The following is a 57,671-nucleotide window of genomic DNA, read 5'->3' as shown; positions in this document are numbered from 1 at the left end:
CTGAACAGCGCCGGACAGCCGCAAGAGAGGATCGGAAGGAGATACTTCTCCTTGCATGGGGCGCAGGGGCTTGCCCCGCATTGGCTTCAACTAACTACAAAAGCCAGCCCGCGTAGCGGCTACTCAGTCCACGCAGCGGCTACAACTCAGAACACAATCATTTTCAGAACCAGCAAAACAGCGGGCACTACCTCGCAGAGCGTGGGAGCGAGTCGTTTCCAGAACCAGCAAAGCAGCGGATACTACCACGCAGAGCGTGGGAGCGAGTCGCAAAAGCCAGCCCGCGCAGCGGCTACTCATCCACTGCGCCTATCACCATTTCATGCTTTAATCAGCGCCTGTATTAATGAGGACTCTCCGTGAGTAAAACCGCCCCCGACAAAGGCTTTGAGCTGTGCTGGCACGAGCATCAGGCGATCAGCCTGCGTGCCTCGGTGCTGCTGGCCTATCACCACTGGTCAGAGGATCAGGTGGCGGCAGCTCAGGCGCTGGGGGCTGTGTGTGTTAATGGCGTGGTTGAGTACGGCGATATTGAGTTACAGCCAGGCGATAGCATCAGCCTGTTGTTGACCGATCATCAGGAAGAGGCGGTTGATACGGGCTGGAAAATACTCTGGAAAAATCAGGAATTAACGGCCGTGCATAAACCGGCACCCCTGCCGGTATCGCGGACTACGCGTAATTTATTTAATACCCTGATCAGTCTGTTCCGCCGGGCTACAACGCATAAAGACACGCATTTATTGCACCGCCTGGATGCCGAAACCTCGGGCATTATTCTGCTGGCTAACTATGCCCATGCCGATAAAAAGTGGAAGAAAAAACTGGAGCGTTTAATTGAGCGTAAGGTTTACCACGCGCTGGTTTATGACGTTCCCGACTGGCAGCATTATGAGTGCCAGACCTTTCTGGCAGAAAAAACCGACAGTTCTATCCGCTCGCAGATGCATGTGGTGGCAGAGGATGAAGCCGATACGGTTAAAAGCCCGAAGCTGGCAACCACCCGGTTCCGTGTATTAAAAACCTTTAATGGCTACAGCCTGATTGAATGTGAGTTGCTGAGCGGGCGTAAGCATCAGATCCGTGCTCAGCTTGCACATCTGGGGTATCCGATTATTGGCGATAAAATCTACAGCCATAATGGCCGCTTTTATTTAAAACGTCTGCAGCAGGATTTAAGCGCAGACGATTATGCCCAGCTTGGAGCTGAGCATCATTTACTGCATGCTTTTGAATTACAGTTGAATACGGCGACGGGCGATCACCGCGATGAGGTGGTGATTTATGATAAAGACTATCCCAAAGCCTGGCTGCCTTATCTGCAAGGCGCTTCTTTTTGACAGTCTTCTGCTTTTAAAGCCGCTCTTCTATTTAAAACCGCACTTCTCGTTAAAACCGCTCTGGTGTTAAGCGGATCAGAGCTGATCAATATCTTTAATAATAAAATCGCGCGCTAAAAACGCCCCGGCATCAATATAAAGACGGTTGCCGATACGCAGCTCGTGCTCGGTTACGTTGTGGCCGTAAATAATCCAGTCGATTCCGGCAATATTGCCCGGCGTTTGTTGTTTAAAGGGTTCGCGTGCCCAGATGGCGCGCTCGGCCAGATGATTATCCAGCTGGTCAAAATCCTGCCAGTCGGCGAGGGGGAAATCGGCGTGAATAACCGCCACGCTTTCGTCGTGGCGGTTGATTAATTCAATCGCCAGCGGCAGTTGTTCTATACGGCGGAACCAGTCATCCCACAGGCTTTTATCGTGCTGCAGAATCCAGTCACCACCGTGCAGTAAAATCAGCTCGCGTGAAGTGGCATTATCTTCGCGGAAAGCTTCGTACAGCAGTTGCTCATGGTTACCGATGACCGCAAAAAACCAGGGCTCATCGAGCAGTGCCAGCGCTTCGGGAGATTGCGGCCCACGGTCGACCAGATCGCCGGTGCAAATCAGGCGGTCGTGATTTTTATCAAAACCCATACGTTGCAGCTGGGCGTGCAGCGCAGGCACACAACCGTGCAGGTCGCCGACAACAAAGTCGCGGCCTTTGGGGTTTTTACCTAAACGCAGCAGGCGTGGCTGAATCAGCATGACAGAAAGCGGAACCGATAATAAAAGGAATAGCAGGAGGTTCCTGCTGTCCGGGTCGTAAAGACCGGGTGCGCAGCATACAATGCCAGCTTCAGAATGCAAAAGACGATGGCCTCAATCCCGCTATGATCATTCCTGTCATTCTTGCCGGTGGCACAGGTACACGGCTGTGGCCGCTGTCTACCCGTGATTGCCCCAAGCAGTTTCTGCCGCTGCTTGATCCTGAACGGTCGCTGCTGCAGCAAACCCTGCTGCGCGCACAGGATCTGTTGCAGCGGCTCGGCCAGCCAGCGGTGGAGCCTGTTATTGTCTGCCATGAGGCGCAGCGTTTTCTCGCCGCCGAACAATGCCGGGCGCTGAATATCCGTGCGCAGATTGTGCTGGAAGATGAAGGGCGTAATACCGCACAGGCTATGGCGCTGGCGGCGCAGCATCTGGCGCACAATTCACAGCCGCCCGCAGAACATCGTGAGCAAATGCTGATGCTGGCGATGCCCGCCGATCAGACGCTGAGCGATAACGCGGTATTGGCTCATGCAATTGTGTCGTTGCAGGCACAGGTCAGTCAGGGCGCAGCCGGTATTTTTGGTATTGAGCCTGACTATGCCGCGACGGGGTTTGGCTATTTACGTAAAGAAGCGAGCGGGCAGGTTGTGGAATTCCGCGAAAAACCCGATGCGCACATCGCGGCACAGTGGCTGGCGGCTAATACCCGGCAACAGGCTGGCTGGTTATGGAACAGCGGTATTTTTTTCTGGCAGGTTCAGGCTTTTTTACAGCGCCTGAGCGAATATCAGCCAATGCTGTTTGCTGCAACGCAGGAAGCGATGGCACAGGCGCAGCAGGATCTCGATTTTATCCGTCCTGCCACCGGGCCTTTGCAACAATGCCCGCATTTACCCGTGGATATTGCCCTGCTTGAACCGCTTAGCGCGATTGCGCAGGCGGTGGTTGCGGCACCACTGGTTAACAGCGGCTGGAATGATATTGGTAACTGGCAGGTTCTTAGCGAACTGGGCGAACTGGGCGAGGCCGATGCGCAGGGAAATATTGAACACAACAGCGCAGCCGCTCACGGACGTTTTCAAGACAGCCGCAATAATTATCTGCACAGCAGCAGCGGACGCGATATTGCATTGTTAGGCGTGCAGGATTTATTAGTCGTGGATACCGCCGATGCACTGCTGATTGCGCATAAAGATCAGGCACAACAGGTGGGCTCACTGGCACCTGTTGCCAGCGCGGGTAAAGCAGAACCACGGCTGGTGTATCGTCCCTGGGGCAGTTATGAAGTGCTGCATCCGGGCGACGGTTATAAAATCAAGCGCCTGCGGGTAAAAACCGGTGGGCGTTTATCGTTGCAGCGTCACCGCTTCCGCGCCGAGCACTGGGTTGTGGTGCGCGGTAAAGCAACGGTTATTCGTCAGCGTGATGGAGTGCAGAGCCGCGAAGTTCTGCACGCTAATGAATCGACCTTTATTGCGCTGGGCGATATTCACTCGCTGGAAAATAACGGCGATATTCTTCTGGAAATGATTGAAGTGCAGTCCGGAGATTATCTTGCAGAAGATGATATCGAACGGCTGCAGGACGTTTATGGCAGAAAATAAGCGTGGCCGTGGATAAAAAACAGTAGCAGACAGGTATCAGCAACAGATGGCGCTCATATGACACAGGTTTTACTGGTAGAAGATGATCCGCAATTAAGCCGCGATGTGGCTTTTTATTTAACCCAGGCCGGTTATCAGGTTGAAGCCATTGACCGTGGTGACTGGGCGATGAGCCATCCGGATGTGCATAACGGCCGCTTTGATCTGGCTGTGCTGGATCTCGGCCTGCCGGGTGCGCCGGGGTTGCAGGTTTTGCAGCACTGGCGTGCACAGGGCATTCTTATGCCGGTATTAATTCTGACCGCACGCAACAGCTGGCAGGAGCGGGTCGATGGCCTGAATGCCGGTGCCGATGATTATCTGGGTAAACCTTTCCGTAAAGAAGAACTGCTGGCGCGGCTGGAAGCGATGCGCCGTCGTTTACAGCAGGACGGCCAGTTACGCTTAACCGTTGATGGGCTGACGCTGGATGAAGAGCGGCACACCGTATTGCTGCAAGGTAGCGAAAACGAACAGGAGCTGACGGCGACAGAGCTGAGCATGTTGCGTTTATTAATGCAGAAAGCCGGTAAGCCGGTTTCTAAGCAGCAATTACTCGACAGCCATTACGGCTGGCAGGAAGAAAAGGCTGATAACCTGGTGGAAGTCTATATCCGCCGCTTGCGGCGCAAAATCGGCGAGCAGCGTATCCGTACTCTGCGTGGTCAGGGTTATGTCTTACAGCAGGGGGATAACTGATGTGGTCTCTGTCAGCGCGGTTGTTACGCTATATGATCAGCGGTCAGATGCTGGTATTGCTGTTTATGTTACTGGCCTCCGGGATTGCACTGAACATTGCCGCACAGGATTATTTTAAAAGCCGCCTCGAACACGACCGAGATTTATTGCTGAATGAACTGAGCTGGAGCGCCAGCGGCCCCACGCTGGAACACGAACATCTAACCCCGGTATTTAATCAGCCTTTTTCTGGCCATTACTTTCAGATCAGCAGTGATAATAATGTATTGCTGTCGGTTTCTCTGCAGGGCATCAGGCTGCGTGACGAGCACATTCACGATGTTAAAGAAGGTGAATCAGAGTGGCACTGGCAGCCGTTTGAGCAGGGCCAGTATTTATATGTGCTCAGCCAAACCTTAAAACAAGGCGAGCGGCATTTGCATTTACAGGTTGGCGAAGACTTCCGGCCGATTATTAATGCTTTTCTGCATGCATTTTTCTGGCTGGCCAGTGTGTTCTCGTTATTGTTGATTGGCTTTTTCTTTCTGCAGCGACGTTTGCTGACCCGCACCTTAAAGCCATTTTCGCAGATCAGCGATCAGCTGAAACAACTGGCACAGCAGGATATTGATGAACTGCCAGCACCGGTAATGCAGGAGCTGACCGGATTGGTGAATGAGATTAATGCACTTGGCGAGCGCACCCGTGACCGTCTTAATCGTGCCCGCCTGGCGTCGGGAAATTTATCCCATTCATTAAAAACGCCGCTGGCCATTCTCGCTAACCGCTTAAGTAATATGCAGGAACAGGGTGGTGCTCACCACAATCCGGATGAACTGGCTGAAGCACAGGAGCTGGTTGAACGGATGAGCCAGCAGATTGATAACGAAATGAAGCGTGCGCGTATTGCCGGGCTGATGAGCCGGGCACCGAAAATTGAGCTGAATGAAATGTTTGATCAGTTATTAATAACGCTGAATAAGCTCTACCCGCATATCCGCTTGCAGCACTCGATGCCGGACGGCATGAGCTACCCCGGTGACCGGGAAGATATTATCGAACTGTTTGGTAACTTGCTGGATAACGCCTGTAAATGGGCGGCGACAGAAGTGTTGGTTGAAATAAAACGCTTACCGCAGCGGCTGGAAGTATCGATCTGTGACGATGGCCCCGGCATTCATGAAGACGAAATTTCTGTGCTGTTAAATCCGGGTGAGCGTCTGGATGAATCGGTAAAAGGCTATGGCCTTGGTCTGGCCATTGTCAGTGATATTGTTGCGCAATATCACGGCACGCTTCATCTGGAAAACCGTTCCCTGAAGGGCCAGCCCCTGACGAACGGTGACGATCATCAGGGGCAGGGATTGCAGGTTATCGTCAGTCTGCCGTACTGACGCCCGGGTTCAATGCGCCGCTGGCCAGCAGCGGTTGCAGCCAGTAATGAATATCATACAGCGGAAAGGTTTCGCGCAGTTGCAGCAGCAGCTGGTCGGCTCTTTCCGCATCCAGATGCAGGCTCATTACCGTACGTTTTTGTTTGCCCTGAATCTGCTCACTCAGACTTAAATGATCGCTGCGGTTGCTGTGGCCAAAGGCCTGCCACGAGGTAAATCCGGGCAGACTTTGTTCCAGTAACCAATCTGAAATGGCTTCAGCCTGTTGTGGCCGGGTTGAGATGGTCAGCAATACTTCAGTCATATTATTTATGCTCCAGAATAAAGCGACGATACAGCACCGGCAGTACATAGAGTGTCAGCAGGGTGGAGGTAAACAGACCACCGATCACCACAATGGCCAGCGGTTTCTGAATTTCGCTGCCGGGGCCGGTGGCGAATAATAGCGGCACTAAGCCGACAGCGCCGGTGGTGGCGGTCATTAATACCGGACGTAACCGTCGTACGGCACCATCGCGCACGACCTGTAATCCACGCTGGCCGAGGGTAACTAAATGACGGAACTGATCAACCAGTACCACGCCGTTCATAACCGCAACGCCAAGCAAAGCAATAAAGCCAACCGATGCCGGAACCGATAAATATTCACCACTTAACCACAGGGCAATAATGCCGCCGATTAATGCGAAAGGAATATTGGCGAGAATCAGCAGTGCTTCGTTCAGGCGGCCAAAGGTGGTGAATAACACCAGTAATACCAGCGCAATGGCGACCGGCACCATTAACCCAAGGCGGGCATTGGCGCGTTGCTGGTTTTCAAACTCGCCACCCCAGGACAGGACATAGCCTGCTGGCAGGGTAATTTTTTCTGCAACCCGCTGTTGTGCGCTGGCTACAAAATCACTCAGGGCGACGCCGCTGACGTTGACGTTTACCAAGGCAAAGCGCTGCCCCTGTTCGCGTTTAATTAATACCGGCCCCTGAACTTCACGCGCGGTAACCAGCGCCGACAACGGCACGGCCTGGCCATCGGCGGTGGCCAGAGTCAGCTCATTCAGTAATTGCTCAACCTGCAGCCGGGTTGGCTGACGCAGTACCAGTGGTACCTGACGGTCGCTGAACACCACTTCGCCGCTGTTAATACCTTCCAGATAGCTGCGCAGGGTTTTCTGTACGTCTTCAACGTTTAAACCAAAATGCGCAATACGCGGATAATTATTTTCCAGCTGCAGGTAATGCATACCATCGGCCTGTGAAACCATCACCTCGCTGACGCCATTCAGGGTTTTCATTTCGCCGCCGATCTGATCGGCCAGGTGTTGCAACTCAGCCAGATCGCTGCCGAAGATTTTAATCGCAACGTCACCGCGTGAGCCGGAAATCATTTCTGATACACGCATATCAATCGGCTGAGTAAAACCGTAATCGACGCCGGGGAATTGCTCCATCACCGCCCGGATCTGATCTTTAATGGCGTCTTTATTTTCAGCCTGCCACTGATCGCGTGGTTTCAGCTGTAAAAACATATCGGTTTCGTTCAGGCCCATCGGGTCCATCCCCAGATCATCGGAACCGGTACGGGCAATAATACGCTCGATATCGCTGACCGCTGCCAGCATGGCGCTTTGCACTTTCAGATCAATCGCTGCTGAGGCCTGCAGGTTAATGGTTGGTGTTTTTTCCAGCTGTACAATCAGATCGCCTTCGTCCATTTCCGGCATAAAAGCTTTACCGGTTTGCAGGTACGCCAGCACGGCGAGTACCACGGCCACCGCCAGACCCAGCATGATGGGTTTGGGATTGCGTAAGGCGGCCGTCAGGCTTGATTCATAGCTGCGTTGTAAGTGCTCAATCCAGCGTGGTGTGGTTACTTTCTTTTCGTCGATGGCGAGTGTGCATAGCACCGGGATCAGTGTCAGCGATACCAGCAGACTGCTGGCCATGGCAAACATAATGGTCATAGCAACCGGCGCGAACAATTTTCCTTCCAGCCCTTGCAGAGTAACCAGTGGCGAAAAGACCAGCAGAATAATCAGGGTGCCGGAAATAATCGGCACCATCACTTCTTTAATCGCGCGGAAAATAACGTGCATACGTGGTAATGAACGTGAGGCTTGCTGTAATTGCGTTACGGTATTTTCCACGACCACCACCGCACCATCGACCAGCATACCAATAGCAATGGCCAGACCACCCAGGCTCATCAGGTTGGCGCTCATGCCGAAGTAATCCATGATAATAAAGGTCATCAAAGCCGACATTGGCAGGTTAACCGCCACCACCATCGCCACCCGCACGTTACCAATAAATAACCCGAGCAGAATAATCACCAGAGCAACGGCAATCCATAAGGCTTCTGATACCGTATTAACGGCGCGTTCAATTAAGTTGCTGCGGTCGTAAAACACATTAATGCTGAGTTCCGGCGGCAGGCTGGGGCGCAGTGTGTCGAGGGCTCCACGCACGCCGCTGATGACTTTCTGGGCGTCAGAATTTTTTAACGCAACCACTAAGGCCTGAACCGTTTCCCCTTGTCCGTCTTCGGTTACGGCGCCGTAACGGGTCATGGATGATAGCGAAACCGTGGCAACATCACCGAGGCGAATGGCGCTGCCGTTATGCCAGCGGATAATACGGTTTTCCAGATCCTGCAGACTTTGAATACGGCCACCGCTGGAAACAATAATGGATTCTTCGCCACTGTCGATACGTCCGGCGCCATCGTTACGGTTATTGCTTTGCAGGAAATCCTGTAACTCCTGCAGGGTCAGTCCAGCCCGTGCCAGGGCGACGGTATCGGGTGCGACCTGATAAGATTCAACACGGCCACCCAGCGCATTAATATCGGCCACGCCCGGCACCGTGCGCAGCAATGGACGGATTTGCCAATCAAGAATGCGGCGCTTTTCTTCCAGTGATAACGGGCCGTCCAGGGTGAACATAAATAATTCACCTAATGGCGTACTCATAGCGGCAATACCACCACTGATGCCTTGCGGTAAATCCGGCCAGACCGCCGACAGGCGCTCGGCTACTTGCTGTCTTGCCCAGTAAATATCGGTGCCGCCGGTAAAGTCGACGGTAATGTCGGTAATGCCGTATTTCACCACCGAACGCAGAATGCTTTGGTTGGGAATACCCAGCAGTTCGACTTCAATTTTACGGGTAACGCGGGTTTCCAGTTCTTCCGGGGCCAGGCCCGGTGCTTTAATAATGATTTTAACCTGTGTCGGAGATATCTCCGGGTAGGCATCAATACGCAGATTCTGAAAGGTATTCAGGCCGGCGGTAAAAACAGCCAGGCTGATAACAATAATCAGAATGCGCTGTTTTAATACGCCCTGTAATAATGCGGATAACATTTATTCGCTCTCCATACTTTGCCAGAGCGCTTTCAGCGCCGCGCTGCCACTGATGGCAATTTCGCTGTTTTCCAGACGCTTGTCCTGCAGTAATAAACCCCGGTTACCGGCAATAAACTGTTGCAGCTCGGTTGCCTGCACTCCGTCGGGCGTGCGGATAAATACCCAGGATTGATCGTTATGGCGCACCCTTGCTGCCGCCTCTGTTGGCCAGCCGCTGGCCATGCTTGGAATATCAACGCGTACCATGCTGCCGGGTTGCAACCCCTCGGCCTGTAACCAGACCTCCGCCTGTGCCGCATTGTTTTGCAGCGCGCCGATGCTGCGGATAATGGCTTTTTGGGCGGTGCCGGTAATGCTCAGGCTCTGATCCATGCTCAGGTTATGCAGCATGTGTTGTGGCACCAGCAGGCGTAAACGCAGCGCATGTTCCGGCCAGAATACCGCCAGCGCTTCTCCGGCCATAAAGTGTTCGCCGGGCTGGCGTTTAATGTCGACCAGCCAGCCATTTTGCGGCGCTGGCAGAGCGTAGTCGGCCTCGCTGGCGGTTTGCCATTGGCCAGGCAGATGTTTGAGGATTTGTGCGTTCAGTTTTTTCTGATCGTTCAGCTGCTGGCACAGCAGTTGTTGTTCCTGCAAATCGAGGCGCGAGGTTAAGCCGCTTTTATTGCGTTCACGCATGTCGTTAAAACGCTGATTACACAGGTTGGCCTGCTGCTGTAAACGTTGGTTAGCCTGAAAGAAATCCAGTACATCGTGGCTGTGCAGTAACGCCAGAGGTTCTTTTTCAGCAATAAAGTTACCCGCGGTGGCTTGCCATTCTTCCAGTCGTCCTTCGAATGGCAGGCTGATATTTTCAGTCTTCCCCGCCGCGACGGTAGCGATTGCCGGCAGTGATGCCAGTACCACCTGATCCTGGCTGGTCAGTTTCTGAAAACGTACACCCAGGTTATCTAACTGCTGACTGCTGATGGTTAACTGTGCGGTAGCGGCTGGCGTTTCAGCAACGCTGCTCTGGCTTAGGGCAAATAACAGACTGGCGGCCAGTAACGGATTTATAGAAAGACAGCAGAATTTCATAACAGGGGCTCCTGTAACTGAGCGGATAAATGGATAAGAGTTGGGCTGAAGAGCGTCATAACGGATATCCCTGTAGCTGATTCCATTGGCTGATTGTGCGCAGGTATTCAATGCGCGCTTCATCGGCCTGTTGTTGCAGGCGCCAGATGCTGGCCTGGATCTGCAGCCACTGAAAACCTGACAGACTGCCACGCTGGTAAGCCTGATATTGGCTCTGATACTGCGCACTGGCCTGCTGGCTCATGTCGTTTAATTCGTTCATACGTTGTTGCAGCAGCGGCAGGCTGCTGGCAATGGAATGGCGTTCGGCTTGCAGTTGCTGACGATTGCGCAACCATTCGGCATAACGGCTGCCAAGCTGACGCACGGCATCGCGGCGTTCGCTGTAATTGGCACTACCAAAATCAAAACTTATTCCGACTAGCAGGGCATCGTTAGCCGGTTGCGCATTGATCGCCTGCTGGTGTTTTACCCCCAGGCTCAAACGCGGGTTTAAGGTATTTTTCTGCTGGCTGCGTAATTGCGCATCGGACAATTGTTTTTGTATGTGCAATAACTGCAGTAACGGATGGGCATCCAGAGGTTGCTCCGGCAAGGCACTGAATGTCCAGTCGCCGGGTAAATCATTCAGCGCTGTCCATTGTTGCCATTGCTGGCGCAGAGTCTGTTGCTGGCGCTGATCCAGCAGTTGCTGATTTTTAAGCTGCTGATATTGCTCCAGCAGGGTGAGGCGATCCGCTGCCGGGCGTTCGCCCTGACGGATTAATAAATCCAGCCACTGCAATTGTTGCTCCATTGCCGCCAGACGGTCCTGGGTGCGTTGCTGGCTCAGTGTCATGCTTTGCCAGTCCCACCACCAGGTTTGTAGTTTTCCTGCCAGCTGCCAGCGCAATACCTGTTGGTAGGCCAGGGTTTCGCTGCTGGCGGCCTGTTGGTAATCACGACGGCTTTGCATTAAGCCCGGACGTGCGAGGGGAAGTTCCAGCCGGGTTTGCCATTCCTCGGCACTGCCACTGGCGCTGTCACCCTGTTGATAGTCCAGGGCGACCGACGGCGCGGTGGCCAGCCAGCTGGGCAGGCGATGATTATTGATGTCGTCTTCCGCCGCCAGATAGTGTTGTTCCGGCAGTTGCTGCCAGGCGGCTTCCAGGCTTTGCTGGAAATCGGTGGCCTGAGTGCTGATGGCCGTTAACAGTAAACATAAGCCCGCCAGAAGCGGCTGCGACTGAATTATCTTGTTGCCCATTGAGCATTCTCCGAAAAATACTGATGGCAACATAACGGCATAAGCTGAAACGAAACTGAAAAGCGCCGGCTTTCGTGTAAAGCAGCGTCAGAGATGTTAATGATTCTGTTTAATTATCTGCGAGGGATAAGAATCATTCTTTCTCGTTCCTACGCTCTGCGTGGGAATGCAACTGTGCCAGCAAGGGCTACCACGCAGAGCGTGGGAGCCAGGTGAAAGCAGAATATAAAGCAATGCATCCCGGTAAAGCGGGATGAAGGATCAGAGGTTATTTTTCTCGTTCCTACGCTCTGCGTGGGAATGCAACTGTGCCAGCAAGGGCTACCACGCAGAGCGTGGGGGCCAGGTGAAAGCAGAATATAAAGTAATGCATCCCGGTGAACCGGGATGCAGGATCAGAGGTTATTAATGTTCGCGCAGTTTCCATTGCGAGAAAAACGGATACAGCAACGGTAAGACAAACAAAGTGAGGAAGGTTGCCGTTACCAGTCCGCCGACAATTACACTGCCCAGGGGTTTCTGAATTTCCGCGCCTAAGCCATCCGACATTAACATCGGAATTAATCCCAGTGCTGAAGTAAGAGCCGTCATTAATACCGGGCGCAGGCGCGATAAGGCACCGTTAAATACCGCATCATTTACACTATGTCCGGCAGCCAGGCGCTGGTTAATACTCTCAACCATCACCACACCATTTAAAACCGCCACGCCAAACAGGGTAATAAATCCCACCGAGCCAGGCACGGATAAATACTGGCCGGATAACCACAACGAAAAGATACCGCCAATAACCGCCAGCGGCACATTCAGAAGAATCAGCAGTGCCTGACCGACCGAGCCAAAAGCGAAATACAGCAACAGGGCAATTAATCCTAATGACAGCGGTACAATCATCATTAAGCGTTGCTGCGCGCGCTGCTGATTTTCAAACTGGCCGCCAATATTGACGGCATAGCCCGGCGGTAATTGCATCTGAGTGTCGATGGCGTTGCGGATATCGGCCACCACGCTGCCCATATCGCGGCCTTCGACATTGGCCTGAATGACCAGTCGCCGTTGTACATCGTCACGCCGTACCTGTGGTGGGCCAGAGGAAAATTCCACCGTCGCGACATCGCCCAGACGAACAATGGCACCGGAGGGCGAGCGCAGGCGTAAATCGGCAATGGCGGCGGCACTGCTGCGAAATTCCTGCTTCAGGCGCACATAAATATCGTAGCGTTCGTTGCCGTTAATAATTTGTCCGGCACGGCTGCCGCCTAAACCATCACGCACCACGGTCAGTACGTTATCCACCGATAAACCATAACGCGATAAGGCATCCCGTTTGGGGGTAATCACCAGCTGCGATTCGCCGGCAATCTGTTCCATCGCTACATCGCGGGTACCGGCAATGGTTTTTACCAGCGCTTCAATCTGCTGGCCCTGTTGTGCCAGAACATCGAGATCGGGGCCGAATAATTTAATCGCCAGCTGCGCCCGTACACCGGACAGTAATTCATCGACGCGGGTGCCGATGGGTTGAGAAAAGTTAAACAGCAGGCCGGGAAAGACTTCGAGTTTTTCTTCCATTAAATGCTGCAGGGCCAAGCGATTGTCGGCCGACTGCCATTCGCTGACAGGCTTCAGGCCGATATAAATCTCGATATTACTTACCGGCTCCGGATCGCCGCCCAGTTCCGGCCGGCCAACGCGGCTCATGGCGTAGGTGACTTCCGGAAACTGTAATAATAACGCTTCCAGTTTTGGCGCTACGCTCAGCGCGGTTTCTAAACTGGCGGAAGGCGCCAGCGTTACGCGCAGATTAATGGTGCCTTCTTCCAGTTCCGGTACAAACTCGGTACCAAGGCGCGGGGCAATAATAGCGGCTGCTAATAACAGCATACCGGCAAGCCAAATCACCCGCCGTGGAAATCGCAGCGCCTGGGTGAGCAGGTGGCGGTACAGTGTTTCCAATGGCTGCAATAAGGGGCTGGGTTTAGCGCTTACCGGAGCACGGAACATAAACGTAGCCAGCACCGGGACGACGATTAATGCCACCAGTACAGCAACCAGCATGGCCAGCATGATGGAAATAGCCATCGGCTGGAATAATTTGGCTTCGACACCCTCAAAACCAAACAGCGGCAAAAACACTAACAGGATAATACCGGTAGCAAAAAATACCGGGCGCGCGACTTCGGCCGCCGCTTCCTGAATGCGCAGACTGATACTGTCTTTGCCAGCATTGGGATTGGCCTGCAAATGGCGGAATATATTGTCGACCATCACCACCGAACCATCGACCAGCATGCCAATGGCGACGGCAATACCACCGAGCGACATCAGGTTGGCGGATAAGCCGTACCACGACATCAGCATTAAGGCGATGGCAATCGACAGAGGAATGGATATTAACACCAGCAGCGTGGCGCGCAGATTCATCATAAACAGCGCCAGCACAATCAGAATAAAAACAAAGGCCAGCGCCAGTGCATTGACTACCGTACTGACGGCCTGTTCGATTAATCCGGCCTGATCGTAAATGACCTCAAAGGTGACGCCTGCAGGCAGCGCCTGATGAATTAATGTCAGCCGTTGCTGAATGCCGTCGATGGTGGCTTTGGTATTGGCGCCCATACGTTTGAGTACGATACCGGAGACGACTTCGCCGAGCTGTTCGGCGGTGGTTTCTGTTGCCTTGCCGGTTGTATTGTTGCGGCTGAACGTTACCGCACCCTGACGGATTTCGCTGCCAAAACCCACCTCGGCGACATCGGCAACGGTAACGGCCACACCATCAATGACCCGCAACGGAATCTGCGCTAATTGTTTTAAACCCTGTTCGCCGCTGTCGAGCCAGCCGGTGCCACGGATGACCAGTTGTTCCTGCCCACGGTTTAAATACCAGCCGCCGACATTGCGGTTATTGGCTTCTAATGCATCGATCACATCCTGTTGCGACAACTGAAAAGCCAGTAAGCGGTCGGGGTTTATATTGACCTGAAACTGGCGTACGTCGCCGCCGAATGACAGCACATCGGTGACGCCATCGACCGGCATTAACAGCAGTTTTACCAGCCAATCATTCAGGCTGCGCAATTGCATCAGGTCATAACCGGAGCCGGGTTCTGCCAGTAATACATACTGAAATATTTGCCCCAGCCCGGAGGTATTGGGCCCCATTTCCGGAATACCGGCTCCCTGCGGAATAAATTCACGCGCGGCCTGCAAGCGCTCGAATACCAGCTGGCGGGCAAAGTAAATATCGGTACCTTCGTTAAATACCACGGTAATGCCGGATAAACCGGTTTTGGATATAGAACGTACTTCGGCCACGTCGGGCAGGGCGTACATCACCGCTTCAATCGGATAGGTGATCAGTTTTTCTACTTCTTCGGCGGCCAGTCCCGGCGCTTCGGTATTAATCGCCACCTGTACGTTGGTTACGTCGGGAAAGGCATCGAGGTTCAGCTTCGGCAAAGCGAAAGCGGCAGCAATACATAAACTGGTGATGGCAATGAGCACCAGCAGGCGGTTAGCGACCGCCCAACGGGTTAATAACGTAAACATAGTTTAATACCCAACCCTTAATGATTATGCGGATCAAAGCCGCCTTTCGCCTGCTCGGAAGCAATAAAAAAAGCGCCGGCGACGACGATGGGGTACGCAGAAAGTGCAGACGGATCATCGCTGCTGATTTCTACCTGGGGGTCTTTTGCGGTGTTGATGGTGCGGCCACGTTCTACTTCCAGTGCGCGGAATTCGCCGGGTGCGCTTTCAATAAAAACCTGCCAGTCGCCATCGCTGCCACGCATTAATGCGGTTTCCGGCACCAGCCTGATGGCCTCTGTGGACTGGGTATAAAATGTGGCACTGGCAAATAAACCAGGGTGCAGACGATGATCCGGGTTATTCACCGTTAAGCGCACAATACGGGTGCGGGTTAATGGATCAATGGTGTGGGATTCGTGGCTTATCTGCGCGCTGATCTCCAGTCCGGCGACATTAAGAATAACGCGGGTATCGCGGGTTAAATGCAGCTCAGATTCTGCCGGTAAACGCGCTTCAGCCCAGAGCGTGGTTTCGTCGGTGATCTGCATTAATGCGCTGCCCGCCATCACCCGTTGGCCCTGCTGAAAATCATCGCTTAATACCAGCCCGGCAGTTTTAGCGGTTAACTGATATTCACCAAAGCTGGCCGGGGTTAATTCTGCATCGGCATTCAGGCCATAAGCCGTGAGGCGTGCGCGCGCAGCGGCGAGGGTATTCTCGGCCTGATTATAACGGGCTGCGCCAGCGGCATTTTTACCGAGATTTTTTACCCGCTGCCATTCGGAACGGGCGCTGCGTAATTCTGCCTGGGCACTGGCAACCCCTTCACTGAATAATGTCAGCAATGCTTGCCCTGGTTGTACGTGATCACCCAGTGCAACATGGCGGGTGATTACCACCGAATCGACCCGTGGGGAGACAACAAAGCTGCGGTAACCGTTGGCGCGGATTTCGGCCGGTGCACGCAGCGGAATATCGGCTTTTTCTGCCGGGATTATCTGGCTGATAATTCCGGCTTGTTGTATTTGATCGGCGCTTAAATGCACGCTGTTGTCGTTATGTTCATCCTGATCGTGCTGATGATTGTGCTGATCGCTTTGCTCAGTGCTGTGGTCATCGCTGTGGTCATGTTCGTCGTGTTTATGCTCTTTTGGCGATTCACTGACGGCTTCGTTATGGCCGGATACCGGTTCGTGATTGTGACTGTCAGCGGCATAGCCCTGCAGTGGAAGTATGAGAATAAAAGCCATGAGCAGGCGTTGGGCTGTGCCCGCACGATTAACGACAGGCATTTTTTTTACGGACGCTGATTTTTTTACTGAAAATAGTGACGACATAATTTTCTCACTCTGAAATCGGGCTGTTGGTATTTGCAGCAGCGCTTAAAAAACGGCGGATATTTTGGCTGTCACTCAGCCATTGGATCTGTGCCTGACGGTAATCCGTGGTCAGTTCGATACCGGCCTGCAGACTGGCGGCCCACTGTGCGGATGCCTGAATATAAGCGCTGGTGCTGAGGTCGCCGTTGCGCCATTGCTGTTGCAGTAATTGCGCGCTGCGCTGGCCGCCATCGGACATCAGTGTTTGCCATTGTTTGACCTGACGGCGGTAAGCCTGAACCCGGCTATGGCTGGCGCGAAGCTGCTGTTGCTGTTGTTGCAGGCTGACGTAAAACTCCGCTTCGGCCTGCAGGGCTTCGCCATTGGCTGCAGCCGCAGCCTGACGGTAAGAGCTGCGTACATTGAGCGGCAAAGACAGGGCCAGTCCTAATACATCTTCTTCGCCATTACGCCCGGCACTGACGCCAAGGGTTGGTTCGGCGCGCAGGCTGTCGCGGCTCAGCTGCGCGCGCTGCTGCTCGGCCAGCCAGAACAGTCGGGCGCTTTCACTTTGCGGATGTGACAGTGCCAGTTGTCTGAACTGTTCGTCGCTCAGCGGCTGCTGCGATAATTGTTGTGCGCTGTTATCCAGTTGCTGAATGAGTGCATTGAGGTATTGCGGCTGTTGTTGCCAGTCTGGCAGCAGGGCAGATAACTGCGCAGCGGCGGCACTTAATTCCGCCTGACTGGCGGCAATATCGGCCAGCAGCGAGCTTTGTGCCAGCAGTGCCAGTTCGGCATCCAGCGCACTTAAATCACCAATGCTGCGGCGTTGCTCAATCAGTTGCGTCAGCGTCTGCTGTTGCTGCTGCAGACGCTGCATTAATTGATCACGCTGTTGCGCGCTTTGATAACGCACAATGGCGGCTAAGGCATCAGCGGTGGTTTGCTGCAGGCTTTGCTGATATTGCTGCCCGGCCTGCTGTTGCAGTCGTTGCTGCTGCTGGCTGCGCGCTTCTCGCTGGTTCCACCAGTCGATTTTCTGGCTGATTTCCAGCGCGTAATTATTATTACTGCCTTCCTGCTCCAGCCGGGTTTGCAGCTCGGGGTTGTACAGTGGCTGAGCGGCTGCCTGAGTCCATAATGCGCGACTGTTTTGTTGTGCCGCCGCCGCTTTTACCTGCGGCGTTTGCGCTATGCGACTTTGCAGCCAGAGGCGTGCAGCCTCATGGAAATGGCTGTTCGTGTTGTTACTGCTGTTGATGTCTGACGCATACGCAGGTATGGCCAGGGCGCTGGCGATAGCAAACGCCATTACAGGGATTACATTCATGCGTTATTCCTGAATAAAAAATACGATGAGCCAAGGGCACCGCCGCCATTAGCTGACGTGTGTTACCGGGGCTGATAAACGCGGTTATTCAGGAATAAATCGGAGGGCGCAGGTGCGGGCTGAGCGCACGCACAATCAGAGTGCGGTTGTAGAGGTTGTTCATGCTGCGGCTTTTTGTTGCAGCGGCTAATGCGTCGTTAACCGGTAAGGATAACGGTGCGTGAGCATGGCAATGACAGCAGTGGCTGCAGTCGTGCTGGGCCAGATTATCGTTATTCTGGCCGTTGTTTTGTACGGTATTGTTTTGGCTGGTATCAGCCTGAATATCATCCGCCAGTATCTGCATCATATCGCTATGGTGAGCGGGCTGGTGTTCGTTCAGATGATCTGCGGCTGAACGCTCGAAGGTTTCATGCACATCCGCCAACGCCGCAACCGACTGAAACAAGGTCAGCAGTAATAAGGCGATATTTAACAGGCGGTTATTACGCATAAATAAACAGCAGATTTATCAGTAGATACTGAGCATAGTAGAGCGGTGTTTAACCGGCGTCTACTGTGCGCGGGTCAGGAAATGTCACCGCTCTTCAGTTTTGCCGTTAATGGCCGATATAACGATTACCTTTACAGAAAGCACGGTTGTGGTTTGTTACCTGCTACCTGTTCGTAGTGGCCTGTTAACAGTCCCTGATGCTTAGGTGTGTGTCTATGTCAGATATCAGTGTATCCGCCAGTGGAGCGGTGAATGGCGCGGTGAATAAGCCACCGGGTAGTGAGCCTAATCCGCCCAAAGCTGCAGCGAAGACGGTTGTTGCCAGTACGGATGCGCAAGGCGAAGCCGTGCACTTTTCCGCAGCAGCCCTGAACCAGTTACGTGCCGAGCAAAGCGATACATCGGCCAGTGAAGAACATCCACTCGACCGTATTATTAAAGACTTACAGGAACGTATTGCCGAAGTGCAGCGCCAGTTACAGGCGTTGGACGCACAAACGCAGGAAGGCGAAGAGGCCGATGCCAGCCGTCAGACCCGGCAGATGTTGCTGGATGAACTGACGCAGTTGAATGCCATGCTCAGCCAGACGCTGACGCAGAAGCTGGAATCCCTGCGTCAGCCGGATTGAGGCCGTCGTTTATTCTGCTGCGGTATAATTCTTCGGCAGTATACGAATGAGGCTTGCGCCTGCTTTTGAGGCAATATCCGCACTTAACTTTTATTCCTCAGCGCCATACGGATGATTCTTTCTCCCATGTTGGGGGGCAATATCCGGACGTCTGACTTTTTATTCCTCAGCGCCATACGGGTGATGCTTTCGCCCATGTCGGGGGCAATATCCAGACGTCTGACTTTTTATTCCTCAGCGCCATACGGATGATGCTTTCTCCAGTGCCGGGCAATATCCGCGCGGCGGCATACCCAGACTTTATCGTGGCGCTGAATATAATCGAGAAAATCCGCCAGTGCGGCCGCGCGTCCCGGCCGACCGGCCAAACGGCAATGCAGACCAATGCTGAGCATTTTCGGGCTGTCTTTGCCTTCGGCGTAGAGCACGTCGAAGCTGTCTTTTAAGTACTGATAAAACTGCTTACCGCTGTTAAAGCCCTGATTGGTGGCGAAGCGCATATCGTTGGCATCCAGTGTATAAGGCACCACCAGATGCGGCTTACCACCTTCTTCGACCCAATAGGGCAGATCGTCGGCGTAGCTGTCGGCGTCGTATAACAGATCGGCTTCTTCACAGGCGAGGCGGCGGGTATTGGGGCTCATGCGGCCGGTGTACCAGCCTTCCGGGAAGCTGCCGGTCAGGCGTTTATGAATCTCCAGCGCTTCACGGATATGGGCGCGTTCAACCTCTTCCGGTACATACTGATAGTCGATCCATTTCAGGCCGTGGGAGGCGATCTCCCAGTCGGCTTTCAGCATGGCGTCCACCACCTGCGGATTACGCTCCATGGCGGTGGCTACACCAAATACGGTTACCGGCAGTTTGCGCTCGGTAAACATACGGTGCAGACGCCAGAAACCGGCGCGGGAGCCGTATTCGTAGATGGATTCCATATTCATATGGCGCACGCCTTCCAGTGCCTGAGCGCCGACGATCTCAGATAAAAACGCTTCCGAGGCTTTGTCGCCATGGAGGATGCAGTTCTCGCCGCCTTCCTCGTAATTAATCACAAACTGCACGGCGATACGGGCCTTGTGCGGCCACTTTACGCTGGGGATATCGGCGCCGTAACCGATCATGTCGCGGGGGTAGGTCATGAAACACCTGAAAAGCTGACTGATTAGTCAGCTCAGTTTAGCGCTAAACCGCTTTGCTTGGCAGCGGGCAAAGTGAGCATTTATGGATGATGTACGCGATCCGGGAAATATAACGAACAGACTGTTGATAAACTAATTATTGATATTCGCAGATCAGCACTGGCATATTGCGCCTCTTTCGCGGTTTATTCAGGAATACCATGTCTCTGCTGTTGGCGATGTTATCTTTCTCGTTCGTGATGCCGATATCACCGGGGCCGGTGAATATGGTGATTCTCTCTTCCGGTGCCAGTTACGGCGTCCGCCAGACCTTTCCTTTTGTCTCCGGTGCCACCCTGGGCTTCACGTTGCTTTTGCTCTGTATCGGTCTTGGGCTGTATGAGGTCGTTCAGCTGTTTCCGGATTTTCTGCAATACCTGGCACTTGCCGGGGCGGCTTTCATTATTTATCTCGGTTATCTGATTGCGTCATCGGCACCAAAACTCAGCATCGAAAAGCAGAAGCGGCCAACTTTTATTCAGGGCTTTTTATTGCAGTGGCTTAACCCAAAAGCCTGGATGGCCTGCATGTCGGGGGTGTCGTTATTCTCAGCTCCAGAGGGATACCAGCCGTTTCTGAGCTTTCTGTTGCTGTATTTTCTGGTGTGTTATGCCTCGCTGTTTAGCTGGTCATTGCTTGGCGACCGGGCGGCGCAGCTGCTTAACAGCGAAGCCCGTTTACGGCTGTTTAATCGTCTGCCGGTCAGGGTCTGGTTATTCAGTTAACAGAGTTGAATACCAGATTCGACATGGTCTGGTTATCCGAGCCCGGTACTGTGTTGTAGGTGCTTTTCCACAGCCACCAACCGCTGCTGGTGGTCTGGGTGGCAAAAGAGACATTCACGCCCGGATTCAGGTTGTTGTTGACGTAGCTCAGCAGTACGCCGCTCTGGTTACCGATGGTTCCGCCGTGGTGGGTTTTGCTGCCCATCAGCACCGGATAATGGTTATACCAGAGGGATTCCGGGGCGCTGACGCTGGTCTGTTTGCCGTCCAGCGCGCGGTAAGCCACACAGCTGTCGACCGCTTTAACCGCGTTACCGCCACAGGAAGAATGCAGGGACACAACGCCATCATCGGTACCGGGCAGGAAGCCGCCGGTAGCACCCAGATATTCACTGCCACCGCCAACAAAACGCAGGCGCGGTACGCTGTTCGGTGCCATCGCGGTCTGACGGGCAACCGCCGGACGCAGGTCAGTCAGCACGCCGAGATTTTCTGTGGTGACGGTAAAGCCCAGCCAGGCATTCACTGCGGCGCGGATGGGGGCGGTCAGCCAGCTGCTGCTGCCGGCCACATCCAGCGCCAGCTCGGCCAGTTCAGAGCCACCACCTGCACCGGCGAAGTCGAACACGGCGAGAATATTCAGCGGCTGCAGGCCGGCGGCCTCGGTCCAGACATCCTGCTGATCGAGCATATAGCGCGTGACCAGATCACCGGTCGAGTGCGTTACCAGCACGCAGCCGTTATTGCAGAAACCGGTGCGCGCCCACTGCATGACTTTGTTGTACGCGCGTTGTGCGGTATCGGCGCTCAGGCGGCTTTTCGAGCTCCAGTCAAGGCGGTCATCAGCATACTGGCTCCAGAAGGCTGACCAGTAATTGGCACCGTCGCTGGTGACTTCTTGCGGGGTTACGTTGTCGCGCATCAGTTGGGCCGGTTGTAAGCCGTGCACCAGAATCACATTTTTACCGGCCATCTGTGCCTGCGTCTGGGCGCTGAGCAAGGCAGCTGCGGTTAAAAAAACTGCGGTGATTGCCATCTTTATTTTTATCGTCAGCATTCAGTCTCTCCTTATTGATGGGTGCCGGGCGAGCCCAGCGATTGCAGAAATTGCAGACGCGAGACGGTCTGCTCATCCTGAAATGGAGTCGGGGAAAAGCGCGAGGGATCGACGTTTTTAACCGCGTAAAAATCATCGCGGCTGAAGCCCCATTGCACCTCAGGGCCGGGTTTTTCCGGCATCTTGCGCAGTTGCAGATTGCCGATCCATAGATTCTGAATACCGCCTAAGTTGTACAGCAGCGAACCGTGTACGCGCAGCTCCAGCGTACCGCTGCTACCTATACGCCCTTTACCCTGCAAATAGGCCAGTGGCTTTTTATCGGCATAGTGCAGGCTGGCGGCGAGCTTGTAGTAACCGGCGGCGGCCTTCTCAATTTCGACCGGAATGACCAGCTCGTTATCGTCGACATAAGGCGTGCCGGTAGCGGTGATTTCGGCAACGGCGGTGAAGACCTGAAACGGTGCGCTCTGGCGCAGGGTGGAGCCATCGGTCAGCTGCAGCTCAGCCACCAGATTGAGTTCGCTCGGCCAGTTGTCGCGGCTGCTGAAGCGGGTTTGCAGGCGTTGTTCGCTGCTGTTGTTCTGTATTTGGGCTTGTGGCATCAGCAGCACGGCATTGTTGTTATCGCGCACGCTGAGGGTCAGGCCGCTGAGCTGGCTGAACAGGGCGTCGTCGCCGGACAGTACAATATCGGCTTCTATCGGTTCTTCCTGACGGTAGCGGTAGGCCGATAACTGAATCATCAGCTGGCCGGGTAAGCCAACCGTATTCAGATCACGCACGCTGTGAGCACCGGCATTGGGCTGCAGTAACTCGGTTTGCTGGCTGCTCAGCGGAATGGAATAGGTCGGATACTGGCTGCTGACCTGATAGGCGGCGGCGACCTGGGTCATGGCTTGCTGCATGGCTGGCGGCAAGGCGGGCGGGGCTTCGCTGAACGGGGCGGATTCACGCGGTTCGGGGATGGCACTGGTAAGTGCAGACGCTGGTTCCTGGCTGACAATCGCAACAGACGGTTGGTGCAGGCCCAGCAGCAGGCCCAGTACGGCGATCAGACCAATGGGGATCCAGACTTTCATCAAACGTATTCCGGCGGCTCTTATTGGCCACACACGTTAGAGTAAGGCGGCCTGATTGAAAAACGTCGGACTGGTACCTTGGTTTGAGTTGACTACTAAGCTGTTACGCAGTCTGGCGCGAATTTTCCTCTATCCGTCGCGGCTGATAACAGAAAGGCTTTAGCGCAGTAAGATTGCTGAATTTTACGCACGAGTTGTCCCGTTAGGTCATAGTGTTCAGGTAAATTTCGTAACCATTTGATACGCAAAATTACAAAATGCTGGCGTGCTTTGCGCTGTCAGCATGGGTTAACGCCGGATCTTACCGGCTTTTATGCCGGGTTTTGTCCGGATGTTTATCTCTGCGTTATACAGAACATTGTTGTTGCCCGGTGCCCGTGTTATCCATTCAATACACGATTGTTATCAGCGCAGGGAGTTAATGATGTCTTTACATCAATCAGGATGGATGGTCTTAACGGCGGCATTATTACTGAACCAGCCCGCAGCGGCTGCGGCTAATTATCCGGACGCGGTAGCCAGCGACCCGGCCACAATGGGCTGGATGGTGGGTTCGCCACCACCGGCCGATAAACAACTGCGTTTTGACGATGGCAGTTACTTCCGCTTTCCGGCCATGCGCTGGAGCGTTGCCAATTTCCGCCAGCTGATGCCGACCGTTAATATCCCGCGCGGATTGGGCAATGCGCAGCCGCTGGTTCATGCGGAAGATACGGCCATTGATCAGCTTACCTTTATGCCCACCGGTGCGGATAAAGCCATGAGCTGGGAAGCTTCTCTGCTGGCCAATTACACCGACGCCATTGTCGTACTGCATAAAGGCAAGGTGGTGTATGAACGTTACTTTGGCGTGATGTCGCCAACGGCGCAGCATGGCGTTATGTCGGTAACCAAAACCTTTGTCGGCACGCTGGCCGCCACGCTGGTGGCTGAAGGCAGGCTCGATGACAGCAAAACCGTTGCCCATTATGTGCCGGAGCTGAAGCAATCGGCTTTTGGCAGTGCCACGGTGCGGCAATTAATGGATATGACCACCGGTATCCGCTTCAGTGAAGATTACGCCGACCCCAATGCTGAAGTCTGGGCCCATGCGGCGGCGGGCAATCCGCTGCCCAAGCCTGCTGACTATAAAGGCCCGCGCTCCTACTACGAATTTCTGCAAACGGTTAAACCCGAGGGCAAACACGGTGAAGCCTTCCATTACCGCACCGCCAATACCGACGCGCTGGGCTGGGTACTGGCGCGGGTAAGCGGTAAAAGCGTGGCGCAGTTGTTATCTGAACGGATCTGGCGTCGCCTTGGTGCAGAACAGGATGCCTACATGAGCGTCGACTCTACCGGTACGCCCTTTGCCGGTGGCGGCCTGAATACGGGCATTCGTGATCTGGCCCGCTTTGGCGAGATGATCCGCAACGATGGCCGTGCCAATGGTAAGCAGATTATTCCCGCCGCCGCGGTGGCGGATATCCGCGCTGGTGGCAAACAAAGTGACTTTGCCAAAGCCGGTTATCAGCAATTAAAAGGCTGGAGCTACCGCAATATGTGGTGGGTAACGCATAACCCGCACGGTGCCTTTATGGCGCGTGGAGTACACGGCCAGGCGCTGTACATCGACCCCAAAGCGGAGATGGTTATAGCCCGCTTTGCCAGTCATCCGGTGGCCGGCAATGCGGCTAACGATGCTACCTCGCTGCCTGCCTATCAGGCGCTGGCGGAGTATCTGTTGCAGCGCTGATGCTGCCTGCCGCAGCGGTTAAACCGCTGCGGCTTTGTCTCTTCTGCGTTCTGCCTTTCCTGCGTTCTGTTTTTTCTGGCTATGGCCTTCTGCTTACCTGTATTTCCTGCCCGCATTCCCGGAGTGTGAACGGCGTTCGCGATTACTGACTAATACTAATGTACTGTTTTTGCTGAATTTATACACACGCAAGGCTCATGATGAATCACGCAAGTCTTAAACATACACTGATGGTCAGTTTTGCTCTGTTATTGGGCGCTTGTGGCGGCGGCTCCGGTGGCAGCTTCCCCGCGGGTGACGATAATCATTCCGCTGGTGGTGTCACTACGACACCGGAACTGACCCAGGCTATGACCAGGGGCGACGCTACGTTGGTGAGTGCTGAAGCACTGCGTGACGCTGCTTTGGCCACCATTGCAAGTCAGCGTTCAGCGTATCAGGCGGTTAAGGCTCAGCTGCTGCAACTGAATACCGATGGCACGGCCCGTCGTGATGGCAGCAGCCTGACTGCTGTGCATTGGGATGTGACTCACGACTCTGCCAAATTGAGTCCGCAGTTTGGTTATAACGACAGCCTGCTGATCAGTAATGCCAGCCATTCCTCAACAGCAGGCAGTGCCAGTTTTGCCATTGTGGGTGAACAACAGAAAGGTGAGCGTTATCTGGTGATGGGCAGTAATCCGATGCGCACGGCGCAGCGCTTTCCGGCCTCGGTAAACGCACAAATGGATCAGCTGCTGGAAAACGGTATTGGCTGGCTGGCCGGACGCAGTGATTTCTCGGTGACACCGTTAAAGGTGGTGATTGCGCAGATGGATCAGAGCTATTACTTCCCTGACCGTAACGCAACCCGCAGCTGGCTGGATGCGCATTACCAGAGCTCTGTCAGTTATAACGATGCTGCAAGCTGTGATGGTGCTGCATTGGCCGGCTGTTTAAACGCCGATACCGATATATTGATGATTTCTCAGGTGGGCGGCAGTACGGAATTAAATCCACAGATACTGGCGGCGGTAAAAGCGGCACAGGCACGTGGCACCGGTGTGCTGTATATGCATTATGACGGCGGTATTACTGAACTCGGCAGTACATTGTTGAATCATTTTAATGTGAGCTTCAATGGTGATAATTACTGGAATAAATATTATATGAACGCGCAGGATATGCGTCCGTATTTTAATCAATTGCCAGAATATATTGCCGACATTCAGCAGATGCTGAGCACGCTGGCTGCACCCATAACGTTCGATTTTAATCAGTGCGATGGTGAAGACTGCAGCACGGTAAATGGTTTTAATCAGAATTTTATGAACGGTGCTACCCGTGTGCGCAATATTATGGCGGACTTAGACCGGGAAAAACGCAACATCTTTGCCAGCAGCAGTGCCAACAGCAACGAATACCGTCTGGAAAAATTACTGGCCCTGTTGGGCGACCGTTATCGCCAGCTGGTGGTTTTTCCAATGAGTCGTGATACCGCCGATGCAACGGCGTTTGTGCATTCTGTTTACGCCGATATGTCGGTTTATAATTACCGCAGTCTGAACCCGGTACAGGCCGACATGGGCAATTTCAGCCGCAGTGATTTTTCTCATATCACCCCGGTGAGTAAAACCATCAATCTGGTAAGTAAAAATTATTTCCGCGCAGCCGGTGTGTATGTGTTGCCCGGAAAAGCCGTACGCATCACCCGTTTGGACAACAGCCCGGTGAATACCAAAGTGGCGGTAAACACTCAGCGCTCAGCATCGACGCACTGGTTTGCTACCAATAATGGTTATAACCGCCCTAAATACCTGCAGAGTACCCAAATTCCGTTGGCCAGTGGTGAGACCGTCGAATTCACCTCACCTTATGGCGGGCCACTACAGATTTTCTTTGATGCCAATGACCAGAACGTGCGCTTTAACGTCGAGAATATTGGTCTTCATCCGTACTGGAATGGCACCGAAGATAATGCTGACTTTGAAGCTCGCCTGAGTGCTGGTGACTTTGATTGGGCGGAATTATCCACCGCCGGTTTTGAGGTGCATTCACAACTGGAAAAAATGCGGAATTCCATGAACGGATGGGGTGGTACAGCGGCCGATATGGCCGTGGCAACTGAGCGTTATGTTTCCAACCTGCCTCATGTGCTGGCCGGATTTGAAGGGCCGGGAATTGATGTCGTGGCCGAGATACATGATTTTGCCAGTACTAATAATTTTACCGTGCAGAATATCGATATCGTTAAACATATGAATGCCGACCAGCCAACCTGTGGCTGGGGCTGCTCCGGTAATCCTTACGATGCCGGCTGGAGCTTCTCACCCACCGGCCATGGCGATATTCATGAACTGGGTCATGGGCTGGAAAAAGGTAAATTCCGCTTTGCCGGCTGGGAAGGTCACGCCTCGACCAATTTTTATTCTTACCATAGTAAATATCATTACTACCTCGATACCGGTAAGGATCCGCAATGCCAGTCATTACCTTTTGAAAGTCTGTTTAATACCCTGCAGACCAGCCGTAATCAGGCTGACCCGGTTGCCTATATGCAGGCACAGGCACTGAATGGCTGGAGCAATGGTGCAGCTGTTTATATTCAGATGATGATGGCCGCACAGGCACAGGGTGCGTTAACCGATGGCTGGATGCTGTTACCGCGTTTGCATATTCTGGAGCGTGAATTCTGGACGGCAACGCGCAATGACGATAACTGGGCAGCCAAAAAAGCGGCGCTGGGTTTTGCGAGCTTTAACCGCAGCGACGCCAGCGCGCTGAGCAATAATGACTGGCTGAACATTGCGCTGTCAAAAGTCACCGGGCTGGATATGCGTGATTATCTGACCATGTGGGGCTTCCCGGCAGGTGCTGCTGCCAGCGCTCAGGTTGCTGCGCTGGCATTACCGGCGATGAGCAAAACCTTTTATGCCTCAGGTGGCGCAGAGTTCTGTAAAGGATTCGATAAAACGCCGGTCGCCATCGATGGTGCTGCAGCCTGGCCTTTGTAATTGTGTTTTGCTGATAAAAGAGAAACCGGCCTGTCAGGCCGGTTTTTTTATGGATGATGATAATCAGTCAGCAGCATAAATACCGTCGCGCCGGATATTAAAGGCTGTCTGGTGGAAAAACAGATGCGCCAGTGCAGTTGCATCAGCGTTCAGCACACCTTCTGCCAGAACCGGGTCTGGCTCAAACAACAACCCCTGTTGCTGACTGTACTGCCGGATCGGGTTCAGGGTATTGCTCAGCAGGGCCGTTGGAAAGGGCGGCCGAAGATTACGCTGGCGCTGCCCTTGTTTATCGGTCAGGTCAAATTGCAGAAAGGTTTTGCAGGTCTGGGCGCTCATGCAACGCTGGATTTCGTTCTGCCATATACGGCATTGGCGTAAGCGCTGGCAATCGTCAGAGGTAACAAACCACTGAATATCGGTTTCTGTTACCGATGCCATGGTGAACATAAAACGCTGCTGCTGATAACCAAGCCATACCCTGTGTTTTTCTCCGTCTGCGCTGGCCCCGAGAATCTGCAGAGCAGTCCCTTTGGCGATCACTCCTTTAACCTGTATATCCGGTTGCCGATGGCTCTGCGTTCGTGCGCGCACTGATACGGGTTGCAGGCTGTGCTCGCCGCTGCCGTTATCCAGTATTAAAAATAATTCCGGAGTCGTATAACGCTGGCCCTGCAGGGGGTGAGATGGAATATCAGGTTCGCTGTTGTTCTGGTTGGCAAAGGGCAGACTGCTAAAAGACTGACAGCCGCCAATAAAAAACAGAGAGGTGATTAATAAAAGAAAAATACGCATAAACCGCTCAGACGATCCTTATCAATAGGCGGTCAGGATGCCAGAGGAGGCCTCAGGGTCAAGGGCGTTGCGGCTTTATTCAGTTGATACGGCGTGATGATGATCGCGAATGCGCCGGATCAGGAATCACGGCGCATTATTTTACATTGCGGTATCTTCTGCTCTCCCAGGGCGCCATAAGCCAAAGGCTCAGAGCGCCACAATCCACAGGCTCAGAGCGCCAATAATCAGAGATAAAAGCATCGCCAGACCAACGCGGATACCCAGCGCCGGTTTGCCGATAACCATAGCAAGGCCTGCCTTAAATAAGTTATTTACCGTCACGGCAATCAGAATACCGGTGGCTGCGACGGTCAGCGTCAGGCTGTCGCCGAGTGACATCCGCGATAAACTCAGGCTGATGGCATCGACATCGGTAATACCCGAAATCGCCGCCAGCAGATAAACCCCGGCGCTGCCCATTTCCTGCTGTAGCCATTCAGTCAGTAATAAAATAATGACCAGCAGGCCACCCAGAATTAACGCCGATCTTAATTCCAGCGGATTTTTGGCCAGATCCGGATGGCTGACGTCGGTTTTTGTATGACGCAGATTCATCACAATGGCGGGCAGGTATAAAGACAGGGTCATCAGTAATACCGGCAGCCAGAGCAGGGCGATTAATTCACGGTTAATCACCAGACAATAAAGCAAAATGCGTGGAAACATGGTGCCGCAGGCCAGCAGAATACCGGCTGCTAATAACGGCGCATTGGCCGGTGATGAGCGGGCCAGCCGGGAGAAATGCAGTGTAAGTGCGGTTGATGAACTCAAGCCGGCGAACAGGCTGGTAAACAACAGGCCACGGCGTTCACCAAGAATGCGTACCGAAAAATAGCCAACAAAAGAAATCGAGGCGATCAGTACCACCATCCACCAGATTTCATACGGATTGATCACGCCACCGGGGCCAAAGCCTTTATCCGGCAGTAGCGGCAGCATCACCACAGAAATCAGCAATAATTGCAGCGCGGCATCCAGTTCGTTTTCGCGCAATTTGCGCAGGGCGCTGTGAATTTCGCTTTTATTATCGAGAATAATGGTGGTGACCACTGCCGCCATAGCAGCGATCACGGTTTGACCTGCGGCCACCATGGCACCAAAACAGAAGGTCAGTAATAAACCCACCACACCGGTAATGCTGACGTTCTGATGATTAATGGCATAGGTGCGGTAACCGCTGATGGCCAGTGCGGCTATCACCAGCAGCATTGCCGGTAAAAACCAGGGAGAAATACTTTCTGACAACAGCACGCTGATACAACCGGTCAGAGCGGTCAGCGTATGGGTACGGATACCGGCGACCCGTGCGCCGGCTTCCTGTTCGCGCGATACCCAGCCACGCTGCAGCCCGATTAACGCACCCAGAGATAAAGCAATAAGCAGCTGAAATGCTGTCTGGGCGTGGCCATTAACGAATACCGATAAATCCATGTCAATTTCCCTCAGGTGCCACAGAAGGTGCGTAACACTTTTTCATCCGGCTTTGGCGGCTGTTCATAATCTGCATATTCTGCCTTGCTGCTGTATGGTTCGGCCAGTACCTGCAGCAGTTGTTCAAAGACCGAAAAATCGCCTTCTTCAGCAGCGGCAATGGCTTCGGCGACGCGGTGATTGCGTGGAATAAAAGCCGGGTTTTTATTCAGCATACGTTGCCCGGCGCTATCGCTGTCGCCACGCTGAATTAACTGTTGCTGCCAGTCGTCCAGCCAGTTATTAATATTCTGCAGCAGTGTTGCGCTGCTGCGGCATTCCGGCAGATTCAGCAGTTCCAGTAACGCCTGGCGTTCATTGTCTGGCTGACTGCAGTCGCTTAAGCGGCGGAAAAACAGAGTATAGTCGATACGGCCTTCGGCCAGCAGTGCCAGCAGGTTTTCAATCAGTGCCTGATCACTGTTTTTCAGTGCGGAAAAACCCAGTTTTTCGCGCATATGTTCAAGCCAGGCCTGTTGTTGCCATAAGGCAAAATCCTGCAGAATGGCGGTGGCTTTTTCGACCGCAATTTTCTCGTCGTCGTTAAATAGTGGCAACAGGGTTTCTGCCAGTCGCGCTAAATTCCATTGGCCGATAGCTGGCTGATTCTGATAAGCGTAACGGCCATTACGGTCGATGGAGCTGAATACCGTTTCCGGATGGTAAGCATCCATAAAGGCACATGGGCCATAATCGATAGCTTCACCGCTGACGGTCATATTATCGGTATTCATTACGCCATGAATAAACCCGATCTGCATCCACTGGGCAATTAATTCGGCCTGCTTACGGCAGATGGCTTCGAATAAATGCCGATAAGCATCATCATCGTTGCTGTTAATGTGCGGATAATGACGGGCCATAACGTGATCGGCTAATTGTTTAACGGCTTCGCCGTCGCGGCGCAGGGCAAAATACTGAAAGGTGCCGACACGGATATGGCTGGCGGCAACGCGGGTAAATACCGCACCGGGTTCGCGCCCGTCGCGTATCACCCATTCGCCACTGCTGACGGCGGCCAGTGCGCGGGTGGTGGGGACACCTAACGCGTGCATGGCTTCGCACAGAATATATTCGCGCAGCACCGGCCCAAGTGGTGAGCGGCCATCACCGCTGCGCGAAAATGGCGTGCGGCCACTGCCTTTTAACTGAATATCACGGCGCTGACCCTGAATATCGAGCAGGTCGCCGAGCAGAATAGCGCGACCATCCCCTAGCTGCGGATTTAACTGCCCAAACTGATGGCCACTGTAAGCCATTGCCAGAGGGGCGGCGTTGTCGGGAATTTCATTGCCGGAAAATATCTGTGCCAGTTGGTTGTCACTGTTGTTGTCGGTGGAGCAGGCGCTGTCGGCATTAAGCTCTATGCCTAATTCCTGCGCGAGAGCGCTGTTAAAACGGATTAGCGCCGGATTTTTTACCGGCGTTGGCAGTACCCGTGCATAAAAACGATCGGGCAGAGCGGCGTAGGCATTGCTGAAGGGGATATGCAGGGAAATAGACACGGCGCTTCCGGAATAAATAGGTGGATTAGGGTCTAGACCCTAGGATATTCCGGCAGCGACTGTCTTGCCAGCGCTCAGGCGGCGGAGGGGGCATCCTTTTGGATAAAGGCGGCTGACTTTTGTTGAATCAGTCTGCACAGCTGCCCTGCGTGCTCATGGGCTCTTTGCATAATGTCTTCACGACTGTTATCGCCACCGGCTTTATACACCATATCGTGGGAAATCAGCGGTGGCTGAAAAATCATGCCGGTAAAGTTTGCGCTTTGTTCCAGCGGACGCAGCAGCTCCTGGGTGGTGAAGTGGTTGTGGCCACCGGCAGCATAGCTGTTGAGAGGGCCGCCAATGGTGGTTGAAACCAGCAATTCTTTGCCACGCAACTGACTGTCCGGGCCATAGGCAAAGCCAAAAAGAAATACACGGTCCATCCATTCCTTTAAAATTCCCGGTACGCTGTACCAATGAAACGGATACTGGAAGATAATCAGATCAGCTTGCAGTAATGCCTGCTGTTCAGCGGCAATATCGATCTGAAAATCCGGATAAAGCTGGCCGAGGTTACGCACTTCGGTATCCGCCAGCAGGCTGATCTTCTCAGCAATTATTTTATTGGCGAGCGAGTTCTGAATATTGGAATGTGCCAGGATCATTAAGGTTTTCATCATGTGTTTCCTTGTTAGGGCCTGTTGACACTAATTAAACAGGCCTGTTATTGGCTAAAAATTTCTCAGGCAAGGCGCTGAGAGTGTGGCCTAACGGGTTAAGCGAGCGAACAGCAACGCAGGATGAGGGATTTTTAGCCATAACCCTTCGGGCTGAGGCCAGTTTTCCTCATTAACGTCGTCGTTCGTCATTCATTTAGCCCGCTAATATCACTCCTCTCTCCTTGTTCTGAGAAAAACTGGCTCTCAGCAGGCCTGATTCACTTAGTGTTAACAGGCCCTGATGTCCGGCGATCTTAGACGATGAAAATCGTGCGCATAAGAATGCACATTTCTGATACTCAGTACCCTTTTGTATACCCTTGGATGATATGAAATGAACCACTCAGACTATGATTGCAACCTCGGTTGCCCGGTAGAAGCGACTCTTGAGCTGATTGGTGGAAAATGGAAAGGCGTAATTCTTTATCACCTGTTGGATGGAACACATCGTTTCAATGAATTACGCCGGATTATGCCGGATGTAACCCAACGAATGCTGACCAGACAGTTACGGGAACTGGAAGCTTGCCAGCTGATTTCGCGCACAGTTTATGCCGAAGTGCCGCCACGGGTGGAATACAGTCTGACAGAGTATGGCCGGACTCTGGAGCCGGTAATACAGGCATTACGCGGCTGGGGGATGCAGCACCTGACTGCTGTTCAGAATCAATAACCGCTGTCAGGTGATGTGCAGTAAAACAGAGAAAAATTATTTAACCGAACGGCTTCACGCCAATCAGCATGCCATGCAGCCACAGGGCAAAGGCAACCCAGGCGCCGATACCCACAACCAGCGTCAGTACGTCACGGACCGCCCCTTTATACACTTTCTGCACTCCGGCGATACGGTCACGACGACGGGATAGCGCAAACCCGGCAATAGCCCAGATTAAGAAAGTGCCGAACAACACCAGGTCGTGCAGACCGCCATTGGCGATTAAATGGGCAAAGGCCCAGAGCTTGATGCCCAGATACATCGGATGGCCGAGCTTAACCTGCAAACGGTTTCCGGGAATCTGGCTGGCAAACAGCAGAATAAAGGCGGGCAGGGTGATGAGTGCAGCCAGGTGGCGTGTCCATACTGGTGGTGTCCACAGCCAGGTCGGGTTCATACGGGCTTCGCCGTAACCGATCACCAGCAGAATAAAGCCGCCGATAGCGACCACAGAATACAGACCCTTCCACGGCAGCAGCCCCAGACGGCTGACCATGGCGTTACGCCATTGCGGCGCGATCAGATTGGTACAGTGTCCGCCGATAAACAGCAGTAGTCCGGCCAGCAATAACGTCATGGTCATTCCTCAGTTTGTAGTATTTGTGCCATCATGCAGGCATATCAGCGCGGATAAAAGTTCTGTATGAAGTCAGCACGCAAACGTATTTACATCGCCTACACCGGCGGCACTATTGGTATGGCCCGTACTGAGCGCGGTTTTCAGCCGCTGGCTGGGTTTCTGGAAGATAAAATCCGCAGTCTGGCGGAATTCAGCCGTGACGAAATGCCGGAATTTGAGCTTCATGAATACCAGCCGCTGCTGGATTCGTCGGATATGACCCCGGCGCAATGGATGCAGATTGCCGCCGATATTCTTACCCATTACGACCGCTTCGATGGCTTTGTGGTGCTGCACGGCACCGACACCATGGCCTATACCGCCTCAGCCCTGTCGTTTATGTTGCCCGACCTGGGCAAGCCGGTGATTGTGACCGGTTCACAGATTCCGCTGTGCGAGCCACGTTCTGACGGCCACGATAATCTGCTCAATGCGCTTTATATTGCCGCGCATTATCCGCGTGCCGAAGTGGGCCTGTTTTTTCATCACCGATTATTGCGTGGTAACCGGGCGACCAAAATAAACAGTCAGGGCTTTGATGCCTTTGATTCACCCAACTGCAATGCGTTGCTGCATGCCGGAATTACTATTGAACCGGGCCTGCCGGAGTTACGCCCGCTGCATAATACACTGCCACAATTCAACGCCCTGAAACATGCGGCGGTGGCGGTGGTAACCCTGTATCCGGGGATCGATTTTTCACTGTTGCAGCGCCTGCTGGAACAACCACTGGACGGCGTTATTCTGCAGACCTTTGGCAGTGGTAATGCACCGCAAAATCCAGCCTTAATGGCGGCCTTTAAACAGGCCAGCGAGCGAGGTGTGGTGCTGGTTAATCACAGCCAGTGCTTAAGTGGGCGGGTGGATATGGACAGTTATGCCGGGGGGCATGCCCTGCGCGAAGCCGGTTTTGTATCGGCCGCTGATATGACTCTGGAAGCAACGCTGACCAAACTGCACGTATTATTAAGTGCTCCCGGAGAACGCAGCCATGTACTCAGCGAAGCCCGGCGTCTAATGGAAGTATCGCTCTGTGGTGAGCTCAGCGCGGCAAAATAAAAAGCCGTAAAAGAGCATAAGAGAGCCTGAATAAACAGCAGTAAACGGAGAACGTGATGACTGACTTACCTCATCCAACCCTGATTGAGCTGGCCGCGATTCTTGCCGAAGCAAATGATCGTGATCACTGCCTGCAATTACTGGAAAAAACCGGCTTAAATTCACAGAGCGCAGAATGCTGGGCTGATTATATGCCGCTGGCCTTTGCCCGTGCGGCCTACCGCTTTCAGTTCAGCGGGCCTTACCCGCTGGATCAGGCCCGTGCCGAACGTGGTTTACTGCCATTGCTGGAGGATGAGGTTTATCAGCAGGCCTGGTTCTGGGCCTGCGATTGCGGCGCGATGGACAGTATCACCAGCGCACAATTTAATACCATTGTGCGTTTAAGTCCGGAGCTGGAGTTTATCCGTGCTCATCTTGCCTAGTCGCGTTTTTGTGCAATACCCATAATAACCGGCGCTTCATCTTCGCCCTGTTGCATTGTGAATGTCTGCTGCAGGTTGATGGTTTCGAACGAACAGTTATCAAACGCGGCCTGTATTTCTTCCGCAGTAAACCCCGGTGTCGATTCTCCGGCTTCTTTCAGCCAGTCCCATTGTACAAAGTACCCCTGTGGTTTCAGCAGCTGCTTAAACAGTGCAAGACTGGCCTGATAATCCGGCAGAAAAGCACAGACGGATGATGCAACAATCAGATCGAACGTGTTATGCATCGGCTGGCTGTTGCTGCTGTTCAGGTCGATGGTCAGAGGTTCTGCTTTGGGCAGGTTTTTAGCGGCCAGAACGTCGATCATTTTTGCGGAAGAATCAACGGCGACAATGCGTTTTGCCTGTTGATGCAGGAGTTCGGTTAAGTGGCCGGTGCCACAACCGAAGTCCAGTATGGTCAGGCCGTCGCAGTTTATTGCCTGAGTAAGAGACTGATAAGCCTGCTGCGAATAATGGATAACACGCTCATCGCCATCCCATTGATCCGCATATTCATCCCACTCGCTCATGATTTAATCTCTTGGTTATGTACGACCAGAGGCAGGTTAGTGTGAGTGAGTGGTTTTCACAAGTCAGTAATTACCTATTAAAAGGCTGCAATGCAGAATCTGGAGAGCAGCCTGGCAGTAAAGAACGGTTAACCCGCATTGCGCAGTAAATCAGCCACACCCGCAAGTACTTCGGCGACCAGTTCGGCTTCATCAAGGCCGCAGACCTGACCGTTATTCACGACCACGCGGCCATTAATCAGCGAATATTTTACCTTTACCGGTTCGGCGCATAACAGCGGTGCGATCACTGCGCTGTGCACCCCGGCAAAGCGCGGCGAGTCGATATCGTACAGCACCAGATCGGCGGCTCTTCCTACGGCAATATCACCGCAGTTATTCAGTCCTAATAATTGCGCGCCGTTATGACTGCCCCAGCGGATAATCTGTTCGGCCTGGGTTGCATCGGCACCGTTAACGGCGCGGTGTAAAAGCCAGGCAAGATTCAGCTCCTGAATCATCGAGCCGGATTCGGCTGAGGCGGAGCCATCCACGCCAAGGGTGATGTTCATGCCGGCCTGCTCCATTGCCAGCGCCGGAGCAATACCGCTGCCAAGACGGCAGTTAGAGGTCGGGCAATGGGCAATGCCGGTACCGCTGGCGGCCAGTTGCTGGATGGTATATTCATCGCTTTTGACCAGATGGGCGAACCATACATCTTTGCCCAACCAATCACAGCTGGCGGCGTAATCGATGGCACGCTGGCCGTATTTTTCCTGCGCCTGAATATCGTCGAAGCTGACCTCGAGTAAATGTGAGTGCAGTTTTAATTGTCGTTCCCGTGCCCAGACCGCCAGTGTGCGTAAATCATCGGCTGTGGCGGAATGCACCAGACTGGTGGGCGCGACGACTAAGCGGCGCATGGCGTTATCTCCGGCCTGATGATATTGCCGGTAGCTGCGTTCCATGCGCTGCATTACCAGCTCAACATTTTCCGGCTGTATACCATGTTTAAGCATGCCTTTATGGCTGCCCTGTACCGTGGCGCTGCCACGGCACAGCACCAAACGGATTCCCAGCTCATCGGCCGCGGCCCATACGGCGTCTTCCACTTCCGGGCTGGAGCCGGCATGGTACAGATAATGGTGATCGGCACAGGTGGTTGCGCCAGAGCGCAGCAATTCATAAAGACCGAGACGCGCGGCGTGATACATTAATTGCGGTGAAATTTTCGGCCAGAAACGATAAGGCACTGACCCCAGCCAATCGCCTAACGCCTGATTTAAACCTTCCGGCACACCTTTTAAAACAGACTGCGCCAGATGATGATGGGTATTCACCAGCCCAGGCCAGACCACGCAGCCGCTGGCATCAATAACCTGTTCATCGTCAGTGGGCAGCAGTTGATTACCGATTTCAGTAATAACACCATCACGGATGCGGATATCCGTTGGTACGGCCGGGTTTGAATTATTGACTGAAATCTGAGATTCGTGGCGAGTGTGCGATTCGGGCGCACAATAAATGGCGCGGGCATTGCGGATCAGGGTGTTCATTAGGGCTCCTTTAAACTGCAAAGAGCAATGTCCCGGAGGCTGATGCCTTTCCTGACCGCTTATACTCTTGAAACGTTTCTTTTAAACTTTGAAATACAGTGGCTTTTTATTGAACGTTTAAAGTTAGCGCAATGCAATTCTATTTCCAATTATTTTTGAGTAGCGCTGTAGCCGTTTCTGCGGCATCCACCGGATATTGTTTCGTGCTCTGATTTTGAATTCACGGGTTTTGGATTTTATGCGCAAAAATAAAGCATCTGGATTGATACTGCTTTTATTTGGTGCGGATAGGCGTCGGTTGTTCTGGATAAACGCGCTGGCGCCGCGCACTGACTGGTTGGCACAACGGTTGCTAAAGATATTGTGTACATGTTTTGAGTAGAAGCAGTCAGGGATTGAAGATCGTTTCAATCCACGGGTCATTGCTCACTGTACGGCAGATAGTTATCTGCGGCCGGAGAACGGACGCAGGGTAAGCCGGTGCAGTGATGAAAAGACCAATGACAATCAGAAAAATCTGAACATACTCAGTGCAAACATATTCAGTTCGATATTGTCATTCAGACCTCGTCTTTTCTCTTCTTCGCACGCTTCTTACCCCTGCTTTTCTGGTTATCGGATAACTGCCTGATCGGTTCGGCAAACAGATACGACTGTTTGCTTTCATACTCAGGAGTGAACGATGAAAAAAACATTGCATAAAAACGTTAAACCCTCTTTTGCGAAACGCGGACTTCTGCCTGCATTCAGCTTATTGCTGGCGTTAAACAGTATGACCGCAATGGCGGCGGATAAAGTCAACTTCCAGCTTGATTGGCTGCCCGGCGGTGATAAAGCACCGGTGTACGTTGGTCTGCAACAAGGTTTTTTTGCCGAGCAGGGGCTGGAGGTTAAGGTCGCACAGGGGCGCGGCTCGCACGATGCTATTACCAAACTGGCAACGGGAAATGCGGATATTGGCCTGTCGGATCTGGTGGCATTGCTACAGGCAAAAGCCGCTGAGAATGTCCCGGTTTCTGCCGTCTACTCGGTATTTTCAGAAGCGCCGCATGCCTTCTTTGTGCGCAGCGATTCTGGTATTAACAGCGTAACGGATGTGGCTGGTAAGAAAGTCGCCACGGCACCCTTTACATCTTCCAATGTTTTTTTATCGTTACTGTTGAATGTTAACCGTGTCGATGAGAGTTCAATTACGTTGCTGAAAGCTGATCCGGGCGCGCTGAACCCAATGCTGTTAACCGGCAATACCGATGTGGTGATCTCCTGGATTACGGATTCTGAAGTGTATAAATCACAGGCGAAAGAGGCCGGAAAAACTCTGACCATTCTTCCCTGGTATGACGCCGGTCTGGAATTTTATTCAACCGCAATTGTTGCTTCTGATCGTTTTTTAAGTGAACGCCCGGATGTTGCAAAGCGCTTTATTAAAGCCTATGCCAAAGCCATTGATTATACCTTTAAGCACCCTAAGGAAAGTGCCGCCGCGGTTAAGGCTGCAGTACCTGAAGTGGACGCAACGGTTGCAGAAGCAACCATCCGTTCGATTAACGGCTTAGTGTATAACGAAGCCAGCAGCAAAGCGGGGCTTGGTCAGTTTGATGCCGAACGTTTAGCCACTACCTGGAATTGGACGGCAAAAGCACAGGGGCTGGAAAGCGCAAGTTTTGACCCGGAGCAGGCTATAAAACGCGGTTTTATCCCGGAAGTCAGCCTGAGCAGTGCGGAATAAATGTAATGAATCTGGAGTATAAGCAGCAGGACAGCGCATGATGCTGTCCCGGCATTGCTCCATGGTCTGTGTATCTGATGCTGCTAAAGCGGTGTCAGATACCGATAATTGACTCTGGAGAAACAGAAATGAATAACACCACTCATCAAAAAGATCATGATAATACAAACATCGCCTATGGATTACAGGAACTGAACTTTGAGAGCACCATCGGTGGAATGGGACAGGAAAATAATCAGCGTACGGTGCCGTTAATCGATTTAACCGACTTTGAACAGAATCGCGATAAGATTCGCGAGCAGTTATGGCATGCGGCGACGGATATCGGTTTCTTTCAATTGGTTAATCACGGTATTGATGTGGCCACGGTGCGTGAAGCCTTTGCATTATCGGAGCAATTTTTTGCATTAAGCGAAGAAAACAAAGCACGCTTCCCATTAAAAGAAGGCCTTAACGCCGGTTGGGAGTTTATGGCGCAGGTACGTCCTTCAACCGGCACGGCTGATCAGAAAGAGTCGTATCAGATTACGTTGCCGCATATGGATAATCTGTGGCCAAATCAGGTTCTGGTGCCTGAGTTTCAGCGTATTCTGCTCGATTTCGAACAACGGGCCTGGCAATTAGGCATGCAGGTTTTATCCTGTTTTGCCGAAAAACTGGGTTTTGCGCAGGACTTCTTTACTCAGGCTCATCGCCGCGATTCGGCCGACTATCAGAGTACTCTGCGCTTGCTGCATTATTTACCGCTGGACGAGGGTGTTGAACCTGAAGCGGGGCTCTGGCGTGCCGGAGCGCATACCGATTTTGACTGTCTGACCATGGTTTTTCAGAAAACCGGTCAGGGAGGTCTGCAGGTATGTCCGGGTAAAGAAGCTATGCAGCGTCAGGAATGGACCAGCGTTATTCCGCAGGACGACATTATTACCTGCAATATCGGCGATATGTTGATGCGCTGGAGCGACGATAAACTGAAGTCGACCCTGCACCGGGTGCGTATGCCCAAACCCGATGAAGCCCGTGGCCCACGTTACAGTATGGCGTTTTTCTGTCAGGCCAATAAAGATGTGATGATTCAGGGGCCAGAGCGAAAGTACGCTGAAATTTCAGCCCGAGACTATTTATTGCAACGGATTAATGCCAATTTTTCTGCCGCTAAGGCGGCTGAAAAATAAGTCTGAGTGAGGAGAAAATACAGTATAAGGATGACTGTATTTTCGTTCTTAATAAGTCTGTCATAACCGTAGGTGGCGTTAATCTGTCGGTTATGACAGGATTCTATATACTTTTTTGGATTGATCAGTTTTCTTATATCTCTTCTGATTATTTCGCAATTCTTTAGCTACTGTCATACATCACTTATTGGCTTAATCTTCGGTATTCATTAATCCGATGATTTCACTCAGGTTTTTCTCTGCCCCCGAACATTGGCCGCAAGAGTCATAGAATAAATCCGGATAACCAATTTTTATTTAGCGTTAGTGGTTATTAATCAGGCCGGATTATTCTGGCACTGCCCGTTTTGTCTCATTGAGGTTGTGGCCGGTTACGGTCTTTACTGTATAAAAAATAAAGAGGAGCTGATTGCGCTTTGCTGCGCCAGATATCAGTAACAGCAGCGATGCGTGACCGGGCTCTGGCAAAATGGATGTTGTTGCGGAGGTGGTTATGACGGGAGCCTGGCTCAACCGGATATTACATGCCGTGTTATGGATATCTGTCGTCTTTTTCAGCCATCCGTTGCTGGCCAAAAACCTCTATGGCGACAGCAGTCTGAATCTTCCCGTTGGTGTTACCCATATGAGCCGCGAAGTCTATTCGCTGCACATGATCATATTCTGGATCTGTGTGGTGATTGCGGTTGTGGTATTCGGAGTGATGTTCTGGTCGTTGGTTCGCTATCGTAAAAGTAAAGGAGCCAGGGCGGCGCACTTTCATGAAAACACATGGGTTGAATTACTCTGGACAGCCATTCCTTTGATCATTCTGGTCTTGATGGCGATTCCGGCAACCGCCACGTTGCAAAAAATTTACGATACCAGTGAAGCAGAAATGGATGTGATGATAACCGGCCACCAATGGCGCTGGCATTACGAATATTTAGGACAGGATGTCAGCTTCTTTTCCAATCTTTCGACACCGCCTGAACAGATCAGCGGCGCTGAACAAAAAGGCGAAAATTATCTGCTGGAAGTGGATCAGCCCCTGGTGCTGCCGGTCGATACCAAAGTCCGTCTGCTGCTGACGTCGAACGATGTTATTCATTCCTGGTGGGTGCCGCAGCTGGCGGTTAAAAAAGATGCCATCCCTGGTTTTGTTAACGAAAACTGGACAAAAATTGATGAACCCGGAATTTATCGTGGGCAGTGCACAGAACTCTGTGGGCGTCTGCATGGGTTTATGCCAATTACCGTTAAAGCCGTCAGCAAAGAGGACTACCAGCTCTGGCTGAGCGAACAAAAGCAACAGGCTGCCGAAAAAGCTGCCGGTAACGAACGTGAATGGGCTCTGGCCGATTTAATGACCCAGGGCGAAAGCGTTTACAACACCTATTGTGCTGCCTGCCACATGGTAAACGGGCAGGGTATTCCACCGGCATTTCCGGCGCTGGCCGGTAGTCTGGTGGCATCGACCGCTGAAGGTCGTGCGACTCATATCGAGCGTGTGCTGTACGGCAAATCAGGTACCGCAATGGCGGCGTTTGGCAGCACTTTATCAGCGGCTGATATTGCTGCAGTCATTACCTATGAACGCAATGCTTTTGGCAATAATACCGGCGATATCATTCAGCCTGCCGAAATAAAAAAACAGCTTAAGCCAACTGAATAATCCGCATGTGACGCACGTAAAAGTGCACATGGAACACTGGCGAGGTGAGTCATGACGAGCAACAGTTACAGCAGCGCAACCGAGCACGCCCATGAGCCACAGATCCGTGGGCTTAAACGCTGGTTGCTGACAACCAATCACAAAGAAATTGGCACCTTATATCTCATTTTCTCTCTGACCATGTTTTTTATTGGTGGTACGATGGCACTGGTGATCCGGGCCGAGCTTTTTCAGCCGGGTTTACAACTGGTGCAGCCGGAATTTTTTAACCAGATGACCACTATGCACGGTCTGATCATGGTGTTTGGTGCGGTTATGCCAGCCTTCGTCGGGTTAGCAAACTGGATGGTGCCATTGCAGATTGGTGCGCCGGATATGGCTTTGCCACGACTTAATAATTTCTCTTTCTGGTTGTTGCCGCTGGCATTTTCGCTGCTGCTTTCAAGTTTGTTTATGGAAGGTGGTGGTCCGAATTTCGGCTGGACTTTCTATGCACCGCTGTCGACGACTTACGCGCCGCCATCGACTAACTTTTTTATTCTGTCGATTCATCTTGCCGGTATCAGCTCTATTCTGGGGGCAATCAATATCATCGCTACCATTCTTAATATGCGTACGCCGGCAATGAAACTGATGGATATGCCACTCTTTGTCTGGACCTGGCTGATCACCGCCTTTTTATTGCTGGCGGTGATGCCGGTGCTGGCCGGTGTGGTCACCATGATGTTGCTGGATATTAATTTCGGCACCAGTTTCTTTAATGCCGCCGGTGGCGGTGATCCGGTGTTATTCCAGCATCTGTTCTGGTTTTTCGGCCACCCGGAAGTGTACATCATGATCCTTCCGGCTTTTGGTATCGCTTCTATGATTGTGCCGGCCTTTGCCCGTAAGCGGTTATTCGGTTACCGCTCTATGGTTTATGCCACCGCATCCATTGCCATTCTGTCGTTTGTGGTTTGGGCTCACCATATGTTTACCGTGGGACTACCGCTGGCGGCACAGTTATTTTTTATGTATGCCACGATGCTGATTGCGGTACCGACCGGGGTAAAAGTGTTTAACTGGGTGGCGACGTTGTTTCATGGTTCTATCAGTTTTGAAGTGCCTATGCTGTTTACCCTGGCCTTTATTGTGCAATTTACCATTGGCGGTTTATCGGGGGTTATGCTGGCAATAGTGCCGGCAGATTATCAGTATCACGACACCTATTTTGTGGTGGCGCATTTCCATTATGTGCTGGTGCCGGGTGCGGTGTTCGCCATCATTGCCGGGGTGTACTACTGGTTGCCGAAATGGACCGGATATTACCCGGACGAAACGCTGGGGCGCTGGCATTTCTGGCTGTCGGTGATTGGTGTGAATTTAACTTTCTTCCCGATGCATTTTTCCGGATTGGCCGGTATGCCGCGGCGTATTCCGGATTATGCACTGCAGTTTGCCGATTTTAATCTGTTGTCGTCGCTGGGGGGCTTCCTGTTTGGGCTATCACAATTATTGCTGGTCTGGGTTGTGGTGCGCTGTGTCCGTGGTGGTAAACCGGCACCCGATAATCCCTGGGAAGGGGCAGAGGGACTGGAGTGGACTGTGCCCAGTCCGGCACCGCTGCATACCTTCTCTACCCCTCCGGAATTTATTCCGGAGCGCGATTCACCGAGCCGGGCATAACCATGAACAGCCTGTCATTCAGGACTCAGCAGCAGGGGATACGCCGCACTCTGTGGTGGCTGCTGTTGATGCTGTGCGGCAGTGTGGCATTTACCGTGGCGCTGGTCCCTCTTTACGATGTTTTTTGTGAGCTGACCGGGATTAATGGCAAAGGCGTTAATTCTGCTCAGGTATTGCAATCTACGGGCATTGATCAGCAACGTAATGTTGAAGTGCAAATGGTGACCCGTACCGCCGCCGGAATGAATTGGCATTTTTCTGCAACGCTGAGCCATAAAGCCGTTCATCCGGGAGAGATTCATCAGATGTGGTTCCGTATGCAGAACCTTGGCCGTACAACGGGGCGCGCGCGTGCAGTGCCCAGTATCAGCCCGGCGGAAGCTTCCAATTATTTTTTAAAGCTGGAATGTTTTTGTTTTAACGATCAGCAGCTGGCTGCCGGAGAAGTTCTGGAAGTACCTGTAGTTTTCCAGATCCGATCGGATTTACCCGAAGATCTGCATCGGTTGACGCTGGCTTATACCCTGTATCCGCAAACGGGCCCCTGAGATCAGGACTGGGAGGTTGCAATGAGTGGTTCCTATTACGTGCCGGCCAGCAGTAAATGGCCGATTCTTATGGTGGTGGTGTTGGCTTTTTTAGCGATCGGTGCCGCATCAAGCCTGAGCTTTGGTCATGGTTTTGGATTGTTTATCGCCGGGCTGGTGGGTGTATTCGTGATGATGTTTGTCTGGTTCCGCGATGTTATTCATGAATCCCGGTCGGGTTTATATGATGCGCAGATGGACCGCTCTTTCCGCATGGGCATGGCCTGGTTTATTTTTTCTGAAATTATGTTTTTTGCCGCGTTTTTCGGAGCATTATTTTATATCAGAGTATTTGCTCTGCCCTGGCTGGACGGTGAGGGAGCAAAAGGCATCAGTGCGCTGTTATGGCCGGATTTCAGTGCCAGTTGGCCATTACTGAAAACCCCTTCCGATGCGTTTTCCGGCCCGGTTGATGTTGTCGATCCCTGGCATCTGCCGTTGCTGAATACTTTGCTGTTGGTCAGCTCCAGCATAACCCTGACCATTGCCCATCATGGGGTAAAAAAAGACCAGCGTAATAAAGCCAAATTATGGCTTTTTCTTACCCTGATTCTGGGCTTCAGTTTTCTGATTGTTCAGGGCATTGAATATGTTGAAGCCTATACCCGGTTGGGCCTGACATTACAGGCCGGGGTGTATGGCGGAACCTTCTTTTTACTCACCGGATTTCACGGTGCTCACGTTACTTTAGGTGCCTGCGTATTAACGGTGATGTTCGTACGTTTATGGCGCGGCCATTTTTCGCCGCGCTCGCATTTTGGTTTTGAGGCGGCCAGCTGGTACTGGCACTTTGTTGATGTGGTGTGGCTGGGCCTGTTTATTTTTGTCTACGTTGTTTGAACGCTGCGGGATCAGGCCGGTAATTGTCCGGAATAAAACCCATAAACCAGCAGGACTAACAGCACCAGCGCGAGGCTGACACGCCAGGTCAGCGAAGTAAGAAGACGCTGTGATTGCGAACCATCACGTACCAGAAAACCAGCGGCGGCCAGCAGGCTGATCAGCATGGCGGCAAACAACAACAGGATAGCGAGCTTAAGCATGGCAATTCCTCAGGTTGTGGTAACGACAGTAACCAGCACAGCAGATAAACACGCTGACAGCAAACAGCGTTGGCTGCTTTATGGTTGGTGGTGCGTCTGGCTGCTGCTGTTTGCGCTGGGACTTAGCCTGGCGCACTGGCAGTGGCAGCGGGCGCAGGAAAAGCAACAGTGGCTCAATGCCTCTGTCGTGGCTGCGGAGATGAATCCGCAGACCTTACCGCCAATGAATCAACCGCTGCAGTTGCAGGGCGTTTTCCATCCGCAATTTAACCGTTGGTTGGATAACCGCACGCTGGATGGTCAGGTCGGGCTGGCGCTGATTACCCCTTTGCAAAGCAGCGACGGCCGCTGGTGGTTGGTAGACCGTGGCTTTGTTGCCACCGCAGGCCTTCGTACGCAACAGCCCTGGCCGCCGACACCGCTAACCGAGCAGCGCTTGCAGGGACGCTGGCAACCATGGTCGGGGCGGCGCGGTTTACTGCTTGGGGAGAATGACGATGGTCACCGTATTCAGCAGCTGCGCGCAGAGGTTTGGCCGCAGCTGAATTTACAGCCGGGTGTTGTGCATTTGCAGGAGGGTAGCTCCGGTCAGTGGTGGCAGCCGCTGGGTGTCAGCCGCGAGCGGCATCTGGGATACGCCGTACAGTGGTTGTTATTGGCGTTGGTGGCGTTAATTCTGGGCTGGCGTTATCGCCCGAAATTGCGGCCGTGGCGTGGGCCTGGGCGGGTGCGGGTCGGCAGCATGAACATAACGCGGGAGGTGGCTGTGAAAAACCGGGTGAAATTACTGTTATTACTGACGCTGTTGTTTGCTCCGGTCCCGGCAGCGCTGGCCATGTGGTACTGGCAGATCGGCATTCCCGAGGCTCGCGTTGCTCATGGTGATCTGGTCGGCGACACGCCACCGCTCAGTCAGTGGGCATTATCGCCGGCTCCTGATCTGCAGGCCGGGCGCTGGCATCTGCTGTATCGCTGCGAGACGCAACCCTGTGCGCAGGATGATACTTTGTGGCGTCTGCATCGCACGCTGGGACGCGATGCTCCGCGTCTGGTGCGCTGGCAGTTGAACACGGCAGCGGCATCTGCAGCGGATGCGCTGTTACCTCCTGGTGGCAAACGACTCCGTTGGCAACCACCGGCCGGGTTGAAACACACCATTTGGCTGGCCGATCCGCAGGGTAATATTGTGCTGGCTTACAACGCTGATAACAGCACAAAAGATATTCTGCAGGATGTGCGTTACCTGTTACGGCGCAACCCGCTCAGCAGCTTACAGGCTGAAGTTCTGGCATTGCAGTCGGCCGGACATAACGCTCAGGCAATGCCGGAGGAGGCGTTATGAATCATCTGAAAACACTGCGCACTCTGGCTTTGGTTGCGGCATTAACGGCTTTCACTGTGGTGATGCTGGGCGCGGCAACCCGATTGCTGGACGCCGGGTTAGGCTGTCCGGATTGGCCGGGATGTTATGGTCGCTTAGTCGTCCCGCAGGCTCATATAGCTGCGCAATATGCACCGCACGCGCCATTAGAAGCGGAAAAAGCCTGGATGGAAATGATCCACCGTTATCTGGCGGCTTCGCTTGGTTTAATGGCGTTATTACTGGTGTATTTCAGCTGGCGCGCCCGCACTCAGGCACCGGGGCTGCTGCGCTGGACATCGTTACTGCTTGGTCTGGTTATTGTGCAGGGCGCTTTCGGTGCCTGGACGGTAACGCTGAAACTCTGGCCGCAGGTGGTCACTCTGCATCTGTTGGGCGGATTCAGTTGCCTTTTACTGCTCAGTTTTATTGCCTGGCGGGTGTATCAGCCTGAGGCTGCTGCCGTGCCTTGCGCAGTAAAGCAGGAGCCAGCGGCGCGGCGGCGGAACAGGCGTCCGGGAGTATTCTGGCTGGCGCTCATACTGCTGATATTGCAAATTGCTTTAGGCGGCTGGACGTCGAGTAATTATGCCGGCATTGGTTGCATGGGGTTTCCCACCTGTAATGGCCAGTGGTGGCCGGATATGGATTTTTCCAGCGCCTTTCATCTTACCCAATCTATTGGCCCGGATTATTTATACGGCCAGCTGCATGCCAGCGCGCGCAGTGCGATCCAGTGGACACACCGGCTGGTGGCGCTGGCGTTGGGGCTGGCACTACTGGGTCTTTATTGGCAAGCGGGACAACGTGAGCAAGCAGTGCAACGTGAGCAAGCAGGGCAGCGTGAATTTGTGGCGCGGCGGCGGGCCGTGCTTTGCTGTGCCGGTCTGTATTTGCTGCAAGTGACTCTGGGCATTGTGCTGGTGATCTGGTCATTACCTTTTCCGCCGGCTTTGCTGCATACCGCCGGAGCGGCGTTATTAATGCTGGCGCTGGTGTACTGCGGCCTGGTCTGGTTGCGGCCGGGTGAACCGGCAAATCAACGGCAGAAAACCTGGCATCTGGTGGAGGACGTGATATGAGCGAATTGGTATTAGCGGGTAAAAATACCGGACTGGTCAGCCGCCCGCAGTGGCGTGATTTCTGGGAGCTGGGTAAGCCACGGGTCGTACTGGTGATGCTGGTCTGCGCCCTGGTCGGCATGGTTCTGGCGACACCGGTATTACCGGATATCGGACGGGTGGTTTATGCCACGCTGGGGGTTGCGATGGCTGCGATGGGGGCGGCGGCCTTTAACCATTTGCTGGATCAGCGTCTTGATCGCTTAATGTTGCGTACGTCAAAGCGCCCGCTGGCGCAGGGGCGGATTCCCCCCTGGCAGGCAGCGCTTTATGCCAGCCTGTTGTCACTGTTGGGGCTGAGCTTGTTGTGGCTGGAAGTGAACCCGTTAACATCGGTGCTGACGGCGGCTGCGCTGTTGGGTTATGCGCTAATTTATACCCGCTTTTTAAAACACGCCACGCCGCAGAATATTACCATTGGCGGACTGGCCGGAGCGGCGCCACCGTTACTCGGCTGGACGGCAATCACCAATCGTGTGGAAGCCGATGCATTGCTGCTGGTGCTGATTATTTTTGCCTGGACGCCACCGCATTTCTGGGCGCTGGCGATTCATAAACAGGATGAATATCGTCGCGCCGGTGTACCGATGCTGCCGATTACTCATGGTGAAGGTTTTACCCGTTTACAGATCTGGCTGTACTCCTGGCTGACGGTGGCGATGACACTGATGCCTTATGTCAGCGGTATGTCGGGGCTGGTGTATCTGTTGTTAATGGTGCCGCTGAATATCCGTTTTATACAGATTAACTGGCGGGTATGGCGAGCCACTTCGGCGCAGGCACCGATTCAGGCATTCTGGTTTTCTATCCGTTATATTCTGTATTGTTTTGCCGCGCTGTTACTGGATCATTGCTTACCGGTATTTTAAAGCACCTCTGAATTATTCAGAGGTGCTTTAAGTAAATAACGTCAGTCATGCAGCCGGGCGACGGCGCCCTGAATCCACTGGGCCAGTTCGTCAGCTGGCATATGGGGGTCGAGTACACCCAGCATCTGGCCGTAGCTGCTGCTCAATAATAACTGCGCAGAATGATCCATGCTGTATTCCAGCGCGCCTTCCTGCACGACTTTGCGATAATAAATACCGAAAAATTTTGTCAGTTGTTGCAACTGTTCAGCATCGGGCTGTACGCCAATAATGGCGGTGTGAAAGTGTCGGGTATAGGGACGCAGTTCATCAATGCTGTCGCGCTCGGGGTCGACAGTGATAAACAATGGTTGTACCTGCCGGATGGTTTCGGCTGGTAATTGCTGCAGTGCCTTGCTGACGTTCATCAGGGTGGTGGGGCAAATATCCGGGCAATGGCTGAAACCAAAAAACAGCAGCAGAAGCTGGTTATCAAAATCGCTTAAGTGACGTTCGCCAGCGGTTGTTTTTAAGCTCAGCTGGCGCAGCTGTTCAGCTTCGGCCCGGGTTTGTGGCAGTGGTGAAAACTGATTGCCGGCCGTGGGAGAGTTGTCGCAGGCACTCAGCAATAATAACGTCAGTATCAACCATCCTTTAAGCATACCGCCTCCTGATAACTTTTTATTGGTAAAAGCCTGCATCAGGTATAGCAGATTAACCCCATCCGGGTATTCATTGTGCGGTGATTAATCCGTTATTTTGCCGCTGCCCTGAAGCTCCTTAAGATTTTGCATCCATCAGAATCTGCAGTGCCTGAAGACGTTTTTCCCGGTCAAAAATATCGTTGGTAAACATTAACTCATTCACCGGCATCTGACTGACCAGCGCCTGCAATTTGGATTTTATGCTGGCTGGCCCACCCGTTACGGATAACGCCAGAAATGCATCTACCTGTGCTTTGATCTGCGCATTCCAGATACCTTCCATGCTTTCTACCGGCGGTGGCAGATACAGTGGCTGGCCCTGCATTAATGCCATGATCCGCTGCTGACTGCTGGTGGCTAAAAAACGTGCTTCGTCATCGCTGGTGGCGGCAATCAACGGCAGACATAAAATGACATGCGGTTGTTGCAGCGTAGCTGATGGCTGGAAACGATGACGGTAAAGGGCGATCGCCTCACGTGCCAGACGCGGAGCAAAATGTCCGGCAAAGGCGTAAGGCAGACCACGCTCAGCGGCCAATTGCGCGCTGAATAAACTGGAGCCTAACAGCCAGATTTCTACCGCACTGTTGGCACCGGGGTAAGCTTTAACGCGCTTGTGTGCGCCATCGGCTCCCAGCAGGGTCTGTAATTCTTCCACTTCCTGCGGGAAGTGTTCGGCGCGCATATCGTCACGGCGCAAGGCCCGGCTGGTCAGCGGGTCGGTACCGGGGGCACGGCCAAGGCCAAGGTCAATACGGCCGGGGTACAATGCATCCAGTGTACCGAACTGTTCGGCGATAATAAGCGGCGGGTGATTGGGCAACATGATGCCACCAGAGCCGACGCGGAGTTGTTGCGTGCGTGCTGCGACCTGACCAATCAGCACGGCGGTGGCGCTGCTGGCGACCCCTTCCATATTGTGATGCTCGGCCAGCCAGAAGCGGTTAAAGCCCAGCGTATCGGCATGCTGGGCGTAGTCGAGCATGGATGCCAGCGTCTGAGCTACGTTGAAGCCTTCCGGTACCGACGCCAGCTCCAGCAGAGAAAAAGGAATGTCGGCCAGTGAGGTCATAATGCAGCCCGCCATGAATAGGATGAAAGGCTCACAGGGTGCCACACTGCAGCGGGCAGGTCTGCGTGATGTTGAGGAAAGCTCTGTTGCAAAAATCTGATGGAATAAACAACGCCCGCAGTGCGGGCGTGTTATCAGGCTTGCAGAGCAACACTCAATGCCGGATCAGAAGAAACCCAGCGGGCTGGTGCTGTAGCTGACCAGCAGGTTTTTGGTTTGCTGATAATGCTCCAGCGCTTTTTTGTGGGTTTCGCGGCCGATACCGGATTTTTTATAACCACCGAAGGCAGCATGCGCCGGATAGGCATGGTAGCAGTTGGTCCAGACCCGGCCGGCCTGAATATTACGGCCCATGCGGTAAGCCAGATTCATATCGCGCGTCCAGACACCGGCCCCCAAACCAAATTCGGTATCGTTGGCGATGGCCAGTGCTTCGGCTTCGTCTTTAAAGGTGGTGACGCTGATTACCGGGCCGAAAATTTCTTCCTGGAAAATACGCATATCATTTTTGCCGAACAGCAGCGTTGGCTGAATGTAGTAGCCTTTGCTCAAGTCACCGTTTAACGCTTCGGCATTGCCGCCGAGCAGCACTTTAGCGCCTTCGGTTTTGCCGATGGCAATGTAATTCATAATGCGTTCGTACTGTTCCGCTGAAGCCTGTGCGCCAACCTGAGTATCGGTATCCAGTGGATTACCGCGGATGATTTTTCCGGCACGTTCAACCACCAGTTCAATTAATTGATCGTAAACCGATTCCTGAATCAGTGCCCGTGACGGACAGGTACAGACTTCACCCTGATTAAAGAAGGCCAGTGTAATACCTTCCACGCACTTGCTCAGGTAATCATCTTCGTGTTGCACCACGTCTTCGAAATAAATGTTGGGTGATTTTCCGCCCAACTCAACGGTGCTTGGAATTAATAAATCGGCGGCACATTTCAGAATATGCTGGCCCACCGGGGTCGAGCCGGTAAAGGCAATTTTGGCAATACGCTGGCTGGTGGCCAGCGCCTGTCCGGCTTCTTCACCAATGCCGTTAACAATATTCAGTACACCGGGTGGCAGCAGATCGCCGATCAGCTCCATTAAAACCAGAATGGATGCGGGCGTTTGTTCGGCCGGTTTCATCACCACACAGTTGCCACCGGCCAGTGCCGGGCCGAGTTTCCAGGCAGCCATTAACAGCGGAAAATTCCACGGAATAATCTGACCGACAACGCCCAGTGGTTCGTGGATATGATACGCCACGGTGGTCTCGTCGATTTCCGCCATGGTGCCTTCCTGCGCGCGCAGACAACCGGCGAAATAACGGAAGTGATCCACCGCCAGTGGAATATCGGCGGCCAGGGTTTCGCGCACGGCTTTGCCGTTATCCCAGGTTTCGGCTACGGCCAGCATTTCCAGATTCTGTTCCATGCGGTCAGCAATGCGCAGCAGAATATTGGAGCGTTCGGTAGCGGAGGTCTTGCCCCAGGCCGCTGCCGCATTGTGGGCTGCATCCAGCGCCAGTTCGATATCGGCGCCATCGGAACGTGGCACCTGACAGAACACCTGACCATTGACCGGGCTGATGTTGTCCATATAACGGCCGTTAACCGGTTTAACCCAGTCACCACCAATGTAGTTCTGATACTGGCTTTTAAAGCTGACGACCGAGCCGGTTTGTCCGGGGTTGGCATAAATCATGGCGTTCTCCTTGTTATTGTTCACACGCAAGCCTTGGACTTTTGTCTGGGCTTAGCGGGTTGTGTGAGTTCAGGCTATGTGATCTGATGATTAGCCACTTGCCTGAGCGTCTGAATCACTGTGCTGAGCGTCCATGCCGGCCAAAAAACGGTCGCTGACGACGGCTTGCTGATAAGGAAAAACAGGGTTCAATAGCGGCTCAGGGCTTTGCCGAAAACGATAAAAAATAATTAAAACAAAGAGATACCGCACCAATATAAGCGGTAACAGGAGGTCAGAATGCGCGATTCAGGTCTGGCAGCTCAGGCGGCGTTTAACCGCCGTAATCTTGTTCGTGGTTCTGGCCCGCAGCAGCTGGTTGAAAACCGCACGGTCTTTGCCAGCCATGGCGCTGAACTGTCAATCTACGACACTTTTGCCTCTGCAGAAAAAGTCCGCTTGGATGCGGAAGAGATTCTCTACTGCGGCATGATCAGCGGCAAAAAAGTACTGCACGGTAAACATCATTTTAATTCGGCTTTTTTACCCCATGAATCTTTTGTCATGGCGCCGGGAGAAACCGTTGCCATTGATTTCCCCGAGGCAACCCTCGATAACCCGACCAGCTGTTTAACCCTGGGTATCAGCCGTGAGCGGTTGCGTGATGTCTGTGATCAGCTCAATCAGAAAAATCCGTTACCGAAAGAACTGGGCAGCTGGCGACCGCATGATGATCATGTGCTGCATCTGTTTCATACCGAGGCAACGCAACAATTACTGGAACGTATCGTCGGCAGTTTTGTGCATAACGATGATGACCGTGATCTGGTACTGAACCTGGGCGTTACCGAATTATTAACCCGCATGCTGCGCCAGCAGGGGCGTAATTTTTTACTGAATTGCGCGCGCCATGACCCGACCTTAAATGCTCTGACAGAAACGGTTCGTTATATTGATGATCATCTGGCGGAAACCGTTGATATTGAGCAACTGTGCCGTATCGCCTGTATGTCGCGCAGTAAGTTTTATCAGCAGTTCCGGCATGTGATGGGGACCGGGCCGATGGAATATATCCAGCAGCGCCGCCTTGAACGGGCGCGGGAATTACTGCAGAGCGGCCGCTCTGTTACCGAGGTCTGCTATGACGTCGGCTATGTGAATGCCAGCCACTTTACCCGCCGTTTTCATCAGCAGTATGGTGTGTCGCCCAGAGATTATTTAAAACTGCATCAGGTTAAGATGGTTTCTGCCTGAAATCTTTTAGAGCCTGTTTAATTAGTGTTAACAGGCCTTGGCCACTTTGCGGAAAATCACCACCCTCGGACTGTCGCGCCAGACAATCTCCAGATCATAATGCCGGGCAATCCAGTCCGGCGTTTTTTCCTGCATAAACACCACATGAGTCGGGTCGCGGGTGTAATGCCAGCGCGAAAAATATTCTGCATCTGCCCAGCGGCTGGTCATTAAACCGAGATAACCACCTTCGCGCAGTAAACCACTCAGCCTGCTCAGTTCGGCGTGCGGATTATGAAAATGTTCAAAGCATTCGGTGGCGGTAATCACATCGTACTGGCGGCGTAACTGGGCAGGAAAGAAAAACGGATCGTAGTCATCGCAGGCAATACCTGCAGCCGTCAGTAACTTTGATAATGTTGGCCCCGGCCCGCAGCCGTAATCGAGTGCCTGCATGCCCGGTGTTAATAATGGCAGCAGAGGTGTCAGCAGGTGCTGCAGAAACTGCACATAACCGGCATCTTCAATGCTGTTTTCATGGGTGGCGTAATAAGCTTTTTCGTCATCCGCACTCAGCCATTGCTGTGGGTCGGCAAAGGCCAGTGAGCATTGGCTGCAGCTGAAGTAACGGCGTTTATCGGCACCCTGAAGTTGCTGATGCGGACCCTGATCAGAGCACAGGGGGCAGGGCTGGGTGCAGGGTTGATTCATGCGGATTCCTTCGGTTTGAGAGAGCGCGTCGGCAGGGAGGCGGGCGGCAATATAACACTGCGCCAAGAGTGCGGCGATGGTGGAACGAAGGGAGCAATATAAACCCTGATCAGATAACCCCTAGCCAGATAAACCCCGACCAGGGCAGGCTGGCCGGGGATGTTTTACCTCTCAGGCGCTGCGCAATTGCTGGTTGCTGTGCAGTAACCGGCTCAGTGCGGCGATCAGGATGCTGATTTCTTCCGGACTGATCGTCAGTGCCGGTAACAGGCGGATAACTTTCTGCCGTGTGACATTAATCAGCAGGCGCTCTTCCAGAAGCGCACGTCTGGTCAGGTCCGGGATCGCTTCTTTCAGCTCAATACCCACCATCAGTCCGCGTCCGCGGATGGCAGCGACCTGGGGATGACCGGCCAGCGCCTGGGTTAATCCTTCCAGCAGTTGCCTGCCCAGCTCTGCCGCCCGTTCGGCCAGCCGGTCACGCTGCATGATGCTTATCACGGTATGACCGACGCGGCAGGCCAGCGGATTGCCACCAAAGGTTGAACCGTGCTGTCCCGGCGCAAACAGGTTTGCTGCCGCACCGCGTGCGAGGCAGGCACCAATCGGCAGACCATTGCCCAGACCTTTGGCAAGGGTGATCACATCCGGTTGAATATCGGCATGCTGATAACCGAAGTGGCGTCCTGTGCGGCCCATGCCGGTCTGCACCTCGTCGATCATCAGCAGCCAGTTATTGTCCCGGCACAGGCGCGCCAGCGCCTGTAAATAATGACTGTCTGCCAGTCGCACGCCGCCTTCGCCCTGCACGGTTTCCAGCAGCACAGCACAGATCTGAGGGTTGCCATCCAGCGCATTCAGGGCCGCGCTGTCATTCAGTGGCAGACGCAGAAAGCCCGGTACTAAGGGTTCAAAACCCTGCTGTGCGGCCGGATTTCCGCTGGCGGTCAGGGTGGCCAGGGTGCGGCCATGAAATGCACCGTCCATAACCACAATCTGCGGTGCTGTAATCTGCCGCTGGCGGGCATGCAGGCGCGCCAGCTTGATGGCGGTTTCGTTGGCTTCGGCACCGGAATTACAGAAAAACGCTTTCTCCATTCCCGTCAGGCTGCACAGTGTGGCGGCGAGGGTTTCCTGCCAGGTTACGCCGTACAGGTTGGAGCTGTGCATCAGAGTGGCGGCCTGAGCGCTGATGGCTGCGGTAATTTCCGGGTGCGAGTGCCCCAGATTGGTTACCGCGACACCGGCCAGGCTGTCGAGATACTGATTGCCCTGATCGTCCCACAGGCAGCTGCCTTCGCCGCGCACAAAATGAACCGGCAGGCGCTCATACACCGGCATTAAACAGGCTGAACTCATACTTTCTGATCCGTTGCGTCTTTATTGTAAGGTTGATAAATCACTTCCCGGCTGATCAGGCGGATGCCCTGACGCGAGGATTCAATAATGCGTTTTTCGTCGCTGGCGACCATCACTTCGGTGCGGAAACCGGCCTCCTGAGGAAAGCGGCTGCGGATCTGCTGTATCAGTTCATGCCCGGCATTGGCTGCCGATTCAAACTGGCCCAGCAGGCTCTGGTTCTGCCAGAGCAGGATCTTAAACTGGCTCATGGGTGTAATGTCTGTGTTGATCAAAGGCTTCGGCCTGGCCCAGCCAGGTATGAAAAATACGTACCCCCAGCATCTGCAGGCGCGGCCCGTGCTGGCGTGCCTGCTGGCGGATATCGGCCAGCGCAATGCCGGCCTGCTGCAGCTCACAGCAATGGCCAATCAGCCACTGCTCAATGCGGCGGTAATCGGTTTCCAGATGAAACTGCAGCGCCAGACCATAGTCGCCGAGGGCAAATGCCTGCTGCGGGCACAGCGCCGAAGAGGCCAGTAACCGGGCTTCGGCAGGCAGCGAATATTGCTCACCGTGCCAGTGCAGCACCGGGCACTCCTTAAGCACAGCCAGTGCCGACTCCAGTCCCTCAGCACTGAGCTGAATATCGCCATAACCGATTTCTTTGTGCCCCATCGGCTGTACCGTGCCGCCCAGCGCTTTGACCATCAGCTGGGCGCCAAGACAGATGCCCAGCGTTGGCCGTTGCAGGGTCAGACGTTGCTGCAGCAACTCTGTCTCACGCGCCAGAAAGGGGTAATCCTGACCGTCATTGGCGCTGATTGGCCCGCCGAGTACGACCAGCAGATGCGCCTGCAGCAGGGCATCGTCATCAAGAAAATCAACGCCGGCATCGTAGTAGTCAATCAGATAGCCGCGCTCAATCAGCACGCTTTCCAGAATACCCAGCCCTTCAAAGGCCAGGTGGCGGATAACACAGGCTCGTTTCATCATGTCAGGCTCCTGTTTGTTCAGGCCAGTAGTAGCTGTCGGGAAGCGCCCGCGGACCAAAGATGGCCTGACCAACCCGGACGGTGGTCGCGCCTTCGTGGATCGCCAGTTCAAAATCGGACGACATTCCCATGGATAATTCATACAGCTGATCGCCATAGCTCAGCTGTTGCTGCATCTGCTGCAGCTGTTGGCGCAGCAAAACAAAGCAGCGGCGGATACGTTGCTGATCGGTGGTCAGCGCGGCCAGCGTCATCAGGCCTTTTACCCGCAGGGTAGGAAAGGCTGTGAGCTGGCGCATAAAGGCTTCCAACTGTGCCGGTTCGAGGCCGTATTTGCTGGCTTCGCCGGAGGTATTAACCTGCACCAGAACATCCAGACAGCGTTCTTCACGGCTCAGGCGCTTATCCAGTTCGGCGGCCAGACGCAGGCTGTCGAGGGCCTGAAACTCGCTGGCAAAGCGGGCAACAATACGGGCCTTATTGGTCTGCAGATGACCGATGACTGACCAGCGCAGATCCGTCAGGTCGGTGGTGCTCTGCGCTTTGCTCCAGGCTTCCTGCACCTTGTTTTCGCCCAGCAGGGTGCAGCCAGCGGCGTGGGCCATACGGATACGTGCCAGATCCACGGTCTTGCTGACCGGCAGCAGACGGACGCTGTCGGGCTGGCGTCCGCTGTGTTCACAGGCCTGCCGGATACGGGCGTTTACGGCCGCCAGATTGCGCTGCAGATCGTCACTGCTGAAAACCGGGCGGAAGCCCTGGCTGGTGGTCGCGGTATGGTTCAAGCCTTTGCTCCTGCTGTCTGATATTCTTGCCGGCGGTGGATAACTGACCGGGTAACCAGTATGCTTTTGGTTTTTGTCCTATGTCAAAAATAATTTTGTCCTATTTATGAATATTACCGGCAAGAGCATTGCAGAGATCGTCGCCAGCATCCGACAGCTGGTGCAGAGCGGACAGCTGGAAGAAGGCGCGTTATTGCCGCCTATCCGCGAGCTGGCAGAACAACTTGGGGTAAACCGCAATACCGTCGCGGCGGCCTATCAGCGGCTGGTCAGCGCTGGTCTGGCGGTCAGCCAGGGGCGGCGTGGCACGATGATCCGAACCCAGGCGGAAGGTGGTTTTCAGGAAGGCGCGATGCCGGATTCGCCGCTGACTGATCTGGCCAGTGGTAATCCGGCGCTGCACTGGCTGCCGGATATCAGCCGTTATTTAGCGCAGCTGCCTGCCCGTACTCCGCGCTTATATGGCGAGCCGCTGCTGAATCCGGAGCTTGCTGCGCTGGCACAGAGCCGGCTGTTTTCCGATCAGGCGGAAGCGGATGCGCTGGTGCTCAGCCATGGTGCGGTGGACGCGGTTGAGCGTCTGTTACTGGCCCATCTGAAGCCCGGTGACAAAGTCATCGTCGAAGATCCCTGTTTTCTGGGCACCATCAACACCCTGAATCAGGCCGGGCTGGAAGCCGTTGCCGTCAGTGTTGATGCTGAAGGTCTGCAGACAGAGGCTTTGGCGGCGGCGCTGGCGACCGGTGTGCAGGCCCTGATCTGTACACCCCGTGGTCATAACCCGACCGGTTGCAGTCTGAGCCAGACCCGGGCGACAGAAATCCGCAGCTTGTTGGCGCAATACCCGGATGTATTGCTGATCGAGGATGACCATTTCGCCACCGTTGCCGGCTCGGCGTATTACAGCATCATGCCCGCAGGCCATCGTCATCACGCGCTGGTGCGTTCGGTATCGAAAGGTTATGGCCCAGACCTGCGCT

Annotated in this window: 50 protein-coding genes (1 of these 50 only partly in view); 22 read left to right on the top strand and 28 right to left on the bottom strand. The window is 53.5% G+C overall.

The window, feature by feature from the left end; translation table 11 throughout:
* Window positions 1-359 precede the first annotated feature (359 nt).
* Window positions 360-1,340 carry an RluA family pseudouridine synthase gene (locus NYR02_RS19355; protein WP_260978009.1) on the top strand — a complete coding sequence of 327 codons (981 nt, stop codon included), beginning with the start codon at window positions 360-362 and terminating at the stop codon, window positions 1,338-1,340.
* A 75-nt stretch (window positions 1,341-1,415) separates the two neighbouring features.
* On the opposite strand, the gene NYR02_RS19350 is transcribed toward NYR02_RS19355, so the two are convergent.
* The gene (locus NYR02_RS19350; RefSeq protein WP_260978008.1) at window positions 1,416-2,084 is read right to left on the bottom strand and encodes a metallophosphoesterase; all 669 of its coding nucleotides are present in this window, start codon (window positions 2,082-2,084) and stop codon (window positions 1,416-1,418) included.
* Between the two features lie 125 nt (window positions 2,085-2,209).
* Between NYR02_RS19350 and NYR02_RS19345 the strand changes: the two genes are divergently transcribed.
* From NYR02_RS19345 to NYR02_RS19335, 3 genes are read left to right on the top strand one after another with little or no spacing between them, the layout of a single operon-like run.
* The gene (locus NYR02_RS19345) at window positions 2,210-3,694 is read left to right on the top strand and encodes a mannose-1-phosphate guanylyltransferase/mannose-6-phosphate isomerase (RefSeq protein ID WP_260978007.1); all 1,485 of its coding nucleotides are present in this window, start codon (window positions 2,210-2,212) and stop codon (window positions 3,692-3,694) included.
* A 57-nt stretch (window positions 3,695-3,751) separates the two neighbouring features.
* Complete coding sequence (locus NYR02_RS19340) at window positions 3,752-4,432, top strand: response regulator (protein WP_260978006.1); 681 nt, start codon at window positions 3,752-3,754, stop codon at window positions 4,430-4,432.
* The gene (locus NYR02_RS19335; protein ID WP_260978005.1) at window positions 4,432-5,805 is read left to right on the top strand and encodes a sensor histidine kinase; all 1,374 of its coding nucleotides are present in this window, start codon (window positions 4,432-4,434) and stop codon (window positions 5,803-5,805) included. The genes NYR02_RS19340 and NYR02_RS19335 overlap by 1 nt, the downstream gene beginning before the upstream one ends.
* On the opposite strand, the gene NYR02_RS19330 is transcribed toward NYR02_RS19335, so the two are convergent.
* The 8 genes from NYR02_RS19330 to NYR02_RS19295 all read right to left on the bottom strand — a co-directional run bounded on the left by NYR02_RS19330 (window position 5,789) and on the right by NYR02_RS19295 (window position 18,172).
* Window positions 5,789-6,109: a DUF3240 family protein gene (locus NYR02_RS19330; protein WP_260978004.1), complete on the bottom strand. Its 321-nt coding sequence runs from the start codon at window positions 6,107-6,109 to the stop codon at window positions 5,789-5,791. The genes NYR02_RS19335 and NYR02_RS19330 overlap by 17 nt on opposite strands.
* A 1-nt stretch (window position 6,110) precedes the next feature.
* Window positions 6,111-9,167: an efflux RND transporter permease subunit gene (locus tag NYR02_RS19325; RefSeq protein WP_260978003.1), complete on the bottom strand. Its 3,057-nt coding sequence runs from the start codon at window positions 9,165-9,167 to the stop codon at window positions 6,111-6,113.
* Window positions 9,168-10,247 (bottom strand): efflux RND transporter periplasmic adaptor subunit, encoded by a 1,080-nt coding sequence (locus NYR02_RS19320; protein WP_260978002.1) that lies wholly within the window; start codon window positions 10,245-10,247, stop codon window positions 9,168-9,170.
* Window positions 10,248-10,302: 55 nt separating this feature from the next.
* Window positions 10,303-11,493 carry a TolC family protein gene (locus NYR02_RS19315; protein WP_260978001.1) on the bottom strand — a complete coding sequence of 397 codons (1,191 nt, stop codon included), beginning with the start codon at window positions 11,491-11,493 and terminating at the stop codon, window positions 10,303-10,305.
* A gap of 405 nt (window positions 11,494-11,898) precedes the next feature.
* Entirely contained in the window at window positions 11,899-15,045 is a 3,147-nt protein-coding gene (locus NYR02_RS19310) for an efflux RND transporter permease subunit (RefSeq protein WP_260978000.1), read from the bottom strand.
* Between the two features lie 17 nt (window positions 15,046-15,062).
* Window positions 15,063-16,277: an efflux RND transporter periplasmic adaptor subunit gene (locus NYR02_RS19305; RefSeq protein WP_260977999.1), complete on the bottom strand. Its 1,215-nt coding sequence runs from the start codon at window positions 16,275-16,277 to the stop codon at window positions 15,063-15,065.
* 94 nt (window positions 16,278-16,371) lie between these two features.
* Window positions 16,372-17,679, bottom strand: a complete 1,308-nt coding sequence (locus NYR02_RS19300) for a TolC family protein (protein ID WP_260977998.1) — start codon at window positions 17,677-17,679, stop codon at window positions 16,372-16,374.
* An 88-nt stretch (window positions 17,680-17,767) separates the two neighbouring features.
* On the bottom strand, window positions 17,768-18,172 hold the full coding sequence (locus NYR02_RS19295; RefSeq protein ID WP_260977997.1) for a hypothetical protein: 405 nt from the start codon (window positions 18,170-18,172) through the stop codon (window positions 17,768-17,770).
* 215 nt (window positions 18,173-18,387) lie between these two features.
* Here NYR02_RS19295 and NYR02_RS19290 point away from each other — a divergent pair, with 215 nt between their 5' ends.
* Entirely contained in the window at window positions 18,388-18,801 is a 414-nt protein-coding gene (locus tag NYR02_RS19290; protein ID WP_260977996.1) for a hypothetical protein, read from the top strand.
* A 227-nt stretch (window positions 18,802-19,028) separates the two neighbouring features.
* Here the strand turns inward: NYR02_RS19290 and puuE are convergent, their stop codons facing one another.
* On the bottom strand, window positions 19,029-19,940 hold the full coding sequence (gene puuE / locus NYR02_RS19285) for an allantoinase PuuE (RefSeq protein WP_260977995.1): 912 nt from the start codon (window positions 19,938-19,940) through the stop codon (window positions 19,029-19,031).
* A 200-nt stretch (window positions 19,941-20,140) separates the two neighbouring features.
* On the opposite strand from puuE, the gene NYR02_RS19280 reads away from it, so the two are divergent.
* Window positions 20,141-20,704: a LysE family translocator gene (locus NYR02_RS19280; RefSeq protein WP_260977994.1), complete on the top strand. Its 564-nt coding sequence runs from the start codon at window positions 20,141-20,143 to the stop codon at window positions 20,702-20,704.
* Here NYR02_RS19280 and NYR02_RS19275 read toward each other — a convergent pair.
* Window positions 20,697-21,761 (bottom strand): hypothetical protein, encoded by a 1,065-nt coding sequence (locus NYR02_RS19275; RefSeq protein ID WP_260977993.1) that lies wholly within the window; start codon window positions 21,759-21,761, stop codon window positions 20,697-20,699. The two genes, NYR02_RS19280 and NYR02_RS19275, sit on opposite strands and share 8 nt — an antisense overlap.
* 11 nt (window positions 21,762-21,772) lie before the next feature.
* Entirely contained in the window at window positions 21,773-22,843 is a 1,071-nt protein-coding gene (locus NYR02_RS19270; protein ID WP_260977992.1) for a hypothetical protein, read from the bottom strand.
* Between the two features lie 421 nt (window positions 22,844-23,264).
* On the opposite strand from NYR02_RS19270, the gene NYR02_RS19265 reads away from it, so the two are divergent.
* Together NYR02_RS19265 and NYR02_RS19260 are read left to right on the top strand one after the other, a co-directional pair.
* Complete coding sequence (locus tag NYR02_RS19265) at window positions 23,265-24,578, top strand: serine hydrolase domain-containing protein (protein WP_260977991.1); 1,314 nt, start codon at window positions 23,265-23,267, stop codon at window positions 24,576-24,578.
* Window positions 24,579-24,775: 197 nt separating this feature from the next.
* Window positions 24,776-27,571 carry an ImpA family metalloprotease gene (locus NYR02_RS19260; protein WP_260977990.1) on the top strand — a complete coding sequence of 932 codons (2,796 nt, stop codon included), beginning with the start codon at window positions 24,776-24,778 and terminating at the stop codon, window positions 27,569-27,571.
* A gap of 63 nt (window positions 27,572-27,634) precedes the next feature.
* Here the strand turns inward: NYR02_RS19260 and NYR02_RS19255 are convergent, their stop codons facing one another.
* From NYR02_RS19255 to NYR02_RS19240, 4 genes are all read right to left on the bottom strand, one after another.
* Complete coding sequence (locus NYR02_RS19255; RefSeq protein WP_260977989.1) at window positions 27,635-28,366, bottom strand: hypothetical protein; 732 nt, start codon at window positions 28,364-28,366, stop codon at window positions 27,635-27,637.
* A 189-nt stretch (window positions 28,367-28,555) separates the two neighbouring features.
* On the bottom strand, window positions 28,556-29,839 hold the full coding sequence (locus tag NYR02_RS19250) for an MgtC/SapB family protein (protein WP_260977988.1): 1,284 nt from the start codon (window positions 29,837-29,839) through the stop codon (window positions 28,556-28,558).
* Between the two features lie 11 nt (window positions 29,840-29,850).
* Entirely contained in the window at window positions 29,851-31,383 is a 1,533-nt protein-coding gene (locus NYR02_RS19245) for a protein adenylyltransferase SelO (RefSeq protein WP_260977987.1), read from the bottom strand.
* Window positions 31,384-31,457: 74 nt separating this feature from the next.
* Window positions 31,458-32,045, bottom strand: a complete 588-nt coding sequence (locus tag NYR02_RS19240) for an NAD(P)H-dependent oxidoreductase (RefSeq protein ID WP_260977986.1) — start codon at window positions 32,043-32,045, stop codon at window positions 31,458-31,460.
* 373 nt (window positions 32,046-32,418) lie between these two features.
* On the opposite strand from NYR02_RS19240, the gene NYR02_RS19235 reads away from it, so the two are divergent.
* On the top strand, window positions 32,419-32,757 hold the full coding sequence (locus NYR02_RS19235) for a winged helix-turn-helix transcriptional regulator (RefSeq protein WP_260977985.1): 339 nt from the start codon (window positions 32,419-32,421) through the stop codon (window positions 32,755-32,757).
* A gap of 40 nt (window positions 32,758-32,797) precedes the next feature.
* On the opposite strand, the gene NYR02_RS19230 is transcribed toward NYR02_RS19235, so the two are convergent.
* A complete protein-coding gene (locus NYR02_RS19230; protein ID WP_260977984.1) occupies window positions 32,798-33,376 on the bottom strand; it encodes an NnrU family protein in 579 nt (192 codons plus the stop codon).
* A gap of 66 nt (window positions 33,377-33,442) precedes the next feature.
* Between NYR02_RS19230 and ansA the strand changes: the two genes are divergently transcribed.
* Together ansA and NYR02_RS19220 are read left to right on the top strand one after the other, a co-directional pair.
* On the top strand, window positions 33,443-34,477 hold the full coding sequence (gene ansA, locus NYR02_RS19225; protein ID WP_260977983.1) for an asparaginase: 1,035 nt from the start codon (window positions 33,443-33,445) through the stop codon (window positions 34,475-34,477).
* A gap of 56 nt (window positions 34,478-34,533) precedes the next feature.
* Window positions 34,534-34,902 carry a hypothetical protein gene (locus NYR02_RS19220; protein WP_260977982.1) on the top strand — a complete coding sequence of 123 codons (369 nt, stop codon included), beginning with the start codon at window positions 34,534-34,536 and terminating at the stop codon, window positions 34,900-34,902.
* On the opposite strand, the gene NYR02_RS19215 is transcribed toward NYR02_RS19220, so the two are convergent.
* Together NYR02_RS19215 and NYR02_RS19210 are read right to left on the bottom strand one after the other, a co-directional pair.
* Window positions 34,899-35,474 (bottom strand): class I SAM-dependent DNA methyltransferase, encoded by a 576-nt coding sequence (locus tag NYR02_RS19215; protein ID WP_260977981.1) that lies wholly within the window; start codon window positions 35,472-35,474, stop codon window positions 34,899-34,901. The genes NYR02_RS19220 and NYR02_RS19215 overlap by 4 nt on opposite strands.
* Before the next feature lie 128 nt (window positions 35,475-35,602).
* Complete coding sequence (locus NYR02_RS19210; protein WP_260977980.1) at window positions 35,603-37,009, bottom strand: amidohydrolase family protein; 1,407 nt, start codon at window positions 37,007-37,009, stop codon at window positions 35,603-35,605.
* A gap of 682 nt (window positions 37,010-37,691) precedes the next feature.
* Between NYR02_RS19210 and NYR02_RS19205 the strand changes: the two genes are divergently transcribed.
* From NYR02_RS19205 to NYR02_RS19180, 6 genes are all read left to right on the top strand, one after another.
* Window positions 37,692-38,738 (top strand): ABC transporter substrate-binding protein, encoded by a 1,047-nt coding sequence (locus NYR02_RS19205; RefSeq protein WP_260977979.1) that lies wholly within the window; start codon window positions 37,692-37,694, stop codon window positions 38,736-38,738.
* Between the two features lie 128 nt (window positions 38,739-38,866).
* Window positions 38,867-39,910 (top strand): isopenicillin N synthase family dioxygenase, encoded by a 1,044-nt coding sequence (locus NYR02_RS19200; RefSeq protein WP_260977978.1) that lies wholly within the window; start codon window positions 38,867-38,869, stop codon window positions 39,908-39,910.
* Between the two features lie 493 nt (window positions 39,911-40,403).
* Window positions 40,404-41,564 (top strand): cytochrome c oxidase subunit II, encoded by a 1,161-nt coding sequence (coxB, locus tag NYR02_RS19195; protein WP_260977977.1) that lies wholly within the window; start codon window positions 40,404-40,406, stop codon window positions 41,562-41,564.
* 51 nt (window positions 41,565-41,615) lie between these two features.
* Window positions 41,616-43,229, top strand: a complete 1,614-nt coding sequence (gene ctaD / locus NYR02_RS19190; RefSeq protein ID WP_260977976.1) for a cytochrome c oxidase subunit I — start codon at window positions 41,616-41,618, stop codon at window positions 43,227-43,229.
* A 2-nt stretch (window positions 43,230-43,231) separates the two neighbouring features.
* Window positions 43,232-43,777 carry a cytochrome c oxidase assembly protein gene (locus NYR02_RS19185; protein ID WP_260977975.1) on the top strand — a complete coding sequence of 182 codons (546 nt, stop codon included), beginning with the start codon at window positions 43,232-43,234 and terminating at the stop codon, window positions 43,775-43,777.
* A gap of 21 nt (window positions 43,778-43,798) precedes the next feature.
* Window positions 43,799-44,656 carry a cytochrome c oxidase subunit 3 gene (locus NYR02_RS19180; RefSeq protein ID WP_260977974.1) on the top strand — a complete coding sequence of 286 codons (858 nt, stop codon included), beginning with the start codon at window positions 43,799-43,801 and terminating at the stop codon, window positions 44,654-44,656.
* 11 nt (window positions 44,657-44,667) lie between these two features.
* Here the strand turns inward: NYR02_RS19180 and NYR02_RS19175 are convergent, their stop codons facing one another.
* Window positions 44,668-44,859, bottom strand: coding sequence for a DUF2909 domain-containing protein (locus tag NYR02_RS19175; protein ID WP_260977973.1), 192 nt, complete (start codon window positions 44,857-44,859; stop codon window positions 44,668-44,670).
* Here NYR02_RS19175 and NYR02_RS19170 point away from each other — a divergent pair.
* From NYR02_RS19170 to NYR02_RS19160, 3 genes are read left to right on the top strand one after another with little or no spacing between them, the layout of a single operon-like run.
* Complete coding sequence (locus tag NYR02_RS19170) at window positions 44,858-46,201, top strand: SURF1 family protein (protein ID WP_260977972.1); 1,344 nt, start codon at window positions 44,858-44,860, stop codon at window positions 46,199-46,201. The genes NYR02_RS19175 and NYR02_RS19170 overlap by 2 nt on opposite strands.
* Window positions 46,198-47,301, top strand: coding sequence for a COX15/CtaA family protein (locus tag NYR02_RS19165; protein ID WP_260977971.1), 1,104 nt, complete (start codon window positions 46,198-46,200; stop codon window positions 47,299-47,301). Before NYR02_RS19170 ends, NYR02_RS19165 begins: the two co-directional genes overlap by 4 nt.
* On the top strand, window positions 47,298-48,209 hold the full coding sequence (locus NYR02_RS19160) for a heme o synthase (RefSeq protein ID WP_260977970.1): 912 nt from the start codon (window positions 47,298-47,300) through the stop codon (window positions 48,207-48,209). Before NYR02_RS19165 ends, NYR02_RS19160 begins: the two co-directional genes overlap by 4 nt.
* A gap of 41 nt (window positions 48,210-48,250) precedes the next feature.
* Here the strand turns inward: NYR02_RS19160 and NYR02_RS19155 are convergent, their stop codons facing one another.
* From NYR02_RS19155 to exaC, 3 genes are all read right to left on the bottom strand, one after another.
* Window positions 48,251-48,850, bottom strand: coding sequence for an SCO family protein (locus tag NYR02_RS19155; protein ID WP_260977969.1), 600 nt, complete (start codon window positions 48,848-48,850; stop codon window positions 48,251-48,253).
* Between the two features lie 118 nt (window positions 48,851-48,968).
* The gene (locus NYR02_RS19150; protein ID WP_260977968.1) at window positions 48,969-49,964 is read right to left on the bottom strand and encodes an LLM class flavin-dependent oxidoreductase; all 996 of its coding nucleotides are present in this window, start codon (window positions 49,962-49,964) and stop codon (window positions 48,969-48,971) included.
* 165 nt (window positions 49,965-50,129) lie between these two features.
* On the bottom strand, window positions 50,130-51,650 hold the full coding sequence (exaC, locus tag NYR02_RS19145; RefSeq protein WP_260978011.1) for an acetaldehyde dehydrogenase ExaC: 1,521 nt from the start codon (window positions 51,648-51,650) through the stop codon (window positions 50,130-50,132).
* 279 nt (window positions 51,651-51,929) lie between these two features.
* On the opposite strand from exaC, the gene NYR02_RS19140 reads away from it, so the two are divergent.
* Window positions 51,930-52,883, top strand: a complete 954-nt coding sequence (locus NYR02_RS19140) for an AraC family transcriptional regulator (protein ID WP_260977967.1) — start codon at window positions 51,930-51,932, stop codon at window positions 52,881-52,883.
* A gap of 27 nt (window positions 52,884-52,910) precedes the next feature.
* Here NYR02_RS19140 and NYR02_RS19135 read toward each other — a convergent pair whose 3' ends face one another.
* From NYR02_RS19135 to NYR02_RS19115, 5 genes are all read right to left on the bottom strand, one after another.
* Window positions 52,911-53,573: a class I SAM-dependent methyltransferase gene (locus NYR02_RS19135; protein WP_260977966.1), complete on the bottom strand. Its 663-nt coding sequence runs from the start codon at window positions 53,571-53,573 to the stop codon at window positions 52,911-52,913.
* 171 nt (window positions 53,574-53,744) lie between these two features.
* The gene (locus NYR02_RS19130; protein WP_260977965.1) at window positions 53,745-54,932 is read right to left on the bottom strand and encodes an aspartate aminotransferase family protein; all 1,188 of its coding nucleotides are present in this window, start codon (window positions 54,930-54,932) and stop codon (window positions 53,745-53,747) included.
* The gene (locus NYR02_RS19125; protein ID WP_260977964.1) at window positions 54,929-55,183 is read right to left on the bottom strand and encodes a hypothetical protein; all 255 of its coding nucleotides are present in this window, start codon (window positions 55,181-55,183) and stop codon (window positions 54,929-54,931) included. Before NYR02_RS19125 ends, NYR02_RS19130 begins: the two co-directional genes overlap by 4 nt.
* On the bottom strand, window positions 55,170-55,907 hold the full coding sequence (locus tag NYR02_RS19120) for a glutamine amidotransferase (protein WP_145466544.1): 738 nt from the start codon (window positions 55,905-55,907) through the stop codon (window positions 55,170-55,172). Before NYR02_RS19120 ends, NYR02_RS19125 begins: the two co-directional genes overlap by 14 nt.
* 1 nt (window position 55,908) lies before the next feature.
* Complete coding sequence (locus tag NYR02_RS19115) at window positions 55,909-56,691, bottom strand: YggS family pyridoxal phosphate-dependent enzyme (RefSeq protein ID WP_260977963.1); 783 nt, start codon at window positions 56,689-56,691, stop codon at window positions 55,909-55,911.
* Window positions 56,692-56,797: 106 nt separating this feature from the next.
* Here NYR02_RS19115 and NYR02_RS19110 point away from each other — a divergent pair, with 106 nt between their 5' ends.
* A protein-coding gene (locus NYR02_RS19110; RefSeq protein WP_260977962.1) for an aminotransferase class I/II-fold pyridoxal phosphate-dependent enzyme crosses the window boundary here: on the top strand, window positions 56,798-57,671 show its 5' portion. Its footprint extends 437 nt past the window's final position; 874 of the gene's 1,311 nt are visible here — the first part of the coding sequence; its start codon is at window positions 56,798-56,800; its stop codon lies off the right edge, out of view.

The organism is Thalassolituus pacificus (assembly GCF_025318105.1).
In the GTDB taxonomy this organism is placed as follows: Bacteria; Pseudomonadota; Gammaproteobacteria; order Pseudomonadales; family Oceanobacteraceae; genus Venatoribacter; species Venatoribacter pacificus.
Note: the sequence above shows the minus strand (reverse complement) of the source record. Positions and strands in the feature narration are given on the sequence as shown.

Bases quoted from the DNA above. Each gene is read 5' to 3' on its own strand.
- NYR02_RS19340 (WP_260978006.1), top strand. From the start codon at position 3,752: ATGACACAGGTTTTACTGGTAGAAGATGATCCGCAATTAAGCCGCGAT.
- NYR02_RS19315 (WP_260978001.1), bottom strand. From the start codon at position 11,493: ATGGGCAACAAGATAATTCAGTCGCAGCCGCTTCTGGCGGGCTTATGT.
- NYR02_RS19305 (WP_260977999.1), bottom strand. From the start codon at position 16,277: ATGGCTTTTATTCTCATACTTCCACTGCAGGGCTATGCCGCTGACAGT.
- puuE (WP_260977995.1), bottom strand. From the start codon at position 19,940: ATGACCTACCCCCGCGACATGATCGGTTACGGCGCCGATATCCCCAGC.
- NYR02_RS19330 (WP_260978004.1), bottom strand. From the start codon at position 6,109: ATGACTGAAGTATTGCTGACCATCTCAACCCGGCCACAACAGGCTGAA.
- NYR02_RS19125 (WP_260977964.1), bottom strand. From the start codon at position 55,183: ATGAGCCAGTTTAAGATCCTGCTCTGGCAGAACCAGAGCCTGCTGGGC.
- ctaD (WP_260977976.1), top strand. From the start codon at position 41,616: ATGACGAGCAACAGTTACAGCAGCGCAACCGAGCACGCCCATGAGCCA.
- NYR02_RS19280 (WP_260977994.1), top strand. From the start codon at position 20,141: ATGTCTCTGCTGTTGGCGATGTTATCTTTCTCGTTCGTGATGCCGATA.
- NYR02_RS19320 (WP_260978002.1), bottom strand. From the start codon at position 10,247: ATGAAATTCTGCTGTCTTTCTATAAATCCGTTACTGGCCGCCAGTCTG.
- NYR02_RS19170 (WP_260977972.1), top strand. From the start codon at position 44,858: ATGGCAATTCCTCAGGTTGTGGTAACGACAGTAACCAGCACAGCAGAT.
- NYR02_RS19215 (WP_260977981.1), bottom strand. From the start codon at position 35,474: ATGAGCGAGTGGGATGAATATGCGGATCAATGGGATGGCGATGAGCGT.
- NYR02_RS19230 (WP_260977984.1), bottom strand. From the start codon at position 33,376: ATGACGTTATTGCTGGCCGGACTACTGCTGTTTATCGGCGGACACTGT.
- NYR02_RS19175 (WP_260977973.1), bottom strand. From the start codon at position 44,859: ATGCTTAAGCTCGCTATCCTGTTGTTGTTTGCCGCCATGCTGATCAGC.
- NYR02_RS19265 (WP_260977991.1), top strand. From the start codon at position 23,265: ATGATGTCTTTACATCAATCAGGATGGATGGTCTTAACGGCGGCATTA.
- NYR02_RS19275 (WP_260977993.1), bottom strand. From the start codon at position 21,761: ATGCTGACGATAAAAATAAAGATGGCAATCACCGCAGTTTTTTTAACC.
- NYR02_RS19260 (WP_260977990.1), top strand. From the start codon at position 24,776: ATGATGAATCACGCAAGTCTTAAACATACACTGATGGTCAGTTTTGCT.
- coxB (WP_260977977.1), top strand. From the start codon at position 40,404: ATGACGGGAGCCTGGCTCAACCGGATATTACATGCCGTGTTATGGATA.
- NYR02_RS19300 (WP_260977998.1), bottom strand. From the start codon at position 17,679: ATGAATGTAATCCCTGTAATGGCGTTTGCTATCGCCAGCGCCCTGGCC.
- exaC (WP_260978011.1), bottom strand. From the start codon at position 51,650: ATGATTTATGCCAACCCCGGACAAACCGGCTCGGTCGTCAGCTTTAAA.
- NYR02_RS19205 (WP_260977979.1), top strand. From the start codon at position 37,692: ATGAAAAAAACATTGCATAAAAACGTTAAACCCTCTTTTGCGAAACGC.
- NYR02_RS19270 (WP_260977992.1), bottom strand. From the start codon at position 22,843: ATGAAAGTCTGGATCCCCATTGGTCTGATCGCCGTACTGGGCCTGCTG.
- NYR02_RS19165 (WP_260977971.1), top strand. From the start codon at position 46,198: ATGAATCATCTGAAAACACTGCGCACTCTGGCTTTGGTTGCGGCATTA.
- NYR02_RS19310 (WP_260978000.1), bottom strand. From the start codon at position 15,045: ATGTTTACGTTATTAACCCGTTGGGCGGTCGCTAACCGCCTGCTGGTG.
- NYR02_RS19350 (WP_260978008.1), bottom strand. From the start codon at position 2,084: ATGCTGATTCAGCCACGCCTGCTGCGTTTAGGTAAAAACCCCAAAGGC.
- NYR02_RS19290 (WP_260977996.1), top strand. From the start codon at position 18,388: ATGTCAGATATCAGTGTATCCGCCAGTGGAGCGGTGAATGGCGCGGTG.
- NYR02_RS19160 (WP_260977970.1), top strand. From the start codon at position 47,298: ATGAGCGAATTGGTATTAGCGGGTAAAAATACCGGACTGGTCAGCCGC.
- NYR02_RS19250 (WP_260977988.1), bottom strand. From the start codon at position 29,839: ATGGATTTATCGGTATTCGTTAATGGCCACGCCCAGACAGCATTTCAG.
- NYR02_RS19335 (WP_260978005.1), top strand. From the start codon at position 4,432: ATGTGGTCTCTGTCAGCGCGGTTGTTACGCTATATGATCAGCGGTCAG.
- NYR02_RS19210 (WP_260977980.1), bottom strand. From the start codon at position 37,009: ATGAACACCCTGATCCGCAATGCCCGCGCCATTTATTGTGCGCCCGAA.
- NYR02_RS19255 (WP_260977989.1), bottom strand. From the start codon at position 28,366: ATGCGTATTTTTCTTTTATTAATCACCTCTCTGTTTTTTATTGGCGGC.
- NYR02_RS19120 (WP_145466544.1), bottom strand. From the start codon at position 55,907: ATGATGAAACGAGCCTGTGTTATCCGCCACCTGGCCTTTGAAGGGCTG.
- NYR02_RS19135 (WP_260977966.1), bottom strand. From the start codon at position 53,573: ATGAATCAACCCTGCACCCAGCCCTGCCCCCTGTGCTCTGATCAGGGT.
- ansA (WP_260977983.1), top strand. From the start codon at position 33,443: ATGAAGTCAGCACGCAAACGTATTTACATCGCCTACACCGGCGGCACT.
- NYR02_RS19220 (WP_260977982.1), top strand. From the start codon at position 34,534: ATGACTGACTTACCTCATCCAACCCTGATTGAGCTGGCCGCGATTCTT.
- NYR02_RS19150 (WP_260977968.1), bottom strand. From the start codon at position 49,964: ATGACCTCACTGGCCGACATTCCTTTTTCTCTGCTGGAGCTGGCGTCG.
- NYR02_RS19345 (WP_260978007.1), top strand. From the start codon at position 2,210: ATGATCATTCCTGTCATTCTTGCCGGTGGCACAGGTACACGGCTGTGG.
- NYR02_RS19140 (WP_260977967.1), top strand. From the start codon at position 51,930: ATGCGCGATTCAGGTCTGGCAGCTCAGGCGGCGTTTAACCGCCGTAAT.
- NYR02_RS19200 (WP_260977978.1), top strand. From the start codon at position 38,867: ATGAATAACACCACTCATCAAAAAGATCATGATAATACAAACATCGCC.
- NYR02_RS19240 (WP_260977986.1), bottom strand. From the start codon at position 32,045: ATGATGAAAACCTTAATGATCCTGGCACATTCCAATATTCAGAACTCG.
- NYR02_RS19185 (WP_260977975.1), top strand. From the start codon at position 43,232: ATGAACAGCCTGTCATTCAGGACTCAGCAGCAGGGGATACGCCGCACT.
- NYR02_RS19295 (WP_260977997.1), bottom strand. From the start codon at position 18,172: ATGCGTAATAACCGCCTGTTAAATATCGCCTTATTACTGCTGACCTTG.
- NYR02_RS19180 (WP_260977974.1), top strand. From the start codon at position 43,799: ATGAGTGGTTCCTATTACGTGCCGGCCAGCAGTAAATGGCCGATTCTT.
- NYR02_RS19325 (WP_260978003.1), bottom strand. From the start codon at position 9,167: ATGTTATCCGCATTATTACAGGGCGTATTAAAACAGCGCATTCTGATT.
- NYR02_RS19155 (WP_260977969.1), bottom strand. From the start codon at position 48,850: ATGCTTAAAGGATGGTTGATACTGACGTTATTATTGCTGAGTGCCTGC.
- NYR02_RS19130 (WP_260977965.1), bottom strand. From the start codon at position 54,932: ATGAGTTCAGCCTGTTTAATGCCGGTGTATGAGCGCCTGCCGGTTCAT.
- NYR02_RS19235 (WP_260977985.1), top strand. From the start codon at position 32,419: ATGAACCACTCAGACTATGATTGCAACCTCGGTTGCCCGGTAGAAGCG.